The 56,462-nt window shown below is 34.1% G+C and carries 66 protein-coding genes and 1 other RNA gene (1 of these 67 running past the window's edge); 47 read left to right on the plus strand and 20 right to left on the minus strand.

Features of this window, described 5'->3' with window-relative positions; translation table 11 throughout:
- The first annotated feature begins 698 nt into the window (after positions 1-698).
- Positions 699-1,901: a site-specific integrase gene (locus tag ACMHJ2_RS12675; protein WP_413513226.1), complete on the plus strand. Its 1,203-nt coding sequence runs from the start codon at positions 699-701 to the stop codon at positions 1,899-1,901.
- A 26-nt stretch (positions 1,902-1,927) separates the two neighbouring features.
- Here the strand turns inward: ACMHJ2_RS12675 and ACMHJ2_RS12680 are convergent, their stop codons facing one another.
- From ACMHJ2_RS12680 to ACMHJ2_RS12695, 4 genes are read right to left on the minus strand one after another with little or no spacing between them, the layout of a single operon-like run.
- A complete protein-coding gene (locus ACMHJ2_RS12680; protein ID WP_413513227.1) occupies positions 1,928-2,803 on the minus strand; it encodes a hypothetical protein in 876 nt (291 codons plus the stop codon).
- A gap of 7 nt (positions 2,804-2,810) precedes the next feature.
- Positions 2,811-3,311, minus strand: coding sequence for a hypothetical protein (locus ACMHJ2_RS12685; RefSeq protein ID WP_413513228.1), 501 nt, complete (start codon positions 3,309-3,311; stop codon positions 2,811-2,813).
- 54 nt (positions 3,312-3,365) lie between these two features.
- A complete protein-coding gene (locus ACMHJ2_RS12690; protein ID WP_413513229.1) occupies positions 3,366-3,800 on the minus strand; it encodes a hypothetical protein in 435 nt (144 codons plus the stop codon).
- A 49-nt stretch (positions 3,801-3,849) separates the two neighbouring features.
- Positions 3,850-4,545 (minus strand): helix-turn-helix transcriptional regulator, encoded by a 696-nt coding sequence (locus ACMHJ2_RS12695; protein ID WP_413513230.1) that lies wholly within the window; start codon positions 4,543-4,545, stop codon positions 3,850-3,852.
- A gap of 176 nt (positions 4,546-4,721) precedes the next feature.
- Between ACMHJ2_RS12695 and ACMHJ2_RS12700 the strand changes: the two genes are divergently transcribed.
- The 9 genes from ACMHJ2_RS12700 (at position 4,722) to ACMHJ2_RS12740 (ending at position 10,004) form a co-directional block, all read left to right on the plus strand.
- Positions 4,722-4,964: a hypothetical protein gene (locus tag ACMHJ2_RS12700; RefSeq protein WP_413513231.1), complete on the plus strand. Its 243-nt coding sequence runs from the start codon at positions 4,722-4,724 to the stop codon at positions 4,962-4,964.
- 2 nt (positions 4,965-4,966) lie between these two features.
- Positions 4,967-5,230, plus strand: a complete 264-nt coding sequence (locus ACMHJ2_RS12705) for a helix-turn-helix domain-containing protein (protein WP_413513232.1) — start codon at positions 4,967-4,969, stop codon at positions 5,228-5,230.
- Positions 5,231-5,666: 436 nt separating this feature from the next.
- Entirely contained in the window at positions 5,667-6,089 is a 423-nt protein-coding gene (locus ACMHJ2_RS12710) for a hypothetical protein (protein ID WP_413513233.1), read from the plus strand.
- A 2-nt stretch (positions 6,090-6,091) separates the two neighbouring features.
- On the plus strand, positions 6,092-6,796 hold the full coding sequence (locus ACMHJ2_RS12715; RefSeq protein ID WP_413513234.1) for a hypothetical protein: 705 nt from the start codon (positions 6,092-6,094) through the stop codon (positions 6,794-6,796).
- A 55-nt stretch (positions 6,797-6,851) separates the two neighbouring features.
- On the plus strand, positions 6,852-7,121 hold the full coding sequence (locus ACMHJ2_RS12720) for a hypothetical protein (protein WP_413513235.1): 270 nt from the start codon (positions 6,852-6,854) through the stop codon (positions 7,119-7,121).
- Entirely contained in the window at positions 7,093-7,473 is a 381-nt protein-coding gene (locus ACMHJ2_RS12725; RefSeq protein ID WP_413513236.1) for an HNH endonuclease signature motif containing protein, read from the plus strand. The genes ACMHJ2_RS12720 and ACMHJ2_RS12725 overlap by 29 nt, the downstream gene beginning before the upstream one ends.
- The gene (locus ACMHJ2_RS12730; protein ID WP_413513237.1) at positions 7,454-7,882 is read left to right on the plus strand and encodes a hypothetical protein; all 429 of its coding nucleotides are present in this window, start codon (positions 7,454-7,456) and stop codon (positions 7,880-7,882) included. The genes ACMHJ2_RS12725 and ACMHJ2_RS12730 overlap by 20 nt, the downstream gene beginning before the upstream one ends.
- 2 nt (positions 7,883-7,884) lie before the next feature.
- On the plus strand, positions 7,885-8,526 hold the full coding sequence (locus tag ACMHJ2_RS12735) for a helix-turn-helix domain-containing protein (protein WP_413513238.1): 642 nt from the start codon (positions 7,885-7,887) through the stop codon (positions 8,524-8,526).
- Positions 8,527-8,528: 2 nt separating this feature from the next.
- Positions 8,529-10,004 carry a replicative DNA helicase gene (locus ACMHJ2_RS12740; protein ID WP_413513239.1) on the plus strand — a complete coding sequence of 492 codons (1,476 nt, stop codon included), beginning with the start codon at positions 8,529-8,531 and terminating at the stop codon, positions 10,002-10,004.
- Positions 10,005-10,050: 46 nt separating this feature from the next.
- Here ACMHJ2_RS12740 and ACMHJ2_RS12745 read toward each other — a convergent pair whose 3' ends face one another.
- Positions 10,051-10,368, minus strand: a complete 318-nt coding sequence (locus ACMHJ2_RS12745) for a hypothetical protein (RefSeq protein ID WP_413513240.1) — start codon at positions 10,366-10,368, stop codon at positions 10,051-10,053.
- Positions 10,369-10,612: 244 nt separating this feature from the next.
- Between ACMHJ2_RS12745 and ACMHJ2_RS12750 the strand changes: the two genes are divergently transcribed.
- The 8 genes from ACMHJ2_RS12750 (at position 10,613) to ACMHJ2_RS12785 (ending at position 14,704) form a co-directional block, all read left to right on the plus strand.
- Positions 10,613-10,846: a hypothetical protein gene (locus tag ACMHJ2_RS12750; RefSeq protein ID WP_413513241.1), complete on the plus strand. Its 234-nt coding sequence runs from the start codon at positions 10,613-10,615 to the stop codon at positions 10,844-10,846.
- 238 nt (positions 10,847-11,084) lie between these two features.
- Positions 11,085-11,303, plus strand: a complete 219-nt coding sequence (locus ACMHJ2_RS12755) for a hypothetical protein (RefSeq protein ID WP_413513242.1) — start codon at positions 11,085-11,087, stop codon at positions 11,301-11,303.
- The gene (locus tag ACMHJ2_RS12760) at positions 11,288-11,599 is read left to right on the plus strand and encodes an HNH endonuclease (protein WP_413513243.1); all 312 of its coding nucleotides are present in this window, start codon (positions 11,288-11,290) and stop codon (positions 11,597-11,599) included. The genes ACMHJ2_RS12755 and ACMHJ2_RS12760 overlap by 16 nt, the downstream gene beginning before the upstream one ends.
- 108 nt (positions 11,600-11,707) lie before the next feature.
- A complete protein-coding gene (locus ACMHJ2_RS12765; RefSeq protein ID WP_413513244.1) occupies positions 11,708-12,208 on the plus strand; it encodes a P27 family phage terminase small subunit in 501 nt (166 codons plus the stop codon).
- A complete protein-coding gene (locus ACMHJ2_RS12770; protein ID WP_413513245.1) occupies positions 12,201-12,524 on the plus strand; it encodes an ASCH domain-containing protein in 324 nt (107 codons plus the stop codon). The genes ACMHJ2_RS12765 and ACMHJ2_RS12770 overlap by 8 nt, the downstream gene beginning before the upstream one ends.
- A gap of 4 nt (positions 12,525-12,528) precedes the next feature.
- Positions 12,529-14,238, plus strand: a complete 1,710-nt coding sequence (locus tag ACMHJ2_RS12775; RefSeq protein WP_413513246.1) for a terminase large subunit — start codon at positions 12,529-12,531, stop codon at positions 14,236-14,238.
- A gap of 15 nt (positions 14,239-14,253) precedes the next feature.
- Entirely contained in the window at positions 14,254-14,508 is a 255-nt protein-coding gene (locus ACMHJ2_RS12780; protein ID WP_413513247.1) for a hypothetical protein, read from the plus strand.
- Positions 14,501-14,704, plus strand: a complete 204-nt coding sequence (locus tag ACMHJ2_RS12785; protein ID WP_413513248.1) for a hypothetical protein — start codon at positions 14,501-14,503, stop codon at positions 14,702-14,704. The genes ACMHJ2_RS12780 and ACMHJ2_RS12785 overlap by 8 nt, the downstream gene beginning before the upstream one ends.
- Here ACMHJ2_RS12785 and ACMHJ2_RS12790 read toward each other — a convergent pair.
- Positions 14,697-16,541: a P-loop NTPase fold protein gene (locus ACMHJ2_RS12790; protein ID WP_413513249.1), complete on the minus strand. Its 1,845-nt coding sequence runs from the start codon at positions 16,539-16,541 to the stop codon at positions 14,697-14,699. The two genes, ACMHJ2_RS12785 and ACMHJ2_RS12790, sit on opposite strands and share 8 nt — an antisense overlap.
- Positions 16,542-16,731: 190 nt before the next feature.
- Between ACMHJ2_RS12790 and ACMHJ2_RS12795 the strand changes: the two genes are divergently transcribed.
- From ACMHJ2_RS12795 to ACMHJ2_RS12900, 22 genes are read left to right on the plus strand one after another with little or no spacing between them, the layout of a single operon-like run.
- Complete coding sequence (locus ACMHJ2_RS12795; protein ID WP_413513250.1) at positions 16,732-17,853, plus strand: phage portal protein; 1,122 nt, start codon at positions 16,732-16,734, stop codon at positions 17,851-17,853.
- Positions 17,846-18,439, plus strand: coding sequence for an HK97 family phage prohead protease (locus ACMHJ2_RS12800; protein WP_413513251.1), 594 nt, complete (start codon positions 17,846-17,848; stop codon positions 18,437-18,439). Before ACMHJ2_RS12795 ends, ACMHJ2_RS12800 begins: the two co-directional genes overlap by 8 nt.
- Position 18,440: 1 nt before the next feature.
- Positions 18,441-19,712 carry a phage major capsid protein gene (locus ACMHJ2_RS12805; protein ID WP_413513252.1) on the plus strand — a complete coding sequence of 424 codons (1,272 nt, stop codon included), beginning with the start codon at positions 18,441-18,443 and terminating at the stop codon, positions 19,710-19,712.
- Positions 19,713-19,715: 3 nt separating this feature from the next.
- Positions 19,716-20,114: a hypothetical protein gene (locus tag ACMHJ2_RS12810; protein WP_413513253.1), complete on the plus strand. Its 399-nt coding sequence runs from the start codon at positions 19,716-19,718 to the stop codon at positions 20,112-20,114.
- A gap of 30 nt (positions 20,115-20,144) precedes the next feature.
- Positions 20,145-20,687 carry a head-tail connector protein gene (locus tag ACMHJ2_RS12815; protein ID WP_413513254.1) on the plus strand — a complete coding sequence of 181 codons (543 nt, stop codon included), beginning with the start codon at positions 20,145-20,147 and terminating at the stop codon, positions 20,685-20,687.
- On the plus strand, positions 20,678-21,013 hold the full coding sequence (locus tag ACMHJ2_RS12820) for a head-tail adaptor protein (protein WP_413513255.1): 336 nt from the start codon (positions 20,678-20,680) through the stop codon (positions 21,011-21,013). Before ACMHJ2_RS12815 ends, ACMHJ2_RS12820 begins: the two co-directional genes overlap by 10 nt.
- On the plus strand, positions 21,006-21,539 hold the full coding sequence (locus ACMHJ2_RS12825) for a hypothetical protein (RefSeq protein WP_413513256.1): 534 nt from the start codon (positions 21,006-21,008) through the stop codon (positions 21,537-21,539). Before ACMHJ2_RS12820 ends, ACMHJ2_RS12825 begins: the two co-directional genes overlap by 8 nt.
- Positions 21,532-21,885: a hypothetical protein gene (locus ACMHJ2_RS12830; RefSeq protein WP_413513257.1), complete on the plus strand. Its 354-nt coding sequence runs from the start codon at positions 21,532-21,534 to the stop codon at positions 21,883-21,885. Before ACMHJ2_RS12825 ends, ACMHJ2_RS12830 begins: the two co-directional genes overlap by 8 nt.
- Positions 21,875-22,294, plus strand: a complete 420-nt coding sequence (locus ACMHJ2_RS12835; protein ID WP_413513258.1) for a hypothetical protein — start codon at positions 21,875-21,877, stop codon at positions 22,292-22,294. The genes ACMHJ2_RS12830 and ACMHJ2_RS12835 overlap by 11 nt, the downstream gene beginning before the upstream one ends.
- Before the next feature lies 1 nt (position 22,295).
- Positions 22,296-22,646 (plus strand): hypothetical protein, encoded by a 351-nt coding sequence (locus ACMHJ2_RS12840; RefSeq protein ID WP_413513259.1) that lies wholly within the window; start codon positions 22,296-22,298, stop codon positions 22,644-22,646.
- Positions 22,647-22,675: 29 nt separating this feature from the next.
- Entirely contained in the window at positions 22,676-22,993 is a 318-nt protein-coding gene (locus ACMHJ2_RS12845; RefSeq protein ID WP_413513260.1) for a hypothetical protein, read from the plus strand.
- A 2-nt stretch (positions 22,994-22,995) separates the two neighbouring features.
- Positions 22,996-25,089 (plus strand): hypothetical protein, encoded by a 2,094-nt coding sequence (locus ACMHJ2_RS12850; protein WP_413513261.1) that lies wholly within the window; start codon positions 22,996-22,998, stop codon positions 25,087-25,089.
- Positions 25,089-27,074 carry a hypothetical protein gene (locus ACMHJ2_RS12855; protein WP_413513262.1) on the plus strand — a complete coding sequence of 662 codons (1,986 nt, stop codon included), beginning with the start codon at positions 25,089-25,091 and terminating at the stop codon, positions 27,072-27,074. Before ACMHJ2_RS12850 ends, ACMHJ2_RS12855 begins: the two co-directional genes overlap by 1 nt.
- Positions 27,040-27,177 (plus strand): hypothetical protein, encoded by a 138-nt coding sequence (locus ACMHJ2_RS12860; protein ID WP_413513263.1) that lies wholly within the window; start codon positions 27,040-27,042, stop codon positions 27,175-27,177. The genes ACMHJ2_RS12855 and ACMHJ2_RS12860 overlap by 35 nt, the downstream gene beginning before the upstream one ends.
- Positions 27,167-28,306, plus strand: coding sequence for a hypothetical protein (locus ACMHJ2_RS12865; RefSeq protein ID WP_413513264.1), 1,140 nt, complete (start codon positions 27,167-27,169; stop codon positions 28,304-28,306). Before ACMHJ2_RS12860 ends, ACMHJ2_RS12865 begins: the two co-directional genes overlap by 11 nt.
- Positions 28,306-29,907, plus strand: a complete 1,602-nt coding sequence (locus ACMHJ2_RS12870; RefSeq protein ID WP_413513265.1) for a hypothetical protein — start codon at positions 28,306-28,308, stop codon at positions 29,905-29,907. The genes ACMHJ2_RS12865 and ACMHJ2_RS12870 overlap by 1 nt, the downstream gene beginning before the upstream one ends.
- A 3-nt stretch (positions 29,908-29,910) precedes the next feature.
- Positions 29,911-30,114 (plus strand): hypothetical protein, encoded by a 204-nt coding sequence (locus ACMHJ2_RS12875; protein ID WP_413513266.1) that lies wholly within the window; start codon positions 29,911-29,913, stop codon positions 30,112-30,114.
- Positions 30,105-31,145, plus strand: coding sequence for a hypothetical protein (locus ACMHJ2_RS12880; protein WP_413513267.1), 1,041 nt, complete (start codon positions 30,105-30,107; stop codon positions 31,143-31,145). The genes ACMHJ2_RS12875 and ACMHJ2_RS12880 overlap by 10 nt, the downstream gene beginning before the upstream one ends.
- Positions 31,146-31,150: 5 nt before the next feature.
- Positions 31,151-32,299: a hypothetical protein gene (locus tag ACMHJ2_RS12885; protein WP_413513268.1), complete on the plus strand. Its 1,149-nt coding sequence runs from the start codon at positions 31,151-31,153 to the stop codon at positions 32,297-32,299.
- Positions 32,300-32,830: a hypothetical protein gene (locus tag ACMHJ2_RS12890; protein WP_413513269.1), complete on the plus strand. Its 531-nt coding sequence runs from the start codon at positions 32,300-32,302 to the stop codon at positions 32,828-32,830.
- On the plus strand, positions 32,817-33,347 hold the full coding sequence (locus ACMHJ2_RS12895; protein ID WP_413513270.1) for a glycoside hydrolase family 73 protein: 531 nt from the start codon (positions 32,817-32,819) through the stop codon (positions 33,345-33,347). Before ACMHJ2_RS12890 ends, ACMHJ2_RS12895 begins: the two co-directional genes overlap by 14 nt.
- Positions 33,344-33,835 carry a hypothetical protein gene (locus ACMHJ2_RS12900; RefSeq protein ID WP_413513271.1) on the plus strand — a complete coding sequence of 164 codons (492 nt, stop codon included), beginning with the start codon at positions 33,344-33,346 and terminating at the stop codon, positions 33,833-33,835. Before ACMHJ2_RS12895 ends, ACMHJ2_RS12900 begins: the two co-directional genes overlap by 4 nt.
- Positions 33,836-33,847: 12 nt before the next feature.
- On the opposite strand, the gene ACMHJ2_RS12905 is transcribed toward ACMHJ2_RS12900, so the two are convergent.
- Positions 33,848-34,501 carry a hypothetical protein gene (locus ACMHJ2_RS12905; protein ID WP_413513272.1) on the minus strand — a complete coding sequence of 218 codons (654 nt, stop codon included), beginning with the start codon at positions 34,499-34,501 and terminating at the stop codon, positions 33,848-33,850.
- 191 nt (positions 34,502-34,692) lie between these two features.
- Positions 34,693-35,089, minus strand: a transfer-messenger RNA (tmRNA) gene (ssrA, locus tag ACMHJ2_RS12910).
- 164 nt (positions 35,090-35,253) lie between these two features.
- On the opposite strand from ssrA, the gene ACMHJ2_RS12915 reads away from it, so the two are divergent.
- The 3 genes from ACMHJ2_RS12915 (at position 35,254) to ACMHJ2_RS12925 (ending at position 38,347) form a co-directional block, all read left to right on the plus strand.
- Positions 35,254-36,459 carry an NAD(P)-dependent oxidoreductase gene (locus ACMHJ2_RS12915; protein WP_413513273.1) on the plus strand — a complete coding sequence of 402 codons (1,206 nt, stop codon included), beginning with the start codon at positions 35,254-35,256 and terminating at the stop codon, positions 36,457-36,459.
- 322 nt (positions 36,460-36,781) lie between these two features.
- Complete coding sequence (locus tag ACMHJ2_RS12920) at positions 36,782-37,210, plus strand: acyl-CoA thioesterase (protein ID WP_413513274.1); 429 nt, start codon at positions 36,782-36,784, stop codon at positions 37,208-37,210.
- Between the two features lie 240 nt (positions 37,211-37,450).
- Entirely contained in the window at positions 37,451-38,347 is an 897-nt protein-coding gene (locus tag ACMHJ2_RS12925; RefSeq protein ID WP_413513275.1) for a 3-hydroxyacyl-CoA dehydrogenase, read from the plus strand.
- A gap of 108 nt (positions 38,348-38,455) precedes the next feature.
- Here the strand turns inward: ACMHJ2_RS12925 and prmC are convergent, their stop codons facing one another.
- Positions 38,456-39,292 carry a peptide chain release factor N(5)-glutamine methyltransferase gene (prmC, locus tag ACMHJ2_RS12930; RefSeq protein WP_413513276.1) on the minus strand — a complete coding sequence of 279 codons (837 nt, stop codon included), beginning with the start codon at positions 39,290-39,292 and terminating at the stop codon, positions 38,456-38,458.
- 46 nt (positions 39,293-39,338) lie between these two features.
- Here prmC and ribD point away from each other — a divergent pair, with 46 nt between their 5' ends.
- The 4 genes from ribD to ACMHJ2_RS12950 are packed head-to-tail and all read left to right on the plus strand — an operon-like array spanning position 39,339 to position 42,255.
- On the plus strand, positions 39,339-40,409 hold the full coding sequence (gene ribD, locus ACMHJ2_RS12935; RefSeq protein ID WP_413513277.1) for a bifunctional diaminohydroxyphosphoribosylaminopyrimidine deaminase/5-amino-6-(5-phosphoribosylamino)uracil reductase RibD: 1,071 nt from the start codon (positions 39,339-39,341) through the stop codon (positions 40,407-40,409).
- Entirely contained in the window at positions 40,409-41,038 is a 630-nt protein-coding gene (locus tag ACMHJ2_RS12940; RefSeq protein ID WP_413513278.1) for an IMPACT family protein, read from the plus strand. Before ribD ends, ACMHJ2_RS12940 begins: the two co-directional genes overlap by 1 nt.
- A 20-nt stretch (positions 41,039-41,058) precedes the next feature.
- Positions 41,059-41,619 carry a methylated-DNA--[protein]-cysteine S-methyltransferase gene (locus tag ACMHJ2_RS12945; RefSeq protein WP_413513339.1) on the plus strand — a complete coding sequence of 187 codons (561 nt, stop codon included), beginning with the start codon at positions 41,059-41,061 and terminating at the stop codon, positions 41,617-41,619.
- 18 nt (positions 41,620-41,637) lie between these two features.
- The gene (locus ACMHJ2_RS12950; RefSeq protein ID WP_413513279.1) at positions 41,638-42,255 is read left to right on the plus strand and encodes a Type 1 glutamine amidotransferase-like domain-containing protein; all 618 of its coding nucleotides are present in this window, start codon (positions 41,638-41,640) and stop codon (positions 42,253-42,255) included.
- Positions 42,256-42,394: 139 nt separating this feature from the next.
- Here ACMHJ2_RS12950 and ACMHJ2_RS12955 read toward each other — a convergent pair whose 3' ends face one another.
- The 11 genes from ACMHJ2_RS12955 to ACMHJ2_RS13005 all read right to left on the minus strand — a co-directional run.
- The gene (locus ACMHJ2_RS12955) at positions 42,395-43,258 is read right to left on the minus strand and encodes an EamA/RhaT family transporter (RefSeq protein ID WP_413513280.1); all 864 of its coding nucleotides are present in this window, start codon (positions 43,256-43,258) and stop codon (positions 42,395-42,397) included.
- Between the two features lie 196 nt (positions 43,259-43,454).
- A complete protein-coding gene (locus ACMHJ2_RS12960) occupies positions 43,455-44,018 on the minus strand; it encodes a hypothetical protein (protein WP_413513281.1) in 564 nt (187 codons plus the stop codon).
- Between the two features lie 142 nt (positions 44,019-44,160).
- Entirely contained in the window at positions 44,161-45,171 is a 1,011-nt protein-coding gene (locus ACMHJ2_RS12965) for a cytochrome-c peroxidase (protein ID WP_413513282.1), read from the minus strand.
- Between the two features lie 67 nt (positions 45,172-45,238).
- On the minus strand, positions 45,239-46,111 hold the full coding sequence (locus ACMHJ2_RS12970) for an MbnP family protein (protein ID WP_413513283.1): 873 nt from the start codon (positions 46,109-46,111) through the stop codon (positions 45,239-45,241).
- A 23-nt stretch (positions 46,112-46,134) separates the two neighbouring features.
- The gene (locus ACMHJ2_RS12975) at positions 46,135-48,120 is read right to left on the minus strand and encodes a TonB-dependent receptor domain-containing protein (protein WP_413513284.1); all 1,986 of its coding nucleotides are present in this window, start codon (positions 48,118-48,120) and stop codon (positions 46,135-46,137) included.
- Positions 48,121-48,122: 2 nt separating this feature from the next.
- The gene (locus ACMHJ2_RS12980) at positions 48,123-49,016 is read right to left on the minus strand and encodes a hypothetical protein (protein WP_413513285.1); all 894 of its coding nucleotides are present in this window, start codon (positions 49,014-49,016) and stop codon (positions 48,123-48,125) included.
- A 301-nt stretch (positions 49,017-49,317) separates the two neighbouring features.
- Positions 49,318-49,773, minus strand: coding sequence for a hypothetical protein (locus ACMHJ2_RS12985; protein ID WP_413513286.1), 456 nt, complete (start codon positions 49,771-49,773; stop codon positions 49,318-49,320).
- Positions 49,774-51,092: 1,319 nt separating this feature from the next.
- On the minus strand, positions 51,093-52,352 hold the full coding sequence (locus ACMHJ2_RS12990; RefSeq protein ID WP_413513287.1) for a tetratricopeptide repeat protein: 1,260 nt from the start codon (positions 52,350-52,352) through the stop codon (positions 51,093-51,095).
- Positions 52,353-52,372: 20 nt separating this feature from the next.
- The gene (gene gyrA / locus ACMHJ2_RS12995) at positions 52,373-54,910 is read right to left on the minus strand and encodes a DNA gyrase subunit A (RefSeq protein WP_413513288.1); all 2,538 of its coding nucleotides are present in this window, start codon (positions 54,908-54,910) and stop codon (positions 52,373-52,375) included.
- Positions 54,911-55,105: 195 nt separating this feature from the next.
- The gene (locus ACMHJ2_RS13000) at positions 55,106-55,594 is read right to left on the minus strand and encodes a lipocalin family protein (protein WP_413513289.1); all 489 of its coding nucleotides are present in this window, start codon (positions 55,592-55,594) and stop codon (positions 55,106-55,108) included.
- 239 nt (positions 55,595-55,833) lie between these two features.
- A protein-coding gene (locus ACMHJ2_RS13005; protein WP_413513290.1) for an ABC transporter substrate-binding protein crosses the window boundary here: on the minus strand, positions 55,834-56,462 show its 3' portion. 169 nt of this gene lie beyond the right edge of the window; only the last 629 of its 798 coding nucleotides appear in the window; the start codon falls outside the window, past its right edge; its stop codon occupies positions 55,834-55,836.

Raw genomic sequence — 56,462 nt, forward strand, 5'->3', positions numbered from 1 at the left:
TCAAATAATAAATATTAATAAAGCTGCTTAACTAATTGTCCGAATTTCATTAGGATATCCATCTATCTCTTTTTTTAATATACGCTCTTACTAATAAAAACAATACTTTATTTTAAAGACTAAGAGTAGGGGAGATTGAGCCTATTTTTGAAGTAGAAATAGCCCTAATATCACTTTTATTGTATAACTATTTTTTCAACTTAATTGATTCGTAAAGTATAATAGTAAAAATTGTTAAAAATCAATATTTTTAAACAAAATAGTAAAGATAAAAAGGTATATGAGATAGTATGTAAAAGTATCCGAAAAATAAAAGCGTACAAATCCGAGCATAAAAAAAAGCCTAACTATTTGATTATCAATAGTTAGGCTTTTTTATCTGTGGAGTCGCCGACAGCACTCTAATAATATTTAAACATTTCTTTTAAGAGATCCTGAATCAACATAAATTATTTATTATAAACAACTTAGGTGTTTGATTATTTTGATAAAGCATCTCGTTTTTTCTCGTTTATTCTTAGGTAGTTTTGTGAAACTATACAAAAGCTATACAAATTTGTATCTTTGTTATTACTAAAAAAAAAACATGATATGGCAACTGTTAGCTTTCTATTCCGAACAACAAAAGACAAGGCAAAGTTAAAGCTTAGATTCTTTTTTAGAAAAGATAATGTGAATTCTTTTTTAGAAAAGATAATGTGAATTCTTTTATAGAAACGAATACTAATATTTTGGTTACTCGTGAGTACTGGGAGAAATATCACAATGCTATTCGTGTAAAGGATATTGTATATAGAAATATGCAAAATGATATCCATAATGAAATAAACGCTATAGAAAATTTTGTTCTTGAAAAAGCTGAGGGTAAAGATGTTTCATTCTATGATAAGAATTGGCTGAATGAAATTATTGATCAGTTTTACAATCCCAATAATGCTGTTGAAACTGGAGAGGGTGCGAAAGTCGAAAAAGTTTCTGAAGTATTGTTGGATTGGTTTGATATTTATAAGGTGGACCGAAAGAGAAATACTTCAGATGCTACCATTCGAAAAGTAAATGTGATAAAGCAGCTTGTTGATCGATACCAAAAAGATAAGAGGAGGAAGCTTCTGGTTAAAGATGTCGATGTCAAATTTTGCACCAAGTTTGAAGAATATTGCTATGAAAACGGGTATTCAACAAACACCATATCAAGAACTATTGTATTTATTAAGACAATTTGCAACCATGCTAAGGCGAATGGCGTGGTAGTGAGTCAAACATTTGACTTGGTTAAAACCAAACGAGAAAAAGTAAAGAGCATTTATCTTAATGAAAAAGACATTCTTAAAATTGAAAAATTAGAGGATTTATCAGAAACTTTAGACAATGCACGTGACTGGTTATTAATATCGTGTTATACAGGCCAAAGAGTGTCTGATTTCATGCGTTTTGAAAAAGATATGATAAAGTATCATACAAATAAAAAAGGCGAGCTAAAAGCAATTCTTGAGTTTATGCAGCAAAAAACAAGTAAGCTTATGAGTATTCCACTTTCCTCAAAAGTGCTAGATATCTTGGATAAACGAGAGGGGGAATTTCCGCGTGCTATCTCTGATCAAAAATATAACGATTTCATTAAAAAAGTTTGTGAAAAAGCGGAACTTAATGAACGGGTAGAAGGAACCAGGAAAGTTGAGATTACTAAGAAGGTTTGGCGTAATAAAAAGGGAATCTTTAAAAAATGGGAAATTGTTAGTTCACATATTGGCCGTCGCTCTTTTGCAACAAATAACTATGGTAAAATTCCAACTGTTTTCTTAATGAATATGACTGGGCATAGTACTGAGAAAATGTTCTTAACCTATATAGGGAAAGGCTCCAAAGACATTGCAATGGAGCTTAGTGAGTATTTTGATTAAAGAAAAGTACTTGTATAATACTTTTTCTATTTAGCTTTTGAATTTTGGATATTATCTAGTATTGATAATGTGTTTGAGAATATAGTATCAATGTTGCCTAATGTGAATGATTTTTGATGGAACATATCAGTAGACTCTTTAAACTTTTTAAAATTAATATATAATAAAAAGCCATTGTCTGGAGTAATATTTATATTTCTTGTTAAAAATTCATTTAAATCGATTAATACCCTTTCTGTAATATTAGTAAGGTCTTTAATGTGTTGGTCTCCAAATTGTTGATTTTTTTGATTGTAGTCATGATGTAGTTCTAGTATTTTAGCTAAATTATCTATTATTGAATAAATCGATTTATGAATAATGTATGTGTCTATAGAATTATTTTTATTGGTAATAAAGTAAATTATTACTAAATCTCTATTTTTATAAGTATCTCTAATAATAGAAGCTGTTTTTGAAAAGAAATATTTGTTCTGAAATGCAGATATTTTTTTGCTTACTTTTTGATTTTCAAGTAAATTTTCTTCTATTTTAGATTTAGTTTTTTCAACGTCTTTTGAAATTGTTTCTATTTTAGTAGTTGATTCTTTTAATTTCTCAATATCATCATCAACTCTTTTAAATGAAAAAACAGCTCCCAGTGCAATTAATACAGTGAAAAACGTAATAATGATGGTTATAGAAGTATTGAAACTGTTTAATACTAGATTGTCTTTAAAATTAGATACAAATATAGCGTCATTAAGTTCGGGAATATTCTGCTCTGAAAGATCCTCCACATTTTTTTTAATAGCTGCTACTTCTGTCTTTGTATGATAAATTTGCGTTACTAAATAAATATTTATTGCAACTGATAAAAAAAGGATCATTCCTATTTTGTAGTTTTTTAAAAATTGAGTCATGATTTTATTAAATATATTTTATTAACTCTTCTTTAATTACATTATACTGTTCCTGTGTAATAACTTCTAAATCTAATAGTTCTTTGCTTTCCTTTAGTTTATCAATCGCTTGTTGACGAGTTAAAGTTCCTTTTGGATTAATAATTTCGCCAGCTTCAAGTGCGTTTTCATAATCAACATCTACTGTTAGTAATCCGTATCCCTTAAAGCTAATCCAAATAGTAAAACCTGATTTTTCTTTGCCGTAAGATTTGATTTTATGAATAGTAAAAGGTTTTCCTCCATGGGTAGCATGCATTCTTCCCCCGCCTTGAGAAATGTATCTGAATCCGTCAGGATCCATTGCTTTTCCAATCATTAGGCTATCGCCGACTTTAATGATATCTCCATTTTTGGATTTATATTCTGTAAATGATTGATTGTTTTGGGATAATTTATTATACTCAGCGGTTTGAGCAACGGAAATACATGCTACGAACAATGTTAATATGGTTAATATTTTTTTCATTTTAGTAAGACAATTTAGTTGATTGCTATCTTGTTGTTTTTAAAAACTAGATAGTTAGTCGTAAAGTAAATCATGTAAATCCGCAGGGATATTGTTCCTTTTGTTTAAAGGAATTGGAAAATACCCAATTTCCTCAATTTTAGTAGGGGGTAATGCGGTTACTTTGACAAATATTAATTTACCTATTGGTTTGTCATTATTGATTAATGAAACACCTAATAGACTATTGTAAATTTTTAAAATTGAATCTGTTGGTTGTCCTTTAGTTCTATCAAGATTAGCCATTAAAAATGTTGTTTCTTTGATGTTCTTTTTTATCGAATCGACATTTGAAGTAGTAATTTGATTGATTTGAAGTACTTCTATATTTAGTAATTCTCTATCAAATACTTTTAATTGACTATTCATGAAATCTTCAATAGTATTGTATTCTTCTTGAGTATACTCATCGTTTTTATGCTCTTTTTTACATGCAATAGTGATAAGCAAGAGGATTATTATTAGTAATAGTTTTTTCATCATTAATAAGGTGATTCAATTATCTTCTTCTATCTCTCATTACTTTGACAACGTTAAACAACTTGTCAATGTGAGATAAATTTAACACTTTATTTTCAAACATGGGGTTTAATGAGTGAATGGTGATATTTCCTGAGTCAACGTCATGATCAATGATGCGTTTGACGATAACACCTTCTTCCTGATCCACAATGACAAAATCCCATTGGTTGATATGTAGTTTACTTCTCCAATAGTCTTTCGATACGTTTCTACATACTAGGATATCTCCATCAAACAGAGATTCTTCCGGGTGTTCTTCGGAGATCATGCTATCGCCCGATACCTCAAAGCATACATACTCGCCTTTGGGCTCTTGTTCTTGGGTTAGTATAACGGGTACTGTTGGTAAGGTGTCCATATAATTTTCGTCAGCAAAACCACTAAGATAGCCAGCTTTCGCATATTGCGAAACTAATGGAACATATTTTACAATTCCTGCAGTTATTGGAATTGCTTCTTGCTTTTTCTCTTTGCCTTTAATCATTTCTCCTTCACCAGTAAGTAGCCATTTTTCGTCTATATCTGGATACGCCTTGAGTATTTGCTCTAATTTTGAGACGCCGATATCCTTCACTTTATCTAAAAAACCATTAGAAAGACCTGTTTCTTTATAAAATTTACTTTTATTTATTTCTTTTAACTCTATGATTTTCAGTATTCTATCTATAAGCATTTGAAAATATTTAGATTATTTACTAATTATTGTTTTTATATTTGAGTATATACTCTATATTTGTATTGTCAATACATATAATGAGAACTATTGTTAACGTGTATTGTCTTGACAAGACAACAGACAAAAGTACAATAATTATGCTAACAGATTGATAAATAGTAAAAATGATTCATATGATTATAATTTCACCTGTAAATGAGGATATGGCAAAAAAAGTAAATTCATTGAAGATACTCAATGAATTTGTGAGTAAAGGCTTTGTTGAGAGAAAGGCGTTTGTGCAAGTTGTTATGGATGAGTGTGCTGAATTAAGAAATTATGATGGTATGACGAAGCTTAACAACTTTTGGGCTCTGAGAGATTTTTCTCTCAATGATAAACTTGAACAAGTATTAGAAAATTTAAAACAATCATAGTTATGAGTGGAAAATTAATATTAGAAGGTATTACTACATCCGCATTTATTGAAATGATTGCAGATGTTGTGGTTGAAAAACTAAAATCAGCTAAGGAACAAGATGTCCTTATGACTCGTCATGAAGCAGCAAAGTATCTGAGAATTGGGTTATCTACTTTAAGTCGATGGACTAGTGAAGGTCGTGTTCCTAGTCATGGAATAGGAGGTAAGATTTATTACTATAAATCTGAGATAGAAAGTGCAATGGAAACTCTAAAGGTTTGAATTATGGTTTATCAAACTTTCGAGCAGTCCTGGCAAATATTTAGTAACAAGTTAATCCAACAAATCGATGAAGCATATATCAGAGATTCTAAAAAAAATACCTGCGGTGGCCATGATAGGGCAAAACTGCAAGGTGAAACAAACAACAGTTAATCCGGCTAAGTGTGAAGCAAAAACTAAAGCATGTCATCCAATGGATGTTTTCGCGGGAATTGAAAAATGTAGGAAATGCGGAAAAGGATTCTGATTGATGTTTTGTGGCCCGCGTTTTTGGGCGCGCTAATGGCGGTTTTGCTATTCAGTCTAACAATTTAAAATTACAACAAGGAGTAAGGTGATTGGTTCACAACCTCATAGACATTTAATTTTTTTGTATCCCTTCAGGTTCGAATCCTGGCTCCTTGGCTAAACTATTTTTTTAATCAAAACTATTTGTATGGAAGCAAAAATCTTTCAAGAAATTCCTTTAAAGGATCGGTTGCAGTATATAAGAGATAATGCTGCGGCTTCTGAAACAAAAACTTATCAGCGTCAGCTGGATAAGGAAGAAGTGATCAAACTTCAAAATGAGTATGCTCAAAAAGCAATTGAATTGAATATTGCAGAAGAGGAGCTTAAAAGACATCGCGAAGGTTTTAAAGCAGTGGCTAAGCCTTTGAAGGTTGAATTATCAACCTTGATGCAAGGAATTAGAACTTCATCTGAAGAAATTACGGAAGAGGTGTACCTATTGGCTGATATGGATGAGCAAATGATGGGTTATTATAATGCGGAGGGTGAATTGATTTACTCCCGTCCATTGCTTGCGAAAGAACGTCAGTTTTCAATTACAAGTTCAACAATGTCTAAAATTAGTTAAATATGAGTGATTTAAAATTAACCGTAGAAAACGGTGTTAACCAGTTAGAGATAAGAGAAGGAAAAGCAATTGACTTGCATACTGGTCGTGATGTTAGTGTTAGTGGAACTATTGTGGCAGTGTCTGAGTTCTTATCAAAAGAAAATATTAGTTCGAGTGCAATTTTAGATTCGCACATTGTTTTTTCTATTGATATGATGACAATTGGGCTTGTATATGGATTAACCGAAAGGCATCCGCATGAGGTTAGGGGATCCATTCAGTTGAATCCCGATTTAGAGAAATTCAAAATAAATTCAGGAAATAGTTATACAACTTTTGAGTTGGCTGATTTTATCAAAATGAATCGCCATTATTTTGAATCAAAACCTGTTGCTATGCAACTTGTTTCTGAGTTGAAAAACTTCAAAGCAAAGGTTGATAAAGAAATTGAGAATTCTTCTAATGATCGAGGTAATAGACGAATGTTGTTGAATCAAGTAATTGACTCTAATATCCCAGAGAGTTTTGTATTAGAATTACCCGTGTTTAAAGGTCAACCAAAGGCAAGAGTTATTGTTGAAATAAACATTAATGATGACTTTACTTGTGCGCTTATTTCGCCTGATTTGAAAGAATTTATTCTCTTAGAATCTGAGACCTTAATTAATCAGGAATTGGATTTGATTAAAGAAATGCATCCGCAATTGCGTATTTATCAAAAGTAGTTCAATAGACCAAGTTGTCTCTTTTGGACAACTTGGTCAAATTTACTTTTAGAGTATGAAAAAAAAGAAACGATTTTGGACTGTTGAAGAGGATCTTTTTCTCGTAGAAAATTATCCCGATGGCGATATCCAGCATATTTGTAAAGTTTTAAATCGAACCTATAGTTCTGTAACAGGTAGAGCGCCTTTATTAGGGGTTCGTCGATCTGCTGAAAAATTGAAAGAGATAGGTTGTAATTCTGCTTTTATTGAGGCAGGTAAAAAAACGCTCTTTACAAAAGGGCAAGAATCCTGGAATGCTGGTACTAAAACCGCTTGGACATGAACGAATTGATAAAGAAGGATATGTGTGGATTAAATATAAAGATGAACGTAAAGCATCGTCTAATTATGAATTGAAGCATCGCATTATATGGATGAATATAAATGGCTTAATTCCAAAAGGTTATAATATTATTTTTCTAGATGGAGATCGTATGAATTTCACTTTAGAAAATCTGCAATTGGTCTCGAATAAGGATAATATGACGCGGAATTTTATGAGTGATCAAGCTATTGCTAAAAAGTTTATTGGAGAGTCAAAAAGTAGTAAAGATATTATGCCTTTAATTAAGATGAAGCGTGCAGAATTATTGTTGAATAAAAAAATAAGAGAGCATGTTAACGAAAATAAATAAGTATATCGGCTGTAAGATTAGATATGAAGGTGTGGAGTGCTTGGTTAAAAATGTAAAGCAGATATCAACCAATATAACCCTTTATACAGACAAGCGTACATGGGTTTTACTACCTTCTCAAGTTGAATATTTTCTTGAAACGGTTCATGTACTGGATGAACCCTCAAATATGATTGTTGTTAAAGAAGTAGAGGGTGATGTTCGTGTTGCTCAAGCTACCTCTGAAACAACAATTGGAAACCGCGCAGATAAAGTGTCGGATGGATTGTTAGCTATGTTTGATTCGCTTTCAGAAGGCAAACCTTCTAAGGAAAGTCTGGAGAAGGCTAAGGCGATGTTTCAGGTAGCGAACGCTATTGTGAGTGTTGAAAAGATAAAGTTAGATTATTATAACTTATTGAAGAAATAATTATGGAGCCATCATTTTATGCTATCATACCTGCAACAGTTAGGTATGATGAACGGTTACGTCCTAATGCAAAATTGCTTTATGGTGAAATTACGGCTTTGGCTCAGCGTGAGGGGTTTTGCTGGGCAGGTAATGATTATTTCGCTGATTTGTATAAGGTTGATGTGAAGACAATTTCTAGATGGGTTTCTCAATTAGAAAAATATGGTTATGTATCAGTTGAGCTTTTAAAAAATCAAGGAAATAAACGCAAAATAGGTATTGACAAAATAGTCACTACCTATGGACAAAAAAGTCACGAGGTAGTGACGAAAAAGTCAATAGCTAGTGACGAAATAGTCACCTCTAATATAAGGATGAATAATACAGAGAATAAGGCGCTCGATTTTTTCAAAGAAAATAATCCAAGTTTATACGAAACTTTCTTAATGCAATATCAATCGAAAATCAAAGATTTTCAAAAGTTCTGCGAGTTGTTTAATTGCAAAGTTGATGAAGAAGATTTGGAGTGGACGGGTAAAAAGATAAATGCGCGATTAACGCGATTTGCAATCAACTACATCGAGAACGAAAATAAAGCATTTGGAAAACAACAACCTCCAGTGCAACAACAAACACAACAATATTCTAAAAACAGTTTTTAATCATGGGTCAAACAATTTCAAAAGGTTTAGTTCCTCCGCATTCAAAGGATACTGAAGAAACAGTACTCGGTGGAATGATCAACAATAAACAAGCATTGGATGAAGCAATGCAAGTGATCAAGGATTCTTCTGTGTTTTATGTTCCGGAGCATATGCAAATCTTTGAAGCGGTTCAAGAATTGTATTCAAGTTCGTTACCCGTGGATATGATTAGCGTATCACAAAAGCTAAGAACAAAGGGAGTTACTGCTGAAGGGCTGATTGTCGGGCTTGTTCAAAATAGTATGTCGGCAGCACACATCGAGTACCACTCTAGAATTCTTTTGCAATACAAACTGAGAAGAATGATTGTGAGTTTTAACTCGCAAATGAGTGCATCTGCAATGGATGAGAGTATTGATGTATTTGATTTGCTTGCGCGTTGGAACAAAGAGTTCGATATGGTTACGGAGTTAATCACAACGGGACGTTCTAGTGTAACCATCGCAGAATCTTTACAAGATCTAGCGAAGCGATTGGAGTTCATTTCTAAAAGCACAGGTGAGAGCAAAGTGACTGGAGTTCCGACAGGATTTAAGCGAATCGATGCATATACGTCAGGTTATCAAAATGGAGATTTAGTAATTGTCGCTGCGCGTCCTGGTATGGGGAAAACGGCAAAGGCATTAAAGACAGTGATTGAGAATGCAAAGGTTGGTAATTCGGTTGGAGTGATCTCTTTGGAAATGCCAGTGTTGCAATTGACTTCAAGGATGGTTTCGATTGATACGAACTTTCATCTAGGACAGCTGATGAAAACAGGATTTGATAAACCTGAATACTTTCAAACGTTTATGATGCACTCAGGTCGAATGGCTAAGTATCAAATCGTAATGAAAGATTCAGGAGTGAATGATATCTCGGATATTATTGTTGAAGCAAGGAGTTGGAAACGCAAACATGATATAAAGCTTCTAGTTGTTGATTACTTGCAACTCGTGAGTGATAAAACAAAGGGCAATAACCGAGAGAATGAGGTGAGTTCGGTGAGTCGTAGATTGAAGCTCTTAGCTAAAGAATTAGATATTCCGGTTGTAGTTATGTCGCAATTGTCTAGAGCGGTTGAAACGCGTGGTGGTTCTAAGCGTCCGTTGTTGTCTGACCTTAGAGAATCGGGATCTATAGAACAAGATGCGGATATTGTTGAGTTTATCTACCGACCAGAGTATTATAACATCGAGATTAATGGGAATCCTGAGTATGATGAAATGACTAGGCAAGGAGCTGATACAGAGATAATCTTTGCTAAGTATCGCGCTGGTTCTGTTGGTACAACGTATTTGAAATGGATTGGTGATAAGACAAAGTTTATTGATCCAACAGATAGTAACGAGAATGGAAGTAATCAACAGGAATCGAATGTGTATAGTAATCCTAGTGAGTATGTTCCGACGGTGAGTGCTGCTGACGCTTTTGGGGATGATGATACACCGTTTTAAGAATAAAAGCATCCTTAACGAATTAAGAATGCTTTCGAGATTTATATTAGTATGCTTGTTTTGCTGGTATACTAATCCAATCGGGTATAAAACTTTTAACTGTTACGTAACTAGGAAATTTATTGTTAACACAGTAGTAGTCTTGAATCCATTCAAAAATTGTTTCGTGTGGGACAGTTCCAACGCTTGTGCTACAAATTTGAATAATATAGGTGCCTCTTAAATCGAATTGACCTACACATCTTGTTACAAATTCTAAATCTAAGGTGCACATAACAGGTGGATAAGTAGGTGGCCCAATAGGTTTTTGAGCAAAAGCTACAATTGATAGCATAAAAGCTAATACTAAAAGTAATTTTTTCATAATAAATATTTTAAAATTGGTTTTTCTAAATGTACAAAATGTTAATGTAAATAAAAAAAAACAGTATTGGTGATTAACAAAGTATACAGTTTATCTGTATTTAAAGCTTTCCACTTGTAGTAAGTGGTTTATAATTATAAAAAAAAGTATAATATTAAAATTAAACCACATTGTATTTTGGTGGTACTACAAAAGAGTTCCGGTTTTCTTTCATAAGTGGACTGTTTTAAAAAGTATTCAGATTTTGGTTTCCAATTATGAAAATGCTGAATATAGATTTAAAGGGTTAGAAGAAGTTTGTTCTAACGCATCGAAGCGTGAAAGAGAGATGAGGACTGAAGTAAGTAATTTGAAATTAAAGTTTATGGGTGTTTCTGATGTTGAAGTCCAGCAATTAAATAAAATGCTTGGGACTGACTTAAAAGGTGTTTCTAAACAAGAAGTAATTAAAATTAAAGGATATGGCAAAGATAGGTAAGACAGTTGAGTTGGATAACATGGATTTGTAAGTGGTTTAAGATTATGAATAGTATAGATATTTTTAGAGGGAATGATATTTTGTTTAGTCTGCAAAGTTCTGTGGTTCCGGAAGTCGGAGAGTGGATTTGGTTTGATTGTAGTGTAGATAAATCTGTGTGCTATAAGGTGACAAGTAGGTCTTTTGATTTAGATAAAGTTAAGGGATTGTTCAAAATAAATTTATTTGTTGAAAGAATATGGTAACAGATACGGTAAGTAAAAGAGTGATACTTGAAGAGTTAGAAGAGAATACTCATCCGGAAATGGTAGAAGATGTTATTGTTTGGGCATTAGAGTATTATGCAGAAAACAAAAAAGAAAATACATGGGGCAAGACAATAGCAGGTGCTATCGTTAATCGAATTAAAACAGAGGAAGCTAAAGAAAACGATAAGTTAAGATGGCAAAGAGAATAGATAGTGTTAAACGTCCTTGGGTAGTAGAACGTAAGCCGTTTGAACGAAATGTAAGAAGCAACTCAGAGTTCTATAACTCGAGAGCGTGGCGCAAGTTGAGACGTTCGTTCTTAGATGCGAATCCGTTGTGTGTACAATGCGAACGTGAAGGAGAGGTTACTCCTGCTACTGTAGCGGATCATATCCAACCGATTAACCGAGGAGGTGAACGACTGAGTGAAGACAACCTTCAACCGATGTGTGCGAGCTGTCACAATAAAAAATCCGCTCGCGAATCGCATGGGGATATGGGGTAAAATCTCCCGAGAATATGCTCCCTGTACATCGCATGTTAGTCACATTTTTACTCACGATGAATTTAGGGGAGGGGGGTATGAATAATTGATAACTAATATTTTACAAAAATGAAAGAGAATAAACTTTTAAACATGAGTGGTGAAATTGTAGAATGGGAAAATGCAACTACCACTGGAAAGAATCAGCAACTTTATGATGTCTTGGATAAGCTTCCAGCCGCAATGGCAAAGTTCAATTTGACAAAGGACCAGAAGTTTTGGTACAAATATTTTGGTGAGCAGTTGGTGAGTTCAAATAAATTGACCAAGCCCGATTTAGTTCACTTGCATCGATTAGCAACAACCATTGATTTTTATATTCAAGCGGAAGCTGAAATCAATTCGAGAGGTTTTCAAGGCGGACTGATTCAAACTTTTTCAACCGGAGCAACAAACGTGAGTGGCTATGTGACGATTCGTGAAAAGATGATCAAAGATATGGATGAGCTGTCGAAACACTTTGGGTTCTCATTCAAGGATAGAAATAAATTGGTGGATGTGCCAAAAGGAGATCCTGGACAAGGTGACTTGTTTGCAGGTTTTTTAAATCAAAAATATAGTAATGGATGATAAAATAATATTGCATTTAACACTCAAGAAGAAATGGTTTGATATGATACTTTCAGGTATTAAAAAAGAAGAATATAGAGAAATCAAACCTTATTGGATTAAAAGATTAGTTGCTAATCCGTTGTTGAGTGGTATTGTTTATAAAAGATTTACACATGTGGCTTTTAAAAATGGATACAATAAAAATTCAAGAGAAATTTTGGTTGAAGTAGAAGATATTAGAACGTCAAAAGGAAAAGTTGAATGGGGAGCTACAGAAGGAGTGAAGTGTTTTGTAATAGAATTGGGTAAGATTGTTCAAGCAAAGAATATGTAGCACTATGAAACTAACAAAAGAAATGCTTTCCTCACCGGCTTTTCAGTATGCAGAAATGGTGAGGAGTGAAAAGCTGAAAACAGGGAAAAAAATACAGCTCGCAGTTGCGCGGTTTTACAAGTTCATTGAAGAAGCAGATACGAAAGGATTCGCTATTGATCACGACAAAGGAATGCGAGCGGTTAATTTCTTTCCAAACTTTCTAAATCATACAACTGGAAAAATGGCAGGCCAACGTTTTTTTTTAGCTCCTTTTCAAGCGTTTACCATTTACAATATTTTCGGATGGATCAACAAAGAGACGGGAGTGCGTCGATTTAATACGGTCTATGATAAACGTGCGAAGAAAAACGGAAAAACCGCAGAAATGGCGGGGCTTGCTTTATACTGTATGTCGTTTGATATGGAAATGGGAGCGCAAATCTATGTTGGAGCAACCAAAGAAGAACAAGCGAAAATCTGTTGGAACCAAGCTAAAATGTTTATCGATTCGCCTGTGTCTAATTCAAATTTGAGTAAGATGGGATTCCAATGTTTTCAAAAGGAAATTAAGTTTGGAAGAACACAATCGGTTATGATGCCGTTAGGAGGTGATTCTAAAACGCAGGATGGAATTAACGCTCACGTGGCAATCATTGATGAGTATCACGCCCATAAAGACGATACGGTTAAGGAAAATTTAGAATCAAGTTCGGTCTCAAGGAAGCAACCAATTACCTATCATATCACAACAGCCGGTGTAAACTTAATGAGTGCTTGCAAACGATATGAAGAAGCGGTTACTGAAGTCTTAGAAGGAAGAAATCAAGATGATCACCTTTGGATCATGATTCACGATTTAGACGAAGGGGATGATTGGGAAAATGATGACAACTGGTTTAAAGCAAATCCGCTTTTGAATTTTGGATTAGATATCGATAATATTCAAAAGGAATACATCAAGGCGCGGAATCAACCAAGTAAGATTCCAAACTTTAAAACGAAGCACTTGAATATGTGGGTGGATGCGCCAACGATATGGATTCCCAATGAAATATGGATGGCCAATAAAGTAGATGAAATTCCGATGGAAAAGTTTACGCAATTCGGTTCTTTCGGTGCACTTGATCTTTCAACGACAACAGACATCACTTGTTATTTGGCGGTTTCTGAACCTGATGAAGAAATGAATCGATACGTAAAACCTTATTTCTTTTGTCCAAAAGATACGATTGAGCATCGAAGTAAAGAGGATCGGGTTCCTTATCAGTATTGGGTAGATGCGGGATATCTAATCGCAACCCCTGGCAATGTGGTGGACTACGAATATGTAAAAGATACGATTCGTTCAACCTACAAAGAATTGAATGTAAATCGCATTGAAGCGGATAAATGGAACTGTGAGCAAATGGCTCAGGAACTTACCGAAGAGGGAATGGAGGTGAGTTTCTTTAGCCAGGCAATAGGAGTGATTTCTTTTCCTACAAAGCAGTTTGAAAAGCTGACCTATGAAGGAAAAATAAAACACGACGGCAATCCGATTCTGCAATGGATGCTTTCAGGTTGTATTGTTTATCGCGATGCGAATGACAACATCAAGGTCCACAAAGGACAATCCAATAAAGGAGGAAAGCGAATCGATGGAATTATTGCAATTATTATGGCGCTGGGTGGATCAATGTCGATAGAGGAAGGAGGAAAATATAGCAAACCTGGAGCTGAAGTTTATATTTAACCAATACGATGAATTATGACGATAACACAACATCATTTAGCAGTTCAGGCAGAAAATGAACGGCTGAAAAAAGAAAATGAATTGATGAAGCGGATTGCTTCGACGGAAGGGTTTTATGATTTTTATTTTAAACATATCACTAAATATTCTTCTCGTATTGATGCATTTAACTATGTGAATGGATTGTATGAGAAATATTTTGGCATAAAGCGATATGCTAATTATTGGAGTTTTAAACGTACGATTAATCGTAAATTAAGTAATGTATGAAAAGGTTTTTGAGTTTTATTTTGTTGGTGGTGTTGGGGGTAAGTATTATGATGTTAACTACACGTTACTGTTTGAGTTTGAATTTGTCCAATGGTTTTTTATAAGACAGTTATTGATTTATTTGTTGATTGGCTTTGAAGCCTATGTTTTTGGGAGAGTTTTTATTGAAACATTAAAATTAAAAGGCGCTAATTAGCGCCTTTTAATTTTAATGTTTCTAATAGCTCAGTTAAGTTATAATTTCGTATGAATTGATTTTCTAAGTTATTTTTTTTGTTTTCTAACTCATTAATTATCTCGTTAATTTTTGCTTTATCCTTTTCTTCTGAATTATTATCGTTATAAATAGGTGTGTACCCATTAAATATATAGTCATTGAAGTATTTTAAATTACTGTTTGTTAAATTAAGAATAGCATTTGATAAAGCTATACTATCAGTGTTTGCAAATATCGGAAGAGTATTCATATGCTTATTCTCGCTATGAATATATTCGTAAAATAACTTTTTGAAGTTGTTAATATCGTTTTCTGCTAAGTAGTTTATTAAGCTTTTGTAACTTTCTAAAGTATGTAATTTTTTTGCATTAATTAGTATTTTTTTTATGTCGTTTATGAATTGATCGTATTTTTTGTTTCCATTTAAGATATTACTATTGAAATTTGAAATAAATCTATGATTATAAAATTGTTGATCAGTAAAATAAGGCTTTAGATTTAGTTGACTTAATAGCTCTAAGTATTTTGTAGTTACTGAAGTTGTGTCTATTTTTTTTAATTTAATATAATTAAAATGCAATAAGTAGAAAGCGTATTTATATAGTTCATCCTGTGGTGTGTTATCAAAAAAATCATTTTTCATAGTCTCATAAGATGTTAAAAATACTTCCTCATCAACATACTGCCAATTGCTTAAATAATCTAAAACTGACACCTTTTCCTTTTTATATGAGTATTCAGTTATTACATTAATGGTTTCTGTTAATTCTTCATATTCGAAACTTTTAATGTAAAGATAAATGTGTTCTTTTAAAATATGATCGTTAAAATTTGCATCTATTATTGGGGGGTATATAGAACGGTATTTATCAATAATACTTTTCTTTTCTTTCGTTGTATTACTGGATGAGAAATTTCTTAAATTATAGGCTGAATTGAATGCAAAATAATATTCATCGTGCTCACTTACTTTTGATTCTAAATAGTAAGTTATTATAAGAGATAAAATATATTGATAAAATTGTTTATATTTTTCATTATAATCTATTTTAGAAAATATGAAATCAAAAGAATTAATAGCCCTTTTCATTAGTCTAATATTATCAAAACATGATAGTTTAAAAATACTAATTAGTAAATCTATTTCTTGCTTTAAAAATATTTTAGATTTTTCATGCTCTATAGCATTAATTATATCATTAAAAATTTGATTATAATCAATATTAATTTGTAAAGTATTGCCAATAACTTTTTCTTTTATGCTAGAGTAGTCATCGGATTTAATTTTATCTTCATCAGCTATTAATATTACTTTGCAATTATTGTGCTCTGATAAATCATTTATGTAGCCTAAGGTTTCTTTTATGTTTAGTTGGCATCTTTCAAGATCGTCAAAAATAAGAACCTTGTTACCTTTGATTTTGTCATTATCACTTTTAAATAACGATAAAACATCTACCTCTACACTTAGGTCATTTGAATCAGATAAATCTATTTTTAATAAGCCTTTAACCGCTCCATTGCTTATTTTTTTTAAAAATCTAACGCCTTTGGTTTGTAGTATTGGGTATAATGCTTCATTTATTTTTGTGTTTATTTGACTTAATGTGGTAACTCCATTTAAAGAAATATAAATAGGTTTTAACTGAATATAATTTCCGTTTTTTATTTTATGTTCTGACCATTTTTGTATAAGTTTTTTAATAAAAAAAGTCTTTCCAATACCCCAACGTCCGTTAAGCATTACTGCATATTCTATGTTTTCGCTTTCTACGTAGTTATTTAAAAAATTTATTATATGTCTATTTTTACTCATTTCTTCTTGTTTAGTAGGTTATGCTTTAAATATATAATTTTTTTTGAAACTTCGGGAACAAAGTTCCCACCTTGTCAAGGTTTTGCTACTTAAGTTTGCTATGTAATCATCAAATGATAAGATAGTGTTTGGATTCTTAGGTAGACTTTTTAAAACTTCTGACAGTTCGATTTCTTCGGACATTTCCTTCATGGGTTCTCCAGTAGAAGGAACGATAGCTACTGCTTCATCTGCATTGACATTGTCTGCATTCTATAATGCGGTTGATCAGATAAGCAATGATATAGCTAAACTACCTAAATCGGTTTTTAAGAAAGATGAGGATAGCCGTGAGAGATATTCGGATCATCCATTGAATTATCTAATAGCAACAGAGCCATCAAGTTTAATGACAGCTTTTGATTTTTGGAAAGCAGTTGTATTACAGGTGATTTTGAAAGGAAATTGTTATGTGCGTATTCATCGCAATAGCTTCGGTGTAGAAGAAAAACTAATCATTCAAGATAGCTATAATGTGGATGTTAAGCGCGTTGATGATGAATTGTTTTACGTGATAAAAGGAGAGGTGTTTCTATCTAGCGATATCCTTCATTTCAAAGCATTCAGCATCGATGGAATCATGGGGGTTTCAGTAATCAAATGGGCAGCCTATAATCTAGGAGTAAATCTAGATGCACAAAAATACGCTTCTACTATTTATAATGACCGTGGTATTGGGTATGGTGTTATTGAGAGTGATAAGCAGGTGCTAAATGATGCTAAAAAACTTATCTCAGAAGGATTTACTAAAAAGATGTCTGAGAAGAATAAGTTTAAAGTACCTGTTCTTGATGAAGGCCTGAAATATAAATCTATTAGTGTAACTCCTGAAGAAGCTCAATTCTTAGAAACCAATAAATATTCGGTTACAGAAATTGCCCGTTGGTTGAATATTGCACCACATAAGCTTAAGGATCTTACCAATGCAAACTATTCGAACATACAAGCGCAATCTATTGAACATGTTCAAGATTCTTTGCTTCCCTGGACTACACGAATTGAGCAAGAATTAAACAGAAAGATGTTTGCTCGTGAAAGCGCTGAATCTCTATACGTGAAGTTTAATGAAAAGGTTTTACTAAGAGGGGATTTGGAAGCAAGACAGAAGTTTTATTCAGCTATGGTTTATGCAGGGATAATGACTAGAAATGAAGTAAGGGCCTTAGAAGATTTGAATCCGCTTGAAGGATTAGATGAACCACTAACTCCTGTGAATATGGAATTGTTGGGCTTTATGATTGATAAAAATAAAAAGGAATTGAAGAATGAGTAAGGTAGTTAGAGAAGCGGTTGTACGAGTTTTAACTGAAGAGCAGATTGAGAATAGACAAGCTGAGTTTGTGATTAGTTCGGAAACTCCAGATACATACGGAACGGTTTTTAAAATAGATGGTTGGGAGTTGGAGCGATATGCACTTAATCCAGTGGTGTTATATGCACATAAATCCTATTCCGATGATCCGGATATGGTAATTGGTACTTCAGTTGTGAGGGTTGAAAATGGAGAGTTAATTGCTACAGTAACCTTTGAGAATGCGGAGGATAATCCATTGGCAGAAAAAGTGTTTCGAAAAGTTCAAAACGGAACACTTCGAATGGCATCTATTGGAGCGGATATTCACGATTGGCACTGGGGTGATTTTGATGAAGGTGAGAATCCTGATTTATTGTACTTCGATAGACAATCACTGTTAGAATGGAGTATCGTTCCGATTGGAAGTAATCCTGATGCGTTGAAGCGATCAGCAGAATACAAAAGTGACTTTGAACAAAGATTTCCTAAGGCAAGGGGAGATGTGAGAAATAAATATGCAGTTAGAGCTGCTTTGGTTGATTTAAAAATTAAAATGTTAAAGTAAGATGAAAAAATCTGATTTATTAAAGCAGAAAAGAATGGCTCTTCTGCAACGTCAACAAGCGATATACAAGTTGGTTGAAACAGACGATAGAGAATTGTCTCCGGAAGAACAAACTGAATTAGACAGTTCTGATACAGAGATTTCGAAACTAGATGGTGAAATTGAAACAGCTGAGAAGCACGAGGAAAGACAAAGAAGATTTGCTGGGTTAGCAGGTGCTTCAGTAGGTGGTGGAGAAGGAGCGGAAATTGAAAAGATTGCAAAACGTTTCTCATTTTTAAAAGCAGCAAGAAGTGTTGTTTCTGGTGCTGCCTTGGACGGTTTAGAAAAAGAAATGAATGACGAAGCTGTGAGAGAGGCTGATAAATTGCATTTAGGATTCGACACTAACAATAGTTTCTCTATTCCTGCTTCTATGGTTCGCGCAACTGGGCAAACAGTTACTGAAGATTCAGGAAAGTTTGGAGGAAAGCTGGTTCCTACAGATATTAATGTAGTCGAAGGTTTTATCCCAAGGTTGTTCCTGGAAGATGTAGGTGCGAGTTTCTTATCAGGATTAGTTGGAAATGTTTCTTTACCTAAATTTTCAGAATATGATTACAAATGGTTAGCTGAGCGCGAGAGAATTATTTTGAAAGCAGAAGATATCGACGGACCAATTATGAAGCCGAAAAGAGCTGGTGCTGGAGTTTCTGTTTCGAAACAGTTGATATTGCAGTCGTCTGTTGCTGTAGAGAATATGCTTTACAATAAGTTGCGTTTTGCAGCTGCAAGAGCCTTGAATAAAGCAGCTTTGAATGGCGATGGTGTTAAAGAGCCTCTAGGTATTTTGAATATGACAGGTGTTCAGCTTGCGAAAGCTGTTGCAGAAGAGGAAATGTCTTATGAAGCGGCTGTGGAGTTATGGGGGTTGATTGCTGGAGCGAATGCAGATGCAGGAAATGAAGTGTTTATCCTTAATTCGAAATTAGCTGCAGCGGCAAAAACAACTAAAAAGGATGCTGGAAGCGGGCGTTTTGTAATGGAGAATGGATTAATTGACGGGCAAAAAACAATCGTTACCAATTTAGTTGAAGAGTTAGCTGGCTTGCAAACGTTGATTTATGGAAACTTTTCCGAGTTGTACATTGGTCAATGGGGTGGAGTAAACTTTACGGCTGATACGGTTACAGGAGCTAGTACAGGAGAGGTATTGTTGTATTCTAACTTGTATGCAGATATTCAATCGGCTAATCCTGAAGCGTTCGCAGTAAATAAATTCTTAAAAGCGTAAGCCATGAGTACAGATAATAAAAAACAAGGATCAGAAGTAGAAAAAGCTCCTGTTCTTTCAGAACAAGTAGAAACAGTTTCTAATGCAAATGTTGGAGAATTAGAAGAGAAAGTGACAGCATTAGAAGCTACTGTTTCTGAAAAAGACAACTTGATTCAGACTTTAGAAAATGAAAAGGCTGAATTGCAAAGTAAGTTGGAGAAGGCTGAAGCTAAAGTTGTGGAGTTAGAAAAGAAACTTCCTAAAGCAGTAAAAGTAAAGAAAAACGAAGTTCTTATTCGTTTCACTTTGTCTCCAGCGGGGAAATTTAAACTTCCTTACAATGTAGGTCAAGAAGTGGCGCTACATGAGGAAGTCGCAGCGGAAATCGTAGAAGCGAAATACGCAGAATACGTTAAATAAAAATCTTTCATAATAAATAGTTTGGTTGGTATGAATGCAGATGTTATTGCTATAGAAAATGTAGAAGTAGTGAAGTTGGAATTGGCGAAAAAGCACTTGCGCTTGGATGCTGATAATGACGAAGAGAATATGTTGATTGAGGTGGCGATAGCATCTGCTATTACTCAAGCGGAGAACTACACGGAAAGAGTTTTAAAAAAGAGTAAAATCGAAATCTTGACTCATAATGCTGAATCGATAGTTATTGAAAGATCATCTTTGAATGACAAGGTTCAAAAGGTAGAAGTATTGGAAGAAGATGTTGATTCAGTTCTTCTTCCGGCTTCTGCTTATTCTCAAACAAAAAGAGGTCCGGAGATTTATGAAGTGTCTTTTAAGAATGTGACGTTAGAACCAGAACAACAACTTAAAGTTACTATTGAGTTGGGCTTTGATTCGGAAACGTTACCAAAGGATATTTTATCAGCTTTACTTCTAATGGTTGGGGATGCTTATGAAAAGCGTGAGGATAGAAATCAAGGGAATAATACAGCAGTAAACAACCTTTTAAGACCGTATAGAAAATGGCAGTAAGAAAACCTTTTATTGGGCAAATGGATCGCAAGATAACGATCTATGAGAATATCAAAACGCAGAACAATATCGGTGAGGCTAAAGAGGAAAAGAAAAAGGTTACTGAATGCTGGGCAAGAGTGGATACAGATAATGGTTCTGAAAAGGTAGAAGGGAATGTACGGCACTTGATAAATAAAAGTTTTACCATTCGTTTTAATGAGATCATTTTTAAACGAGGGAACGAGTTTTTAGTGAGTTACAACAATCAATTCTATAGTATTACTCATGTTGCTGAGATTGGGCGTAGATCACATTTACAGTTAATATGCTTTGTTTATGATTAAAGCAACCATTCAGGTTAATAGTAATATTAAGCAATTAGCAGAAGGAGCAAAAGAGAAAGGAAGGTATCGAAAGATACTAAATGAGGTCGCTTCTGAATTAGCTTCGTCCGTTAAAAGCAAAACACCAGTAAAATCGAAAACCTTTTCTTCAGGAAGGAAAAATGGTGCGGGCAGGGTTCAGCAAAGAGCTGGTAATCTGAAAGAATCGATTGGTGTTTTTGATTCAAATAGTCAAAATTATGTGCGTGTTTGGGTAGGTGCTAGAGTGCAAAATGGGTTTGATGGTTGGTATGCGCAGATGGTTCACGATGGACATCGAATTTATCGCAATACTAATTCGTTAAAGAGAAGTGTTTTGAAGCGATGGCGTAAGAAAACGTTACCTGAAAAAACACAAGGACACGTAAAAGCAGATCCTTTCATCACAAAAACCTTTGACAGTAAAAAGAGTGGTTTGGAAACTTCTTTAAAAAGTAAGATAGGAGTCAATTTAGAAACTTTAATAAAACAAAATAGTAATGCTTGAGTTAAGTAAAGAATTATACCAGCTTTTTTCCAATTTAGAATTGTTTACCTCAGTTGTAGAAAAAAGAATCTTTCCAGTAGTAGCGGGTGAAGGGGTTCTATATCCATTTTCAATTTACAATATTCAACAGTTACCTTCTTCTTATGATGGAGATGAATTTAGTGTAGGGTTACATACCTATTTCTCACCTAACAAAATTAGCGAGGCGATGGGGTTTATTGATTCTTTGCGAAGCTACATTGGTGAAGAGTTTATTTATGAAGGTTCAGGAATTGATTTTATTGAGAAGGATCAAAGTATAGTAGTTTCAATTTATTTTAAAACAATAGGATATAATGGCGAGTGAAAAATTTTATAAAGGAAAGAAAGCGCGTATTTCATTAAATGGAAAGACGTTGTATCACGCTACATCTTGTAAAGTTGATATTTCAACGGAACTAGAAGAAATAGCAACAAAAGATACAGATGGAAAAATTAGTGTACCAGATGGGTATTCTTGGAGCGCTTCAACGGAAGCCTTAGTTGCGGACAAACCAACAAATTCAACGCAAGCAGATGCAATGGATTTAATTGATTATCAATTGGCAGGCACTGAATTGGATTTTGAGTTTACAACATCGCTAACAGGGGATTTTATTCTGAAAGGAAAAGTACTAGTGTCTCAAGCATCTGTTGATGCGTCAACGGGATCAGCTGTAAAAGGTTCTTTTAGTTTCGTGGGGCAAGGAGATTTAACAAGAGAAGTAGTTGTTTAATATGAAAAGGCAAATTAAAATAAGTGTTGAAGGTGTAGATGTAAATCTGCACTTTCCTTTTTCAGTTTTGTATAAGCTTGGAAAAAAATGGAGAATTGAATCTGTCAATGAGATTCTTGAAAAGGTGGTTAAGGTGTGTACGGTTGGGGATGGCGATATTAGTTTACAAGCCTTGGATGTTTTGTCGGATATATTGGTTGAATGTTCAGGTGATAAAATCAGTAAAGACGCTGCTTTGGATTATTTAGGAAGCAATCCTGAAATAATCGTTCAAGTCATTGAATTGTTAATTGAATCTATTTCCTCTCCTGGGAAAACCAATCAACAAGAACAAGGAGACTTGGGAAAGTAAATAACCTCACCTGGGATGATTACGAGCAATTGGCCTGTGGTGAGATTGGATTGCAACTCGATGACTTCTATACGTTGACTTTACGTCAATTTACTAATATCTGTCAAGGGTATTTTAAAAAGAGAAAATTTCAACAAAATGAAACTTTGTTGGGAATACGTAAGATAATGTATGCTTCTCTTTTGCCTTATCAGAAACAAGGGTTCAAGGAGCAAGATTTGTTTTTGCTTGATTTTGAACAAGAGATAGATCCGTTAATTGATTTAGAAGAAGAAATAAAAGAAGTAGAAGAACAAAAAGCATATTGGGACAAGGTAGATAAACAAAGAGAATCAAATAAGGAATAAGTATGGCTGTTGCAAGTATAAATGTAGGATTTCAGGTTAATGTAAAGGAACTAGCTGATAAGCTAAATCAAGCGGCAGCAAAGCTAGAGGAGCATAAAGAAAAGTTTGAAGAGGTTGGTAATGCTATTGGTAAAGCAGGAATGTATGTTGGGCGTTATGTAGATCAGATGGCGGGAACAGTAATCTCTACAATAGGTGGAGTAGTTGCTTTTATTCCTGAAATTATGTCTGCCATTTCAAAACTCAATGCGCTAATTATGGCGAATCCTTGGACGGCCTTAGCTACTGTTATTACAGCTGCTGGAACTGCTTTATATTTTTTTACTAGAAAAGGCAATGAAGCGGCTCAAATGCAAAAGATGTTGAATGATGTAAATGCAGAAGCGCTAAAAAACACAGCGAAAGAACGTGCAGAATTAGACTCCTTATTGCTTGTTGCAAAAGACGAAACTGCTTTGAAAAAAGACCGTTTAGACGCAATAAAAAGATTGAATGAAGTTGCCCCCCAATACCTAGGAGATATTAATCTAGAAACAATCAATACGAAAAAAGCGACAGATGCTATTGAACAATATATAGATGCATTAAATTCTAAAGCTAGGGAACAAGCATTGATGGCTAAGAAAACGGAGCTTTTTCAAAAAAAAATTGAGCTTGAAACAAGTAAGTTAGGAGAAACAGGATGGGCTCAAGATGCCTCGGATGCTATTTTTTCTTTATTTGGAGTTCAATCTGATGTAGTTTTCTCTACTAAACAAGAGATTTTAGCTTACGCCAAGTCATTGAATTATACAAAAGAGAAAACAAACAGTTTGTTAGCAGCTTATGAGCCTTATTTAAAACAAAGAGAAAAAGAATTGTCTTTGTATGATAGGCAAATTGCATCCTTGGATAATTATGCTAAAGCAGAAAGAAATAAAGCAGGCGTAGTTAAAGATTCTAATCAGAATACAATCTCCTATTATGAAGAGCAAATTAAGTCTTTACAAAAACTCCAAAAAGAAACGGCTAAATCCCCTGATCAGTACAAAGCAATTCAAAAACAGATTGACGAATACAAAGCTAAGATTTCAGATATAGAAGGAGGTTCTGCTGTATCAGGAAAAAAAAGCAAGCAATTTGAAGCTGTTAAATTAGAAACTATTAAGTTTTATGAATCTCAAATCAGTGAACTTAAAAAATATCAGAATGAACAAGCATTAACGGTTGAAGAATTTAACGCTACAGCTATTCAAATAGAAGGCATTCAAAAGAAGATTGACGCTATTACAGGAAAAAGGCAAAAGGCGACTACAGTAGCTGTGGATTATAGTCCGGCTGTAGAAGGGTCAACTGTTGCTTTGGAAAAACAAATCAAAACACTGGAAAAGCAAAGAGAAGCTATTCGTATCGTTTTTGGGGAAGCTAATATTGCGTATCAAGCCTTATCTAATCAAATTAAAGATATTGAGTTTGAGATTAAAATTAAAACAAATGAATCTGCTTTAAGTTCTGCAAAAGAATCGATAAAACATCTTCAAGACTCTATAGAAGGTCAAGCAAAGGGAAGTGAGCAGTTATTGACACAGCGTAGAGAAGAAGCTATTATTTATGCTGAATCTGTTAGTGGTGCTTTTGGACAAATGAGTAATAGTTTTATAGATTCTATGGGGCAAGCTGAGGATGGATTGGCTCGATTTGGCCAGGCTATGGCATCAACTATTTTAAAATTGATTGCAATGGCTTTATCTAATGCGATGGCAAATGCTATTGTTGGAGCAACTCAGTCAGCAAATTCTACAGGCCCTGCTGCTGTATTTACTACTCCAGTATTTATTGCAACAGCAATTGCAGGAATATTAGGAGCTTTTGCGTCTATTCCAAAATTTGCAGATGGTGGTGTGGTATATGGTCCTACTTTGGGATTAATGGGAGAATATGCAGGGGCGACTAATAACCCTGAAGTTATTGCTCCTTTGAATAAACTGAAAGAGTTGATTGAACCAGCTGGCAGTGGGTCTGCACAAATTATTTTGAGTGGAGATTTAAAAGTTAGTGGAAGTGATTTGCAGTTAATCTTGAATCGCAATGCAGCAAGAAGTAACAGAATTGGATAATGAAGCAGGTTAGAATTAAAATAATTGATACACAAACAAGTGTACTGGTTCAAACGATAGATTTTCCTTTATTTCCTTTAGAGACTATCGAAAATAAGGCAGCGAAAAGCTCCATTAAACTTACGTATGAAGGAGCGGATGATAAATACCAAGCATTGATGACTTCCTCTTTGGTGTTTGATTTATTGGTTAAGGATGGGGCGGATGGTAAGTTTTTTCATTTATTCACAGGAGCTGAAACAAGATATCGAGTTGATTTGGTAGATGAAAATAATGTGTTGTTATGGCGTGGTTTTTTATTGCCGGATCAATATTCTGAACCCTATAAGTCTCCAGCCTTATTTGTATCAATGACTGCAACTGATGGTATAGGATTGCTTAATGGAAAGGAGTTTTCTGACAATGCTTATTATACTGGGGATAATTCGGTAATCGCCTATATCTGTAAAGCTTTGGTCTCTACAGGACTTAAGCAAGATTTGTATTTCTGTCCTTCTATTGTTGCGGGGAATGGGTTTCGTTGGGATGAAATTTTTGTAAATGGAAGACTTTATACAGAAGATCCTGAACAAAATGAATTTGGAATCGGAGAAAGTTGGGAAAAAGATCCTGTATATGATGTTCTTGAAAACCTCGTCCATGATTTAGGATGTAAGCTTTTTACTTATAATGGGAAATGGTGGCTAATCGGAATAAATCAACAGCATAAGGATTTGTTGTCTTGTTTTAAATATGGTTATGATGCTGTTTATAAAGGGGTTGAATTAGTTGCCGTAGAAAATAAAAAACTAACATTTATTGCGGATCCTATAATATCTGTTCAATCACCTTGGAAGCGAGTAGAACTTACAGCAAATTACGATGCTGAGAAAGATGTTGTTGATGAGAAATTCTATGAAAAGGATCAATCAATATGGTCAAATAATCCTTATGTACATTGGAAAAAGGTTAATTGTGCAATTAATGAAATCCCGACAGAAGGAAAATGGTTTTATGAATATAGTTATCCTGGGCAAACATTTCCTGATATAAATCCGGGATGGCCTAGAATGATTGGTCCTGCTGGATGGAAAATAGAAAGTGATGTGCGGGGGTCATACATTGAGTTAGCAAATTTAATTTGGATAGAAAAGGCGGATTCTCAATGGGATTTTAAAAAACTAGAATTTGAATTGGAATTAGTTGCTTTTACAATTAACGGTACAAAGGAAAAATTTGAAAATAGAGAGTATGAAGATGTAATGCGTTATGAGCTTTTGTTGGGGAATGAGGTTTTGAATTCCAATTTTCCAGGCTCAAATAAATATAAAGATTCAGTTTTGGATTTGCGATTTTCTCAAGGCCGCAATGAATGGCAAGAGGGTAATAATACCTCTGTAAATCGGGTATGGATTGAAAAAAGAAGCTCTCTAGAAGGAAAGGTTAAAAAGAAACATACGCTAATTGATAAAAATGGATGGCTTCAATTGAGGCTTTACCCACCTGTTTTGCTCAATAATTTTCAACCTGCTTTTAATGATATTGGTATCTCTAAGTTAGCTATTAAGTTGTCTTCAAAAAACAAATATACTTCCAAAAAGATACGTCCAATTGATTACTCTACGAAAAAAACCGTTGATTTATTTCATATTGATAACGCACAGGACAATAGTAATAAGCGATTCATTTTTAAGCGTGAAGGGGTATCAGAACAAAAAGCTTGGAGGTTGAGTTGGAAGCGCAATGGTATTAATGAAAGCTTGCGCTATGGTGAATGTTATGCACGCATGATTCATGATGTACAGGCAAAACCTCACATTAAAATTGATGGTAGAGCTGTCGGAGTGTTTAGTCCTTTGAATCTATTTGAATTTAAGTGGCGAGGAAATAAAAAATTTATTCCAACTAGAATTGAAATGGATTTTTCAGAAGGTAGAACAGAGTTAACAATGATTGAAAATATATATGAAAATGTTACAGATCATTCAGGAGGAATATTGGGTTAGACATATTGTTTTTATTCGCGTGCCTGGTGAGCCATTTGGCCCCATTGCAAGAGAGCGAATTTATTGTGTAGATGAATATTGTGTAGAAGATTATGTCAGATAGAATAATATACAGAAGAGAGAAGGGGAGACAGTTGTTATCTGCTGAAGTAGATGGAAACTTTCAATACCTCGATGAAAGAATCGATAAGATTGCATTGAAAGATTACTTCATTTACGATTCGGGTTATGTTTTGTCCAACAACACGGTTGTGATTAATCCGGGAATAAAATGGATGATCGGTGGATTAGAGATTGAGAATGCAGTCAGTTTTACTTTTCCGATTCTGCGAGCTGATTGGACAACTTATCGCGTCGATATTGTTGTGGCAAATGGAAACGGTGCATTTGAACTTATCACGGGAATAGAAAGCTCAGAAGGTTATATTGTTCCGCGCATCGTTGGAAATTACTTGCCTTATCTCTATTTATACGTGAGTGATGCAGGAATGCAAAATGTAGGCTCTGAGGCAGTAGGAGATTTCATTTCTAAACTATCGTACCGCTGGGTACAAGTCAATCACCAGGATAAGCTTTTATCGATTGATATCAATAAAAGAAATATTGAAGTAATTGGTGGGAATAGTTTTATTGATGGCGTAATGAATGGGGTGTTTGGATTGCTTGTTGATGAGAATTACCCGGATGGATTCGAAGTGTCCATCCGCAATAGGCGAACTGACTATATTACAATTGTTCACGATGCTTTAGAAGTTGATTTTCCATTGAAGCTTTATACACAAAAGGATTACTTCCTAAGACCTAATGAAACCATCCTTTTAAAATACGTCAAAAACGAACAGTGTTTCGTTGTGAGTGGTGGATTAGATATCCAATTGACCTATCAAAATGTAGATGAGATCCTGGGTACAGATTCTTTACATCTCTTCATCGATTCTTCAGAAGGTGAAACCATAGCAGCTGATAATCTACAAACCACACTTACAGCTACAGTCGAGCGATATTTTAACGATTACACAAATGAAGTTGTTTCCTGGCAATGGTTTAGAGAATCAGGAACTACGCAAGAAGATCGCGATTCCGATGCGATTTGGTCTCAAGGCAAAACCGAACGAATCATTCACTTAACAGCAGCTGATTTCACACCCAATATTTACTCAAGATCAATTGTATTTGTATGTCAAGCAATTGTACAAAATCAACGTTTAACAGCACAAACAAACATAGGATAATGAAGCAAGGAGTATTAAACATAAAAGTGGATTATAAACCACTTAACGCTTACAAGAATGTAATTGTTCGAAGTGGTTCTAATCGTCAAAATTACAACACTAATACGCGTTATTTTGAACCTGACCGTCGTATTGATCCGTACGTTGTACGAATTGATTGCGGGGTAAACGATACACATAATATTGTGAATGGATTGGTTAACGCGAATCTTACAGACGTAATTTGGAAAGAGTCAACACCAACAGGGTATAAAGATATCTTGTCAACAGACAAAGAGTTTCGTATCGGCACTGGAGCGGACAAAGGAAAACTAACCATCTTTAAAAATGTGAGCGACACACAGCCAGTGACTATTTTGTTTTCTGCGCGGTTTTTAGATAGTACAACAAAACGTGTAGTAAACTTTCAAGAGGCATTTGACCTTATAACACTTCCTGTTGCAGAATCTCCTGTACTGTTAGAAACCTCTGCACCTGTTGGTTATAATCTCTTTCCAACCGAAAACAACCAAGGGTTAATTTGCCAGGCTGATTTGTATCGAGGTAAAGATATAGTGCCTGCTGCCTTTTGGTGGTATTCAAATGGTGTTTTAATTCAATCAAGTGGTGGATTTGAAGGATATTATACCAATAAGTTGTTTGTCAAAGCTTCAAGAATTGTAAAAGAAGGATTGATAGTAAGTGTTGAAGTTGCGGATTGTTCAGAGTATTTAAATGGCTTAATTATGGATAAAGTAGATAATGATCCGGAGGTAATTCAGTGGAGAGAATTGTATCAAAGAGGAGACATTAATGTACTTCAAGACTCTGTTTTTAATAAAGTATCACCTAAATGGATGGGTGCAAATAGCGAGCCTAAAGCAAATATTGAAAATGGCGTTTTAAAGGTAGTTCCAAACACGCAGACTTCTCAACAAAATATTACAGGATTAACAGGTGCTTGTTCGATTCGAATCTACGTAAAAAAAGTGTCTTCACCATCTGTAGAGCTTATTGCGAGATTTGGAGGGGTGGCAGCTGCTACAGGTAGAGCTTCTTTTACTAATATAACTGATGGAACTGTACTAGATTACACTTATACAGATACGGGAAACAAAAACTTTATTTTTAACATTCAACCATTGGCAGGAGCATATATAGAGATAGAGAAAATCATGCTAGTTAATGGATCTATATCTAAAGATTGGACGCCTTTAAAAGAAGAGCTACAAAATTTGATTAGTCAAAAAACAGAGTATTATACATCGAATACCTCACTACCACCTAATTATCGTCCTAATCGAAATTCATCTATAAAACTGTATAAATCAGATTTTATGTTGATGAAGCAATTTCCTGCTTATAATGAAGAAGTGCTATACCCAACTTCTGTATCACCAGAGGCAGCTTCTGTGCAAATCGAGATGGTTTTAAATACCAACAATGGTATTATACAACAACCGGAACAATTTCTTTCTGTAGGATGGCTTAAGCAAGCACCTGGAACTTTTAAATACAAAGGATTCAAGGTTAATATATCCATTGCAGATATCAAGGCTTTGAATGAAGCAAACAAACAACTAGACTACGAACTACGAGAAGATTTAACCTTAAAAGCATAAGCGATGAAATGTATATTAATGAATGAAGAAATAGCTATCACTAAAGGAGTAATTCCTGAAGATCATTACTTTCAAAAAAATGAAGGCCAAGTGATTTTCAAAAAAGATATCCTTACGATTTACAGTGAAAAAGGAAATCAAGTAGATTTTGAATATGAAGAAATGGAAACGCCTAAGGCATTAAAAATTATTGACACATGGAATTAGTAAGAGGATCTAGATCGATTAAGTTATCTAAAAAAGGAGATACGCTAACCAGTATGCTTATTGCGGATAAACCGCTTGTTGCAAAGTATCAAAATGGAGTTGTTGTAGGGAGTTGGGTTAACGTTGCGGAACAACGCACCGTGTATGCACAAGTGTTAACCTCGCTTACTAATACACCACTCTCAACAGCTCAATTAACTGCTACTGTATGGAAGTTTAATGGACAAGTTATTGAAGATACAGATACGCGTTTTGAAAAAATAACATACAATATCGGTTCTACTCAAGTGCCTGCTTTAAAAATTAAAGCCGATATCATGAATAACATCGATACGACAAGTTCGATTGAGTTTAATGCAAATGCCTACACTGGAGGCTATACAACTGCGATTTCGGCATTAATTAATGTAACAAAGGAAAATATAAGTGCCAATACATATAATGCTTATATAGTCGATGCAAATGGCCGTGGTGCAACAATTACAACCACTTATCCAAGTGTAACGCTAAAAGCAATACTAGAAAAAGGTGGAATTGCAACCACAACTGGAATAACCTATCAATGGTATAAATCCACGCTTGATGAAGCTGAAGACTTGGCTAATGATCCAATTGCGGATAACCGCATGTTGTTGCCTGGGAAAACGCAACAAACACTAACCTTAACAGCAGCGGATATTCAGACCTATGATACTTATATCGTAGAAATATCAGAAAACGGTCAGCTAGTGAAATCAGCTACAATGTCCGTTCGAGATGAAACCGACTCACTAGAATTGATGTATAATGTTGAAGGTATTGAGGATGATTTGCAACCGGGTGGCTCAATTAAGTACACGCCAAAAGTTGTTTACCGCGGAACCACAACACCCGCTCCAGGTGCTTGGATTTATAAGTACCAAAAGATTAAGCTTAATGGAACAAGCATTGGAACACAAACAAGTGGAACATCTATAACAGTAACCTATGCAGAAATAGAAGCTGCAGGAGTGGATGAGATAAGTGTATTATTTGAAGTAACAGAAAGTTAAAGTGTATGGGACAAGTAAGAGGATCAAGAAAGGTAAGTCTTAGAGAGCGCATCAAATCGGTGCGCATTCAAGCCACTGGTACACAGTTTCAAAACAATACGCCTTCAACTATTACTTTAAGGGCTATGCCGTATAATTTCACGGCTGTAAGTTATGCGTGGTATAAAGGAACGGGAACTGTAATTGTTGGAACGAATCAAAACTTTGTACTTGCACATGATCAAATTTCAACGGTTGAAACGTACCGCGTTGTTGTCAAAAACAATCAAAACCAAGAGTACGAAGATTCTATTTCTATTTCAAAGGTTATTGATGGTCCGCAAGGTCGTCCAGGGCAATTACCTATTCAGCGTGAATGGGCGGTTGGTGATGTTTACCGAAACAGCGATGAAGTAATTGATTACATCTACCATCGTGCAACAGACAGCTGGTGGAAATTAAAGCCTGGTTATAACAATATAACTGTACAAATCAATCCGACAAACGAGTTTATTCGATTGAACTCTTTAGAACAACTAGCAGTAAACCTTTTAATTGCTGAAAATGCAAATATTGCTGGTTTTGTTTTCAAAGATCAAAAAATGGTTAGTCAGTCTCCAAGTCCTACAAATCCGAATTTGACCTTAGATGGAGTGAATGGACTGCTAAAAGCAATGGCGGGACAAATAGGAGAATTCCAAATTAATGAAGGACTTGAATACAATAAGGAAGGGAATCGGATAATTAATTTTTTACCGCGTCCGTATCAAAAGTTTTTCAAATTTGACAAAGATGGTTTAAAACTCATTAATGATGATTGGTACGATGGAATGTTTTGTGGAGAGGGACCAAATGGAGGAATGTCATGCTTTACTGGTAATAACCACAATGTTCGTTATGAAATTGAAACAGGTGGTGTTGATTATTATTTGAAACTATTTGGTACGGGTAAATACCGAAATGAAACGTATAAGGCTGCTTTATGGGTTCAGGCTGTTGCTCATGCAGTAGATGCTATCCTTATTGAAAAGGGAGGAATCACTTTAAAAAATGGTGATATGAATATTGTGACAGGAGATTATAAAGCAAATGGATTTGTTGGAGCTACCGGTACTTTTAATGTTGGAGGAGTGAATGTAAGAGTTGAAAAAGGGTTAATAGTTAGTTGGCAATAGATGAAGTATTTAATCGATTTACAAGGGTATTTGCTGTATAATTTACAGCAAATTGGAGTGAGTGTTAAATTATCAGGAGTAGTGGGAGCGTTAGCAATTGTGGTTGGAAATGTATCTGGAGTTTTTACGCAGTGGTGGAGTGAGAATATCGATTATGTTGTGATTGCTTTAGGATTAGTTGCAGTTGATCATTTGTTGGGTTCTGGTGTACATCTATGGTTAAAGAAGGATTTTCAATGGCCAAAGAATATCATTGGGTTGTTGATTAAACTTTCGATGGTTCTATGTGGTGGATTAATCTTTGAGGGATTGGCTCATATTACTAAAGAACAAGATTTAGTTTACACGTATTTGAAAATGACAACGCGTTTAATCGTGTGTATTTATCCTGGGCTATCCGCTATGCGAAATATGAATTTAGTGACTCGAGGTGTTTTTCCACCAGCCGCACTAGTTGGAAAGTTTGATAGCTTCCAAAAGGATTTAAGCGTTGAAAAATTAAAAAAAGGAAAAGAAAATGAAGGAGATTAATTTTGAAGTATTTGAAGCGTTGTCATTGGACAATGCTTCAATTTTTGTAAACAAGTACAAAGCTGCTGCTAAAGAAATTGAAAAGCAAACAGGATTGAATTATATTGCGATTTTGGTGCAAGCAGCACTTGAAAGTGGTTGGGGATTAAAAGTAGTTGGAAACAATCTATTTGGAATTAAATGGACAGGAAAAGGGGAGAAGCAGCTTGTTACAACAACTGAAATTCTCTGGAGTCCTAACGAGAAATTCCCTGAAGTATTGTCGATGACAAAACGTGCAGATGGAAAGTATGTGTATAAAGTGAAAGACTATTTTAGAAAATACGATACGCCGGAACAAAGCTTTCAGGACCATGCGTTGTTCTTTCAAGAGAATAAGCGTTATGCTAAAGCTTGGGAAGTTCGCGGGGATTACAATCGCTTTTTTGAGGAGATCGCCAAGGCTGGATATGCAACTGCGGATAATTACGCAGACTATTTGAAAAGCGTCGCTAAATCGGTAATTAAACGCTTATGAGAGTAGTTGTATTGTTGGTTGTACTGTTAGGTTTAACAGTGCAATCTTGTGGATCACGAAAAGTTGAAAGGCACAGTAAATCGTCTTTAGAGGAAAGCTGGGCTTCTCTCCAGGAACAGAAAACAGTTACTGAAATTTATTTTGACCGTAAGAAGGTGTTTGAAATTATGCGAGAGCTAAACATTCGCAATGGTTCGATAACTTTTAATACGGATGGTTCCATCACGGCCAAGGGTGATGAGATTGGATTGAGTGATAAGGAAGCGGGTGAGCAAATCGAATCTACGAAAGTAAAGGAGGAAAATTCGCAAGCGGTTTTTGGTCAGAATGAAAAGAAAATTGAAGAGGAAGATGGGAAGAAAGTGGAGCGGAAGCAGTTTAGTTGGTGGTGGATTATTATGCTTCTGACAATAATATTTGGTGTGATCTATCTTATAAAAAAACTTGGGTTGGTAAGTAGTAAAAAATGGGCTGTATTTTTTAGATAGTCCATTTTTTAATTATTCAGGAATTTCGCTTAAGTAGTTTTTTATTTTTTCTTCAAAAATAAACATGTCACTTTCTTTTCTGTTTTTCCCTTCTTTGTGTGAAGCAAGACATAAATAAAAATTCTTGTTATTTTTTGTTAAGTAAATTAACCACTCGCCTTTTAAATCTTTATTTTTCATAGCGGTATTGTGCATTTCTCTTGATATTGTAGAATAAGGCGCGTTCTTATATCGATGTAAGATTTTATTTAATTCTTCAGTTCTTGCTTTGCGTATTTGTCCTTCTGAATTAAACCAGTATTCTTTAACATTTCTGAGTAACGAGCTTCCTAGACTGCAATACGGACTTAAGTGAATATGTTCAAAATCTAACAAAGGTTCATTGTTGAAAGGCAAACCTTTTATGTTGCCTTTTTCTAAATTATGAATATAGTCTAATACTTCAGATGAGTTAATAAATTCAATTTTATCACCAAATTTCTCGCCAATGTGTGCTTTATGTATGCTTAATTGATCAACTAAGTAAGAACTGCAAGCTCCTGTTGTCAGCTTTAATTTCAATCGCTCCTTAATATCAATTCTATTTTTATCTAAAGTATCAAAATCTATGTCGCAAGATTCAGTTCTGTCAAGTGTAATAATACGTACATTTTCTTGTTCTATCAAAAGGCTATAAAATAAATTTAAAAATTCCTGGTCTCTCATATTTATTCCTTGTTATTATTTATAAAGATATAAAAAATGTTAGTAGTCTTTAAATGAGTATTAATATAAATAATGAGAACTATACAAAAACTATACAAATATTACCCTATAAAAAAACAACCACCTGATAATCAGGTGGTTGTTTTTTATTTCTGTGGAGTCGCCGAGAATCGAACTCGGGTCCAAACAAGCAATCAGAGAGCTTTCTACACGCTTAGTTTCAACTTTAATTTTCGATCAGTAGCTTGGTTTGAAACAACCCCTACTAACTTAGCCTCTAAGATTTTGGAAGATGTCCGAGACACTAACCCTCCTAGGTTTATTTTACGGTTCCCCTAAACAAAGCGCCACAAACCAAGGCTCTTAAGGGGAATCTAGCTCTTCCACCTGGTGGAAACTAAGGCAATCCTACTGTAATTCGGATTAAGCAGCTAAAGCGTAATTATTTTCGCCGTTTAAAAAGTTCGTTAGATGATATTTACGAGCAACCTAACAACGCTCGACGTGCTTACTGACTAATTCCACTCGCTGTCAAAACCGATCGACCCCTTATAGAATATATTTATTAAGTAGATGCAAAATTACAATTTAAAACTAAACAATACAACTTTTAACCCTTTAAAAGTTCATAATTTTGGAATAACTGAGAAATACAGCTATCTTTGCAAGAACCACCCTTTTAAAAACGAAACAACTAATTTAGATAATATATTATGAAAATTGGCATTATTAAGGAAAGAAAAAGTCCTCCTGATAGACGTGTTGTGTTTACCCCTGAAATTCTAGCACACGCATTACAAACGTATGATACGCTAGAAGCAGTAGTAGAACCCTCGGATATTAGAATCTTTCCTGACCAGGCTTATGCAGATAAAAACATTACACTTAGCGATGATTTAGCAGATTGCGATGTTTTAGTTGGCGTAAAAGAGGTTCCCCTTGAGGCTCTAATACCTAATAAAACTTACTTTTTCTTCTCACATACCATTAAAGAACAAGAGTACAACAGAAGTATTCTGCAAACGTGTTTAGCTAAAAATATCCGCTTAATTGACCACGAAACCCTAGTTGATGAAAACAACAAAAGGCTCATCGGTTTTGGGCGTTATGCAGGTATAGTAGGTGCGTACAACACCTTGCGAGCCTTTGGATTAAAATACGAGCTTTTTACTTTAAAAAAAGCAGAGAAGATGTTGCATACAGAGGATTTAATTGCACAATTAAAAAAGCAATTTTTTCCGCCAATTAAAATTGTAGTAACCGGAAATGGCAAAGTTAGCCATGGGATTATGGAGATTTTGAAAGGGATGAAAGCCAAGAAAGTTTCTATTGACCATTTCTTAACCCAAAATTATGATCTTCCTGTTTATACCCAACTAGAAGTGATGGATTACTACAAACGCAAAGATGCTAAAGAAGCAACAAAAGCAGACTTCTATGCGAATCCAGAACAATACGAAAGTGATTTCGAAAGATTTACAAAAGTTACAGATATCCTAATTACAGGTCATTTCTTTAAACACGGTTCACCCAAAATTCTTACAAGAGAAATGCTTGCTTCTATAGATAATAAAATAAAAGTAATCGGAGATGTATCTTGTGATGTGGACCATGGTCCAATTGACAGTACATTAAGAGCGTCTACCATTGCAGACCCTTTTTATGGCTACCATCCGGGTAAAAATATTGAAGTAGCTTTTGATCACCCAGCAGCGATAACCGTTATGGCAATTGACAACTTGCCATGTGAATTACCCAAAGATGCAAGTGAAGGGTTCGGAGAAGTATTTTTAAATACAGTCTTACCTGCCTTTTTTAATGCTGATAAAGATCAAATACTAGCTCGCGCTACTGTAACTCAAAATGGACAGTTAACCGAGCGTTTTTCCTATCTACAAAACTATGTAGACGGCAAATAAGAAAAACATTTTTTTGGCATACCGCACCTTAAATTGTTAACAGTATGCCAAAATCAAATATTATTTGAAAAATTCCTAATAAAATAGTTTTAGTCCGTATATTTGTTGCGAAATTTACAATCTGCAAAAGAGAAGCAAATTAGGAGTTTCAAGTAGTAGTTCATACACAAAACCACTCTTTTTAAGCCTAATAAACACAGTTGCTCTTTATAAGCTATTACTCTAAAATAACTAAATTAATTCAGCTATTTTTTATGGGTAAGTAGGGGATTGTTTACTACTTCAAACAACAAGCTTATAATTAATTGTACAAAATAGAACTATGGAAGCTGAATTAACAAGCAAGGAGCTGCGTATTCAAAAAAAAATTAAAGATTCTGAAACTCACGTTTTTAGAACTGTATTTCCAGGACAAACCAATCATCATGGTACCATGTTTGGAGGCGCTGTTCTAGCAATTATGGATGAAATTGCATTTATGACTGCTACGCGCTTTTGCCGTAAACCGATTGTTACTGTTTCCAGTGATAAAATCGACTTTAATCAACCGATTCCCGTAGGAACCTTGGTTGAGTTAATCGGAACTGTAGTACGCGTTGGACGTACAAGTTTAGATGTTCGAGTGGATGTATTTGTGGAAAGTATGTATAGAGAGGGTCGTGAAAAAGCAATTTCTGGTAACTTTACCTTAGTAGCTATTAATGAGAGTAAACGCCCTGTACCTGTTTTAGATGAAATTGAAACGTATTAATTCATTTTTATTATAACCTAAAAGCTACTGTTTAATCAACAGTAGCTTTTTTTATGGGCTAAAATCAAACAATTAATCCTCATCCAAAAACATAAAATAACAAACTTTCAGACTCTATTCTTATAAAATAAACTTTTATTATAAATAGTTTATGCAAAAAACTGGTCGATTAAATTATATATTCATATCTTTAAGAAACCACATCTTATCAAAAGTGTACAAACTATTTACTTAATAATTATGAATATAAAAAATGTAACCGTAGCTGGAAGCGGAGTATTAGGCTACCAGATTGCCTTTCAAACTGCTTTCAAAGGTTTTAAAGTAACCGTTTACGATATCAATGATCAAGCCATTGACCAAGCCAAAGCTAAATTTGATTCCTTAAGTCAACGCTATAAAAACGATTTAGCAGCTACATCAGAGCAATTGGCGCAAACTAAACAAAATCTTTACTATTCTAGCGATCTTAAAAAAGCGACGGAACAAGCCGATTTAGTTATTGAAGCTGTTCCTGAGAATCCTAAAATAAAAATTGGGTTTTATAAGGAATTAGCGGAAGTAGCCCCAGCACATACAATATTTGCTACAAATTCTTCAACTTTACTACCAAGTCAATTTAGTGATGTAACAAAAAGACCCAAACAATTTCTTGCCTTGCATTTTGCCAATGAAATTTGGACGCATAACACCGCAGAAATCATGGGGCATCCGCAAACAGATCCTGCTGTTTTCAAAGAAATTGTGGATTTTGCCAAAGCCATTGGCATGATTGCGTTGCCGCTGCACAAGGAACAACCTGGGTATATTTTAAATTCAATTTTAGTGCCTCTTTTAGATGCAGCAACCAATCTCTTAGTCAATGATATTGCCGATGCACATACGATTGATAAAACCTGGATGGCAGCGACAGGAGCGCCTGCTGGGCCATTTGGTATTTTGGATATTGTAGGAATTTCAACTGTTTATAATATTAATAAAATGGCCGCAGATTCGACGCATGATCCTCTAAAAATAAAAACAGTGGACTATCTAAAAAGAGAATTTATAGATAAGAATAAATTAGGCGTTGGAACAGGAGAAGGGTTTTATACCTATCCAAATCCAGCCTATAAAGAAGAAGATTTCTTAAAGTAGAAGCAGTAAAAAAGCGAATAAATTTAAAGCTATTTATTCGCTTTTTTATTTAAATCTTTACTTTAATTAATATTATGTAAAACACCTATTTTTAGTGTTTTATGTTTTTTATTTATTTGATTTCGTCATTCTGTCATTCCCTAAAAAATCGCGACGAAGTTCCGTTTCTAAAAATCCAATTTCATTCAATAACGTTACCATCTCTGAACCTAAATATTGATTAATTTCATAAAAGAGTTGTCCTTGAGGAGCTAAATTAGCAAAAGCTAATTGCGCAATTTTTTTATAAAAAATCAAAGGATTATGATCTTCAACAAACAAAGCCGTGGGCGGTTCAAAATCCAATACATTTTTCTTAATCTCAACTTTCTCCAAATGACGAATATAAGGGGGATTAGACACAATAATATCAAAAGTATCCAAGTGATCTAGCAGTAAGATATCTTGCTCTAATAGTTTTACTTGCACATTCAACTGCATAGCATTTCGCTGAGCGACTTGTAGAGCTTCTGGAGATATATCCATCAAAGTAACCTGACTATGAGGTAATTCCTTCGCTAAAGTAAGCCCTATACAGCCACTTCCTGTACCAATATCTAAAATGCGTAAAGGACCTTCTTTCGGAACTGAAGCGATAATCCATTCTACTAATTCTTCCGTTTCTGGACGGGGAATTAACGTATGTGCATTCACTTCAAATACATACCCATAAAAATAGGCTTTCCCAAAAATATGTTGAATCGGTTGCTGATTTTCTAATTGTTCTAGTGTCGTTGACCAATGCTCTGTTTTTTCTGTTTGTAAGTCGGGATTCATAATCAAATCAATACGCGATTTTCCCTCGAGTTCCTCCAAACAAAAAAGAAACAATTGCTGAGCTTCTAACTCGTCATAAATCGGAGTAAGCTTTAATATAAACTGGTCTTGTAGTAATTTTATACGCATAGTTTAAAAGCTAAAACCTTATTAGTTTAGCTAAAAAGAATTAAATTTGTTCAAAGATACAGTTTTATCAATTTTGGAAAAAGACGAATACTATATTTCTCGATGCATACAACTTGCAAAGCAAGGAACATTTGCTGCTATGCCCAATCCTTCAGTTGGGGCAGTTCTCGTATATAAAGACAAAATAATAGGAGAGGGGTTTACCTCTGCCTATGGGGGAGCTCATGCCGAAGTAAATGCTATAGCTAGTGTAAGAAACCCAGAATTACTAAAAGAAAGCACTCTTTACGTCAGTTTAGAACCTTGTAGCCATTTTGGTAAAACACCACCCTGTTGTGATTTGGTTATTGCTAAACAGATTCCTCGTGTAGTCGTAGGTACGATAGATCCTTTTGCTAAAGTATGTGGCATGGGAATTCAAAAAATGAAAGAAGCCGGTATTGATGTTTTTGTAGGAGTTTTAGAAAAAGCATGCCAACAAAGCAATAGTCGATTTTTCACTTTCCATCAACAGAAACGCCCGTATATTATGCTGAAATGGGCAGAAAGTCAAGATGGATTTATGGCTCCTTTACACAAAGAAGAACAAAAGCCTTTTTGGTTGTCGAATGCCTATGCTAAACAATTGGTACACCAATGGAGAAGTCAAGAAATGGCTTTTTTAGTGGGTACAAAAACGGTTTTAGAAGATAACCCTTCTTTGACAACAAGAAGTTGGTTTGGAAAAAACCCAATTCGCCTTTATTTAGATCGAAATGGCAGCATTCCCACCTCTTTCGCAATTCACAGTCAAGAAGCACAAACTCTCTGTATAACTGCCAATAAAGAAGCTATATCTACAGATAAAGTTACCTATTATTATGCAGATTTTGATCAGGATTTAGTACATCAAATTTGTGCTATTTTATATAACCTACAAATCATGTCTGTAGTTATCGAAGGTGGAACACAGACCATTCAACATTTTATTCAAGCAGGGTTATGGGATGAAGCGCGAATTTTTATTAGTGATTCTATGTTAAAAGAAGGAATTAAAGCGCCAACCCTACACACTTGGAATTCTAAGGAGACGCAGGTCATCTCTACCAATCAATTACATATTTTACATGCCAAATAATGACGGAAGAAAAAGACGCATTTAAAACCATTAGCGAACCTACAGAAGAAGTATTGTATAAAGAAAAAAATAGTAAATTCTTTGGGTATGCTTTTCCAGTAAAAAAAGAAGAAGAAGTTAAAGAAATAATCGATCAATTAAAGAAACAACACTATAGTGCTAGACATTGGTGCTATGCCTTTCAATTGGGTACCGATCCGGTTTATTATCGAGCTAATGACGATGGAGAACCGAGCAATACAGCAGGAGCGCCAATTTATGGTCAAATACAATCCTTTGATGTTACGGATATACTGATTGTCGTTGTTCGTTATTTTGGAGGTGTAAAACTAGGGGTTGGTGGACTTATCACTGCATATCGTGCAGCAGCACAAATGGCCCTAGAGAATGCAGATATTATCGAATGTACTATTGATAAAAAGTTTAAAGTTCGATTCGATTATAAGGATATGAACCATGTAATGCGCGTGATCAAAGAGCGTAATTTAAACCTAGTACAACAAAAAATGGAAATGACCTGTGAAATTGAATTATCAATTAGAAAAAGTGAATATGTACAGGCTTTAGAGGCTTTTGTTCCTTATTATGAGGTAAAAGTAATTGAACCTTCCGCCGATAATTACGAGTAGACCTAGCAAACAATTCAATGATGAAAATTCCCACACAACAAGCACAAATTGATTTACAAACTATTGAAACGCCAATAGGTACACTTGTTGTTTGTGCTACGCTACAGGGAATCTGTTTAGTTGAGTTTGCTGATATTCAAGGTTTGGAAAAAGAATATGCCAAACTGGCTAAAGAAAAACAAGCGGTTATTAAAGAACAAGACAACCCGCATATTACTCAATTTAAGCAAGAACTAGAAGCTTATTTTACTAAAACACGTACCAATTTTACAGTAGCCCTAGATATAGTAGGTACTGTATTTCAGCAACAAGTATGGCAAGGTTTGCTGAGTATTCCCTATGGAGAGACTAAATCGTATAAACAACAGTCTGACTTTTTAAATATACCCAAAAGCATTCGAGCTGTGGCCAATGCCAATGGTCAAAATAGAATTGCAATTGTGATCCCTTGTCATCGTATTATAGGCGCAGACGGCAGTTTAACAGGTTATAAAGGTGGTTTATGGAGAAAACAAAAGTTGCTTGAATTAGAAAATATTGCCTATTCAAAAGAAACTCAATTGAGTCTATTTGTTGATTAAATAATAAAACTAGAAGCTATGATAAAACTATTCTTAGCCTCATCCTTTAGTGAGGTTGCTTGTTTATTTCAAAATTTTGTAAAGGACGAATTACAAAACAAATCAGTTACTTTTATTCCTACTGCCAGTAAGGTAGAGGAATATAAAGGGCATGTAGAAAATGACCAACAGGCCTTTTTGGATTTAGGTATAACGATTGATGTTTTAGAATTGACTACGGCTTCTAGAGAAGAAATAGAAACCAAATTAGCAGTTAATGATTTTATTTTCGTGTCTGGTGGAAATACGTTTTACCTCTTACAAGAGATGCGTCGATCTGGAGCAGATGAATTAATTAAAGCACAGCTACTCCAAGGAAAAATTTATATTGGAACCTCTGCCGGAAGCGTAATCCTATCTCCAAATATTCAGTATCTAGAAGCAATGGATGACAAATCCAAAGCACCTTTATTAAGTAATTACAACGGATTAAAACTAATAGAGGAATATCCACTGGTTCACTACCAGAATTTTCCTTTCACTGAAACCGTTGAACTCATCTATCAAACGTATAAAAATCAAATACCTTTAGTTATTTTAAGTAATAATCAGGTTTTAATTATTGAAAATCAAACAACTAGAGTAATTTCTGTCTAATTTTTAAAGACAAAAAAAGGGTTATTTCTGTTGAAATAACCCTTCAAGTAAATAATACAATAAAAAATAATATTTATCTTTTTATAACTAACGGATAGAAAGATAATTTAGTATCCTTACTCCTAAAAAAAGTTTAAAATTAACGTATTGAAATAACTAATAGAGTAATTGCAACTCCAGCTAACACTAAACCTAGTATATTTTTGCTTGATAATTTTTCCTTAAATAATGTATAACCTAGTAAAGTCCCTAGAAAAATAACACCAAAGTTCATACCTGCAAAAACGATGGTTGGGTTAGAGGAGAAGTGCTGGTGTGCTTTCATATAAAAAAGAATATTGACAAAATTCAATCCGCCAATAAAAACACCCGAGGCCAAATTAAGTCTAGATACTTTTAAAATATTTTTCTTAACTCCCAAAGAATAGGCGAACAAACTCAATAGCAAAGCAGTAATAAATACATAAAACAAACTTTGTGTATAGGGAATTGCGGAATAAAGCGCTAATTTTTTAAAGAAAATATCAATCACTCCAAAACCTAAAAAGATACTCAATAAGTAAAAAGTGCTTTTATTTGAGTTCGTCGTTTTAGTCGTGTTGCCTTTATTTAAAATAAAATAGACTGAAAATAGGCCTAGACCTAAGGCCATATAGCGCAGGGTATTTAATTGTTCTTTAAAAATAAAAATAGCCGCTATAATTGGAATTAATAAAGATAAACGCTGTGCAATATCCGTTTTAATTAACCCCGCATATTTAATAGCATTAAACTGAGCTACAAAAATAGTTGGCAATAAACACCCCAAAATCAAAACCGTACTAAGTGGCATTGAAAATGAAAATTGCCTAAAATCTACGTTAAAAATAAAAAAGGACAACAAAGAAGTTACCACATAATTGATGATGATAATTCCGAAAATATCAATAGGAAACTTCTTTATATATTTAAAGAATACACCAACAGAAACGCTACCGAGTATACTACAAAGTAAATAGATCATTGTATTAAGCTATAGAGCTTACAAAAATAGAAATTATTGGAAGCAATGGCACGGAATAGGTGTTTAAAATTTTCTATTTTACATAATATTAATTATAGTGTATTTTAGGTATTTCAGTACTTTATCTCAATTGACTGCTTTTTATACCTATTCAATTGAAACTTAAAATAAAAAAACCACTGATGTGGTTTTTTTACTATCCTTTAATAAAATCTTTTTTCTTAATCACTTGAAAGTCTTTACTGACAATTATTCGCAAGGTATCAGTTTTCACTTTATTATTTTGTGCTACAATCCTTAATAAGGCACTTACTTTGTAAGCTACAAATTTATGAGAATCTGCTACTTTTTCTTTGGCTATAACTTCCTCCAATTCTTTCATTAATGGAGCTGCTTTTTCTTGTTCCGCGCTATAATCTCTTACTGCCTTATCAATTTCATTTCGCACATCAGCTACGGGATGTATTTTATAAAGCTGCATATATTGATTTACTGCATGGCGTTGCAATTCAATAAAAGGCAAATGACCAATTTGTAATTCTTCCAAAAGATCCTCTCCTTTAATATGTAAACGATCTTTTTCAGTAAGCGTATCTACTTGAATAATAGCTAGTGTATTTTCTTTTTTCTTTAAATCTATACCTAATTCAGACTCAACATAAGGCGTTACTGCAACTAGCATTCTGTCCTTAAAATTCTCTTTGATAGAAAATGCAGATAAAACAATAAAGCCAATTAGAAGAAATATTATTTTTTTCATTCCTTACTTATTTAAGTAGATTAATCAAGGGGTAAGTTAGGCTTATTTCTTGAGTTTTTACATTTAATTTACATTTTTTATATGAATCCTATTTTATATTTTCTTTTGAATAGCCTAATAGTTAAAACGAAGCACAAATCAATTATTTACCTATAAAACTAAAATCACTCAAGGTCTTCATAAAGGAAATTAATGCCTCTTTTTCATCTTCAGTTAAAGGTAATCGGTTCTCGTTTTCTTTAAAAATAGGATCTAAATTTGCACTCGCTAAAACCCCGTGATCCATATAATCCAAGACTTCTTGGAGCGTTTGAAATTGTCCAAAACTGCCATAAGGAGCTGTAAATTCAATATTGCGCAATGAAGGCACTCTAAAGCTCATATAATCCTTTAAATCTCCAGTAACACGAGCTCTTCCAGCTTCATCTCTGTTAGGATTGACAGGAAATCCTATATTTCTAAAACTTTGATCTGTAAACAATTCACCACTGTGACAGTTGATGCAATTAGTTTGAAAGACTTCATATCCAAATTGCTCCTCTTGATTAAATAGGGCTTCTTTTCGCTTGACTTGATCGTATTTACTATTGGCTGAAATTAAACTGTATTCATACTGGGCGATGCTTTTGTAAATACGTTCGTCTGTCATTTGTTCATCGCCAAATACTTTTTTAAATAAAGTGCGGTACGCAGGATCATCCTGGATTTTTCCAATAACTTCAAAAATGGAGGAATGCATTTCTTCAGGCGTAATTAGGGGGACAATAACTTGATTCTCTAACTGAAGTTTACTTCCATCCCAATTGTAATAGCGCATAAAGAGCATATTTTGTATGGGAGGTACATTTCTCAAGCCAACCTTCCCTTCTATTCCAACGGCTTTTAGTTGATGATCGGCAAAAGCAGCGGTTTGGATATGACAAGTTGCACAAGCGATGCTATTATCTCTGCTTAAGCGCGGATCAAAGAACAATTTTTCGCCTAGTTCTATGCCATATTTGGTTGGTTTATTTCTCAAAGCTGCTGGATTTACAGCAGGAAACCCTTCGGGAATAACAAAGGCCAATTCGGGATTGTCTGGTATAGCATCATACACCTCTTCACTACAAGAAACCAGAAATAGTAAAACAACAAACAAACTGATTTTTCTCATCTTAAACTTTTTTAAATAAGCACAGTAAATACCCTGCGTCATGAGTCCTCACAACGCAGGGTAAAAGCTAATTATTTTCTACACGTAGAACAGAAAACATACCACTTAGATCACTTGAACCGTTGCCGCCTAAGTTATCTACAAACTTAACCATCTGAACAGCGGTGTGAACATTCGGTGTTGCATTGTCATCTGATCCAGTACCCGTACTCAATTTAATCGTATTTGACTTTCCACTCAATAAATGAATAAAATCGGCTTTAATTACAATTTTCGGTGTTTTATCTCCAACCCTAGCCAAAATTGGCAAATCAAGAGTTACATCGCGATACGCATCCACTCCTTGTACAGATTTCCCCTCTTCTCCATCTTCAATCGTACTACCTGTATGAATAGATAACTCTTTGTGATCCGCTTCGTAAAAGCCTTCTATTTTGGTGAAGCGATAACCCGTTCCCCATTCCCACATCATTTGCGTATCATTCGCACCAGCAGCTGCATAAAAAAGAGGAAATTTCGTTTGATTTAACGTATTTAAATCATTTCTTACGCCTAATCCAAATTTTATTTTTTTGTATTCTCCTTTGGGAATATCGCGTAAAACATACTGTAAAGTTTCAATTTTCGCTTGATCAATTACTGTAGCTCCCAGATCTAAATTATTGATATTATATGGAATTTCTTTTCCATCGTTTTTCACTAAACGGATATTGCTAATCACATATTTTAATTCAGAAAAATGATGCACTTGCCCTTCTGCGGAAGTATTAACTGTAGCATTAGTCGCATTTTTATCACCTAAAAGGAGGGGTAGATCTCCAAAGGTATTTACAAACGCTAAGGTTACATTATTAGCCGCTGTAGAATTAGTATCGCTTGAACACGACATAATGGTAAAAGCTAGAAGAGATAGAACTAGGTATTTTTTTGCGTTTTTCATTTGTTCTTATTGTATAGTATTAGTTAAAAATTAAGTTTAAGAGAGGTAAAAAAGTTACGTCCCATTCTTGGTATGTTGCCCCAATCGGCATAGGTTGTATAGTATTGATTTAAGAGGTTTTCTGCGCCAAGCTGAAAAACAGCTTTTGTTCCTTTTACATAAAAAGTATATGCAACAGAAGCATCCCATACGGCATAAGCAGGTGTTAAGCTTTCGCCGTATTCAGGACTAAAATCACGCTGTTTGGAATCGCCATGGACCGCAGTTTGAATACCAAAATCTCGGTACGAATAATGCAAAGATGTCTGATAACTAAAAGGTCTGATAAAGGGTAAATTGCCTTTTTCATTATCGCGTCCTCTTGCATAAGTAACACTTCCTTTCCAATGCAAATCATCTGTTAGGTTGTAATACCCCGTTAAAGCGAAATTAAACAACGTTGCATAATCCAATGAAGTATACCCCTTTACACCTACAGATTGATAATTCATAGGACTTCCCAAACTTAGAATTTGTCCAATGACATAATTTTTAATATGGAAGTAATTGACCTTAGCTTGAAGGCCAAATTGATCTCCTTTATAGCCTATACTAGCATTTAATTCATTCGAAATTTCATTTTTTAGATCTGGATTTCCAATATAATCATAACGATCATAGCTATTGTAGATATAATAGCCGTACGCCTCTGAAACCGAAGGAGCTCGATGACCATATCCTGCGCCAATCGAAAAATTAAAGCGATGAATATCCCATTCGTAACTTGCGTGTAAACTAGGTAAAACTCTCGTTTTATCTTGAGCTGCACCTGGATGAAATATCCAATTGAATTCAATGTATTTGGCATAATTATAATTCACTCCAAGTCCCCCACCAACATGCAATCGACTGTGTTCAGACCAATCCAACGTATTATTTAAAGATAGACCTGCAAACGTAGTCGTTACCCAAGGCCAAGTATATGCAAACATGGTGCGTTCTGTTCGATCTTGTGGATACATACGCATTTCTGCAATTGACTCATTTGTATAGGCATTCAACTGCATTTCTGAAGCGTATATTCCCTTTTTGAAGTTAGCTTTGGATAACAAACCATAGGTGGTACTCCAACCGGGCATATCCATATGTACTAAATTATCGGGACGTGTAGTATCATCCATATAATGTTCGATGGCATTAAAATACACTTTGGTATCCCAAACCTTAATGAATTGATCTTCAAACAACTGCTTATATGAAACCGAGGTAATAATTGCGCGTGACAACCACAAATCCATAGGTAAAGCAGGATAGCCTACATCTTTAGCAACATCAAATATGGCCTCTACACGTAAGGAAGATAATTCACTCGTTTTATATGCAATTCCCAACGAAGTATTAAACTTTTTATATTGGGAATGCTTTACCTTATCGTTGTTTCCATCTTTGTAATTCTCTGCGGTACGATAGGCAATACTTGCATCCGTCACCCACTTTTTACTTGCAAAAGAAAGCGTACCCAAATTGTAATATTGCTTATTATTAAATTCAAATCCACTTTGATAGCCTCCTGCCCATTGATTTTCTAAACTAAAAGCCGTGCTTTTTCTTTTTAAATCAATACTCCCTGCTATCGTAGCTCCATGCATCCCTCCTTCTTGTCCAGATTGAATATCAACACTTTCAAGGTTATTGCTTTCAACATAAGAAGTAATTGGATCCATTTTATCTGTACACGCACCAAAAATATGCATCCCATCTATGGTTAAAGTTGATCGTTCAGTACTCATATTATTCAATAGAGGCTCCCAAGCATAAGCCCCGCGTTTAATGAAGCTAATTTGTTCCGATGATGCTAAAAATTCATCTACAGAAACCGCCATTTTTAAATCGGTTTTAATCTTTTCTTTGGTGTATGCGATTAAGGCTATTTCATCAAGTAGCGTAATACTGTCTTGCTCTACAATAGGATTCTGTGCTACAACAGTAACAGAACCTACTAAAAATAAGGTTGTTATATTTCTGATCATAGCTAAAAAAGAATATCTATATGCAATTCACTCTTTACCCCTTCAATACCAGGCGTAAAATCTGTTGGCACCTTTGTGCCCCTTAGTATTCTTCCTTGTTGATTTTGAAGAATAAAATTCAACGTCCAATTTCCTGTCATCGTATAATTAACGACGCCATAATAAAAACCTCCTTCTTTTTGCACCAAATCCTTATTATTAGGCGAAGAGTGATTTCCCATAGAAGGTTCAGGCATTCTTGGATCCAAGAGTAACTTATAATCAGTTACAGTTTGATATCTATCTTTTAAATCAGCCGCCGCATTGTATTTATATAGACCCGCTATAAGTTCATTCTCAGCGACTTTGGGTTTGATAGGTGCCACCAAAGCAAGAATATAAGTTTCTTGATCTTTACCTTCAAATTCCGTAAGATTTAAATTCTTATTCACTTGTTTTTCAACAACAATAGGTTGTTTTACTTCTATAATTTGTTGATTGACTTCAAAATTTATAGTTATTTCCCAAGTCGCTACATTACTTTCAGTGGTAAATACCGAAAAACCCTTGTAGATTTTTTCTTGCGGTTGGTAAACTAAATGATATAAATTAGGACAGGAATCCTTTCCTCCAGTTGGGGTAGTCCGTGTTGGCAGAAAAGAAACAGCTGCATTTTCAACGGCTTGTTTAGTATGGGTATCCACTATCTGCAGATGAACTTCATTATACCCTTGATAAAAATGGCCATTTATAGCCTCTATACGAAGCGTATAGTGCTCTTTTGTAAAAGAAATGACTTCCTTAAAAACTTGGTGGTCTGGTACTACCGTATTTGTTTCAGATTCGTAATCTGTTTTGTCCATAGTACAAGCGGTAACAACAAACAAAGTTGCTACAAAACATATAAATATTTTCATTGTTTTAACGAGTGTCTATATTCAACCCTTGTTTTGTTGCGTCATTTTAAAAAAAACAGGTTGCACAACACAGCTTCGCTTCTTTGCAAACCTTCATAGAAAATTTGCAAAGTAAACGTTTAACTCAGATTGAAAGACTTTAGATGACACCTAATTTTAATAGAGGTCAATAGGTTAAAAGTAAAGTGAAAAATAAGGCAGATTTACACTTCGGCTTCTTATAAATAAATGACTGCAATCGTTGGAATAGAAATTCCAACTGCATGATGTCTTTTACTACTTACACCAAAATCATACCTATCTATTTATATGTGGGAGGTTTAAACAAAAAATTTAAAAAGGAAAAAGTATATAAATCATCTACACTCACATCTTTTTGTGTTTTGTAGGTTTGGAATAGATTACCATATGAAACAATTGAAATTGCTTGATAATAGCTAATTTGTATTTCAGCTGAAGCAAAATGAATTTTATCCTTTTCAGTACTTGTATCAGAAGCATGTGCCAATTCTTTCATTAAATGACACTTTCCGTTACATTGCATTTCAGGTTTGTCTCTATTTACACAAAGTTCATTTTTGATATAATCATATAGCACTACATATTCCACAACCGGTAAGACCGGTTTGAAAAACATAAATAAGGATAATATGAGAGTCGCTATTTTCACTCTACAAAGGTCAACTATATTTTTAAAAAGACCAAATTGGGAGTTGTTTGTATGAATTATTGGATTGAAAAAGTAAACCCAATCCATGACAAACTTCCTATACCTAAAACCTAGAGATTAAGATAGCTTTCTAAACAGAAATAAATTAAATCAGGGCTAAATTTTCACTACTAATCTATCCGATGAAGAAGAAAATTAACCCCTAAAAAAAGGGTGCCTATACGGGCACCCTTCTTCTCAAAAATAGATGCTGTTAACTTTTAAATCTAACAGCAGAGATTATAAAAAAAAAAGTTACAAGAATTGAAAACGAAGAAACGGGTTTTTCGTTTATTAAAGCGATAGATTCCTTTTGTTAAAAGATTAACTACCTTTACATTTAGTCCTATCTACCAAAGTTTAATCTTTTGTCAGATAATTTCTAATTGTCAACTAGATAAAGATACATTCAATAAATATAACATCATAATAAATCATAATTATTACATATATAAATAGTAAAATCAAAAGATAATAAACAATACGATAATAAATTGTGTAAAAATTACATTTTGGATAATGATTGAAATCTGTTAAATAATCGCATATAATCATGTAATAATTTTCTAAAATCCATGAATAGGATTATTTAAAAACAGATTCAATTTTTATTTTTATGGAATCTCAAAATGAGCATTTTTTTATTATTTAAAATAATACATATTTCTCATCACTATTTTTTCCTTTTTCAGAGAATTATTTCTAAAAATCGACAAAATAACGGCAAGTAAATCTCATACAGAGAAAAAAAAATCTTTTTGTAGCGTAGATAACTACCAGAAAAACTGCTGTTTTTATTGAATCTACTGATAATAAACTAAGTAAATACTAAGAGTTGCAGAAATTTTAGTAGATTTTCTTGCGATTACAAAGAGACAAATCTCATAGTGAGAAAAAAAGACCTCTACTTTTTAAAACTAATTTCAACTGGACTTCATTGGGATTTACAAAATGCGAATTTATTAATGACGTATCTAAAATTAAGTAGAAAAATAATCACCATTAAATGGAGCATTAGTCCTTAATGAAATCTATACATTGCTACACTATAAAAGTTGAGTTAGAATATTTAAAATAAGAAGAAATGCTATTTCCAATCAATGCAAGTTTTAAAAGACAAAAATATTTTTTATAAGATCCAGGAGAGGAATTTAATCTAGGGACTATATATTGATATGAAAATAAAATTAAAAAGTTGGAATTACACAAAAGAGTATAAGTGGCAAGCGGGTTATTCTTTGGATTATTTCCACACTCTAGTCAAAATCCTGATTTAGCTTCTGTAACAAGGAAAAAAAAGAGGAACTTGGGTAAACCAGGTTCCTCTTTACAATAGTTTTTTACTATATTATAAGCTAGTGCTTATTTTATTTAGCATCTAAAGCTTTTAATTTATCATTCATCTCTAAAGCGCGATAAATATTTTTAAGCGTTTGAATTGCCTCATCATTTTGTGGATTGATAGCCAAAACTTTTTCTAAATCATTCATTGCATCGCGATAAATAGCTTTTTTCTCTTTCTGTAACTGATCATACTTTTTGTTATCAGCAGCAGACATTCCTAAACTATTCATCTTGTTGGTCAATTCCTCATCCGGTTGTAATTTAAGAAAAGCCATATTTAAATATGCATTTTCACTTTTTGGATTGATGCGGATTGCTTGCTCGTAATATTTTTTTGCTTCTTCTAATTTACCCGCTTGATAGCTGGTAACACCTAGATTATACAACAAAACATCGTCATTTGGGTTTTTAGATAAAGCTTCTTTAGCTATTTCTTCATATTTACCCATATTGTTAGACTTCAAATACAAATCCATTTGTGTTAACATCAAGTTCGTGTCATTTGGATGCGATTTTCTTGCTTCAACAATTGCTTTTTCTGCTTCTGCATATTGGCCTTCTTGGTAGTAAATCAAAGCTAAGTTCTTAACGATTTCTGGACGTTTAGACTCTTCTTTTACTAATTTTGGATCCGTATGTGAACCTTGTTTTACTAAAACATCTCTCATTTTAGAATCTTTTCCAAAATTCTGAACTTCACCCGATGCTTTATCTACGGCTGTATAATAAGACTCATTTCCTTTATACCCTATATCAATCAACTTTTTATAGTAGCTTGTTGCAGTAGGATAGTCTTTCGAACTAATAGCCGTTGAAGCCGCATAGTATAAATAGATTGTATCCTTAGGCTTAATATCATAGGCTTGTTTAAATTTCTTTGTAGCTCCTATATAGTTAGATGAATTATTATCCTCAATGGCTTTGTTAATTACCTTAGCTGCAACTAAGTCCAATTCTTCATTAGCTTGTTTTGCAAACTTACTGTTCTTATCAAGAGCAGAAATTTCATTATAAGCTTCTACCATTTTATCAACATTAGCATCAAAATCTTGATTCTTTTCAATTTGTTGATAAGCCAAATTTGATTTTAAGTAATAGTATTGTATTTTTTGTTCTTTATCTGCCTGTCCTAAAACAGCTTCAACCGATTTTAATGCTGCATTAGCCTCTACAACATTTCCTTTTTTTACTGCTTTCTCAGCTTCTTTTAACTCTTTCTTTTGAGCCATAGAAAGCCCTGATATCAATAAGGCTGCTGCTAAATAAACATATCTTTTATTCATAACTTGCTGGTTTTATTGGTTTATTCTTGATCTTCTTCTGTTTGTTCATTTAAATCTTCTGATACATCCAATACAGTACCATCAATTTCTACAAATTCTTGGTCTTGATCTTCATCCTCATCTTCTTTCATCACTTTACAAACTGCAGCAATTGAATCGTTTCCTTTAATATTAATCAAACGAACACCTTGCGTAGCACGTCCCATCACTCGAAGATCAGAAATTCGCATACGTATTGTTAAACCTGATTTATTAATAATCATTAAATCATCCGCATCGGTAACCACATTAATTGAAACAAGCAATCCAGTTTTCTCACTGATATTCATTGTTTTAACACCTTTACCTCCACGATTGGTCTCTCTGTATTCATCTAAAGAAGAACGCTTACCATATCCATTTTCAGAAACAACTAGAATTTCACTATTCAAATCACTCACAGAAACCATTCCGATTACTTCATCTTTGTCATCTGCCAAGGTAATTCCACGAACTCCTGAAGCTGTTCTTCCCATTGGACGAGTTTTCTCCTCATCAAAACGAACTAATTTACCAGATTTCAAAGCAATTAATACTTTGCTCTTACCATCGGTTAATTTTGCTTCTAGTAATTCATCATCTTCTTTAATGGTAATTGCATTAATACCATTTTGTCTTGGACGTGAATATTGTTCTAATGGTGTTTTTTTAACCTGACCTTGTTTGGTCGCCATAATAACATAGTGATCATTGATGTACGCTTCATCTTTTAAATCTTGCGTACAGATAAAGGCTTTCACTTTATCGTCATTTTCAATATTAATCAAGTTTTGAATGGCACGACCTTTACTCACTTTCGTTCCCTCTGGAATTTCATATACTCTCATCCAGAAACATTTTCCTTTTTGAGTAAAGAACAACATATATTGATGATTCGTAGCAACATACATATGCTCTAAGAAATCTTGATCTCTTGTACCCGCAGATTTTTGTCCTACGCCACCTCTATTTTGTGTTTTATATTCTGAAAGTGGTGTACGCTTAATATAACCCGCATGCGAAATAGTAATCACTACTTGTTCATCTGCGATAAGATCCATGATACTTACATCACCACCTGCATATTCAATAACCGAACGACGCTCATCACCAAATCTCTCTTTAACTTCACGTAATTCCTCTTTAATCAAGTCCATTCGCATTTCTTTGCTTGCCAATAACTCTCTTAAATGATTAATTAATTTCATTATTTCTTCATACTCTGCACGCAATTTGTTCTGCTCTAGTCCTGTTAATTGACGTAGACGCATTTCAACTATAGCACGAGCTTGAATTTCAGATAATGAAAAACGCTCAATTAATTTACCTCTTGCTTCATCTGCATTACTTGAAGAACGAATCAATGCGATTACTTCATCAATATTATCTGAAGCAATGATTAATCCTTCTAAAATATGTGCACGCTCTTCTGCTTTTCTCAATTCATATTGCGTACGTCTTACTACTACATCGTGTCTGTGTTCAACAAAATAGTAGATTAATTCTTTTAGATTTAAAGTTTGTGGACGTCCATTAACTAAGGCAATATTATTAACACTAAAAGAGGATTGTAATTGTGTGTATTTATATAGTGTATTTAATACAATGTTTGGAATAGCATCGCGTTTTAATACATATACAATACGCATTCCCTTGCGATCTGATTCATCTCTAATAGTAGCAATTCCCTCAATTTTTTTATCGTTAACTGCTTCTGCCGTTTTCTTAATCATTTCGGCTTTGTTCACTTGAAACGGAATTTCCGTTACAATGATACATTCTCTGCCATCCACTTCTTCAAAATTGGCCTTTGCACGCATCACTACGCGTCCGCGTCCTGTTTTAAAAGCCTCTCTTACTCCTTCATAACCATAAATAATTCCTCCTGTTGGAAAATCAGGTGCTTTGATGTGATTCATCAACTCATCAATCTCTATATCGTTATTATTGATATAGGCCAATGTACCGTCAATCACTTCTGAAAGATTATGGGGAGCCATATTGGTTGCCATACCTACCGCAATACCAGAAGCACCATTTACCAATAAGGTAGGGATACGCGTAGGCATCACTTTAGGTTCTTCTAAAGTATCGTCAAAGTTTAATTGAAAATCAACCGTTTCTTTATCTATATCAGCTAAAATCTCTTCAGATATCTTCTTCATTCTAGCCTCTGTATAACGCATTGCTGCTGGGCTATCTCCATCTACAGATCCAAAGTTACCTTGTCCATCTACAAGTAAATAACGCATACTCCAATCTTGAGCCATACGCACCATGGCGTCATATACAGAACTATCTCCGTGTGGGTGATATTTACCCAATACCTCCCCTACAATTCTGGCAGACTTTTTATGTGCTTTATTAGACATAACGCCTAACTCATACATACCAAACAACACTCTTCGATGCACAGGTTTTAAGCCATCTCTAACATCAGGAAGCGCTCTAGATACAATCACAGACATTGAGTAATCAATGTAAGCTGATTTCATCTGTTCCTCAATGTTAATAGGAATTAACTTTTCTCCTTCAGACATAAGTATATTAAATTTAAATTGTCATTATTAAACGTGCTAATATACAGTTTTTATCGCGTTTTTCCATACATTAAAAGCATGAAAAATTCGTTTTTTTGTGTTTTTTTGTTTTAATCAACTGCAGGATATAAAAACCCAAAAAGGAAAAAGAGGATGACCTATTGGACATCCTCTTTTTTATCTTCTTTTTTAAAATTATTTCACCATTACTATGTGTACTTCTACCACTTTATTCCATTCTGTTAGACTTTTTACAGTCTTTAATTTAGGAGCTCCTAATCCAAAATCATCAAGCAATTCCGCTTTAAGAACCAATTTATTATCAGTTAGTTCAACAATTTCTGCACTCTCCTCCATATTTTGAGTATAAATTATGTTGTTTTTTACTGTATAAGTAACTTTAATTACCTCTTCTTCACATTCATTATATACTTCTTCATAACTGCGAATAATCATTTCTCGATCTTTAAACTCTATCTTATCCAATCCACAACCCCAATCTTCTGCAAAGTCTTCTCCTAAAATCTTTTTGTCTTTGTCTAAGTAAACAAATTTAGACTCGGTCCAAACCCCTTGAAGCTTTCTTTCTTCTTTATTTAATGAATTACCATTGTCATCAGAAGTACATCCTACTGTTCCTAGTCCTAGGACTAAGGCTACAGTTAATAAAAATAATTTTTTCATCTTTTTGTTAGTAAATTTAAATGCAAAATTATGATAATTTTAATATTAAACAAAATATATATTTTATTCTTCATAAAATAGCACAAACTATTAACGCCCCTCTTGCACACTATTCTCGTTTTTTCTCAATTAAAAAAAGGGGATGCTAAAAGCAAAACCTATCTTTAGTTAACTCTATAGATTCAGAGCTAAGAGTGAAATAACTATCAGAAAAATCCACCCTTTTGAGGTGGACTTTTTTATAATCGGTTGTGTATTTGCTTAAAATAAGCAAAAGCTTTGCAAACATGGGTCCCAAACCAACTGAACATTTCTCCATCTACAAAAATAGTCTTTCCATGATGTGTAAATCGCCCAATTTCAAAGGCATCCTCTTCTTCAAAGGGATAAGGAACTGAAGATAGGAAAACCAATTCTGGATCACCTTGAATCCTTATCTTTCGGACTTCAACTTCGGGATACTTTTCTGCTCTTGAAGCATACACATTCTCAAACTTATTTAAGGTTAAAAGCTCGTGAATAAAAGTGGAATCACCGGCTACTAAAAAGGGATCTTTGCCTACAAAATAAGCCGCTTTGTAGCCTGGTTTACTACTTACAAAGTCCATAAGATCCTTTTGACCAAAGTAAATCTTATCGATCCATTTACGCGCTTCTGTTCGCTTATTAAACAATATACCAAAAGCTTCAATCATTTTAATATTTTCATCCAGTGTTTTTACATCCGTTACCCACACTGGACAAATAGCTTGAATACTTTCAATTATTGCAGTGGATGTTTCTTCTTTATTGACAATAATAATATCGGGCTGCAACAACTTGATCTGTTCAACATCTACTTTTGTTAGATCACCTACTACCGTTTTTG

The organism is Myroides odoratus (assembly GCF_965118575.1).
In the GTDB taxonomy this organism is placed as follows: Bacteria; Bacteroidota; Bacteroidia; order Flavobacteriales; family Flavobacteriaceae; genus Flavobacterium; species Flavobacterium odoratum_B.

Coding starts and splice junctions, on each gene's coding strand:
- ACMHJ2_RS12680 (WP_413513227.1), bottom strand. CDS start 2,803: ATGACTCAATTTTTAAAAAACTACAAAATAGGAATGATCCTTTTTTTA.
- ACMHJ2_RS12685 (WP_413513228.1), bottom strand. CDS start 3,311: ATGAAAAAAATATTAACCATATTAACATTGTTCGTAGCATGTATTTCC.
- ACMHJ2_RS12695 (WP_413513230.1), bottom strand. CDS start 4,545: ATGCTTATAGATAGAATACTGAAAATCATAGAGTTAAAAGAAATAAAT.
- ACMHJ2_RS12700 (WP_413513231.1), top strand. CDS start 4,722: ATGATTATAATTTCACCTGTAAATGAGGATATGGCAAAAAAAGTAAAT.
- ACMHJ2_RS12705 (WP_413513232.1), top strand. CDS start 4,967: ATGAGTGGAAAATTAATATTAGAAGGTATTACTACATCCGCATTTATT.
- ACMHJ2_RS12710 (WP_413513233.1), top strand. CDS start 5,667: ATGGAAGCAAAAATCTTTCAAGAAATTCCTTTAAAGGATCGGTTGCAG.
- ACMHJ2_RS12715 (WP_413513234.1), top strand. CDS start 6,092: ATGAGTGATTTAAAATTAACCGTAGAAAACGGTGTTAACCAGTTAGAG.
- ACMHJ2_RS12720 (WP_413513235.1), top strand. CDS start 6,852: ATGAAAAAAAAGAAACGATTTTGGACTGTTGAAGAGGATCTTTTTCTC.
- ACMHJ2_RS12725 (WP_413513236.1), top strand. CDS start 7,093: ATGCTGGTACTAAAACCGCTTGGACATGAACGAATTGATAAAGAAGGA.
- ACMHJ2_RS12730 (WP_413513237.1), top strand. CDS start 7,454: ATGTTAACGAAAATAAATAAGTATATCGGCTGTAAGATTAGATATGAA.
- ACMHJ2_RS12735 (WP_413513238.1), top strand. CDS start 7,885: ATGGAGCCATCATTTTATGCTATCATACCTGCAACAGTTAGGTATGAT.
- ACMHJ2_RS12740 (WP_413513239.1), top strand. CDS start 8,529: ATGGGTCAAACAATTTCAAAAGGTTTAGTTCCTCCGCATTCAAAGGAT.
- ACMHJ2_RS12745 (WP_413513240.1), bottom strand. CDS start 10,368: ATGAAAAAATTACTTTTAGTATTAGCTTTTATGCTATCAATTGTAGCT.
- ACMHJ2_RS12755 (WP_413513242.1), top strand. CDS start 11,085: ATGGTAACAGATACGGTAAGTAAAAGAGTGATACTTGAAGAGTTAGAA.
- ACMHJ2_RS12760 (WP_413513243.1), top strand. CDS start 11,288: ATGGCAAAGAGAATAGATAGTGTTAAACGTCCTTGGGTAGTAGAACGT.
- ACMHJ2_RS12765 (WP_413513244.1), top strand. CDS start 11,708: ATGAAAGAGAATAAACTTTTAAACATGAGTGGTGAAATTGTAGAATGG.
- ACMHJ2_RS12770 (WP_413513245.1), top strand. CDS start 12,201: ATGGATGATAAAATAATATTGCATTTAACACTCAAGAAGAAATGGTTT.
- ACMHJ2_RS12775 (WP_413513246.1), top strand. CDS start 12,529: ATGAAACTAACAAAAGAAATGCTTTCCTCACCGGCTTTTCAGTATGCA.
- ACMHJ2_RS12780 (WP_413513247.1), top strand. CDS start 14,254: ATGACGATAACACAACATCATTTAGCAGTTCAGGCAGAAAATGAACGG.
- ACMHJ2_RS12785 (WP_413513248.1), top strand. CDS start 14,501: ATGTATGAAAAGGTTTTTGAGTTTTATTTTGTTGGTGGTGTTGGGGGT.
- ACMHJ2_RS12790 (WP_413513249.1), bottom strand. CDS start 16,541: ATGAGTAAAAATAGACATATAATAAATTTTTTAAATAACTACGTAGAA.
- ACMHJ2_RS12795 (WP_413513250.1), top strand. CDS start 16,732: ATGGGTTCTCCAGTAGAAGGAACGATAGCTACTGCTTCATCTGCATTG.
- ACMHJ2_RS12800 (WP_413513251.1), top strand. CDS start 17,846: ATGAGTAAGGTAGTTAGAGAAGCGGTTGTACGAGTTTTAACTGAAGAG.
- ACMHJ2_RS12805 (WP_413513252.1), top strand. CDS start 18,441: ATGAAAAAATCTGATTTATTAAAGCAGAAAAGAATGGCTCTTCTGCAA.
- ACMHJ2_RS12810 (WP_413513253.1), top strand. CDS start 19,716: ATGAGTACAGATAATAAAAAACAAGGATCAGAAGTAGAAAAAGCTCCT.
- ACMHJ2_RS12815 (WP_413513254.1), top strand. CDS start 20,145: ATGAATGCAGATGTTATTGCTATAGAAAATGTAGAAGTAGTGAAGTTG.
- ACMHJ2_RS12820 (WP_413513255.1), top strand. CDS start 20,678: ATGGCAGTAAGAAAACCTTTTATTGGGCAAATGGATCGCAAGATAACG.
- ACMHJ2_RS12825 (WP_413513256.1), top strand. CDS start 21,006: ATGATTAAAGCAACCATTCAGGTTAATAGTAATATTAAGCAATTAGCA.
- ACMHJ2_RS12830 (WP_413513257.1), top strand. CDS start 21,532: ATGCTTGAGTTAAGTAAAGAATTATACCAGCTTTTTTCCAATTTAGAA.
- ACMHJ2_RS12835 (WP_413513258.1), top strand. CDS start 21,875: ATGGCGAGTGAAAAATTTTATAAAGGAAAGAAAGCGCGTATTTCATTA.
- ACMHJ2_RS12840 (WP_413513259.1), top strand. CDS start 22,296: ATGAAAAGGCAAATTAAAATAAGTGTTGAAGGTGTAGATGTAAATCTG.
- ACMHJ2_RS12850 (WP_413513261.1), top strand. CDS start 22,996: ATGGCTGTTGCAAGTATAAATGTAGGATTTCAGGTTAATGTAAAGGAA.
- ACMHJ2_RS12855 (WP_413513262.1), top strand. CDS start 25,089: ATGAAGCAGGTTAGAATTAAAATAATTGATACACAAACAAGTGTACTG.
- ACMHJ2_RS12860 (WP_413513263.1), top strand. CDS start 27,040: ATGTTACAGATCATTCAGGAGGAATATTGGGTTAGACATATTGTTTTT.
- ACMHJ2_RS12865 (WP_413513264.1), top strand. CDS start 27,167: ATGTCAGATAGAATAATATACAGAAGAGAGAAGGGGAGACAGTTGTTA.
- ACMHJ2_RS12870 (WP_413513265.1), top strand. CDS start 28,306: ATGAAGCAAGGAGTATTAAACATAAAAGTGGATTATAAACCACTTAAC.
- ACMHJ2_RS12875 (WP_413513266.1), top strand. CDS start 29,911: ATGAAATGTATATTAATGAATGAAGAAATAGCTATCACTAAAGGAGTA.
- ACMHJ2_RS12880 (WP_413513267.1), top strand. CDS start 30,105: ATGGAATTAGTAAGAGGATCTAGATCGATTAAGTTATCTAAAAAAGGA.
- ACMHJ2_RS12885 (WP_413513268.1), top strand. CDS start 31,151: ATGGGACAAGTAAGAGGATCAAGAAAGGTAAGTCTTAGAGAGCGCATC.
- ACMHJ2_RS12890 (WP_413513269.1), top strand. CDS start 32,300: ATGAAGTATTTAATCGATTTACAAGGGTATTTGCTGTATAATTTACAG.
- ACMHJ2_RS12895 (WP_413513270.1), top strand. CDS start 32,817: ATGAAGGAGATTAATTTTGAAGTATTTGAAGCGTTGTCATTGGACAAT.
- ACMHJ2_RS12900 (WP_413513271.1), top strand. CDS start 33,344: ATGAGAGTAGTTGTATTGTTGGTTGTACTGTTAGGTTTAACAGTGCAA.
- ACMHJ2_RS12915 (WP_413513273.1), top strand. CDS start 35,254: ATGAAAATTGGCATTATTAAGGAAAGAAAAAGTCCTCCTGATAGACGT.
- ACMHJ2_RS12920 (WP_413513274.1), top strand. CDS start 36,782: ATGGAAGCTGAATTAACAAGCAAGGAGCTGCGTATTCAAAAAAAAATT.
- ACMHJ2_RS12925 (WP_413513275.1), top strand. CDS start 37,451: ATGAATATAAAAAATGTAACCGTAGCTGGAAGCGGAGTATTAGGCTAC.
- prmC (WP_413513276.1), bottom strand. CDS start 39,292: ATGCGTATAAAATTACTACAAGACCAGTTTATATTAAAGCTTACTCCG.
- ACMHJ2_RS12940 (WP_413513278.1), top strand. CDS start 40,409: ATGACGGAAGAAAAAGACGCATTTAAAACCATTAGCGAACCTACAGAA.
- ACMHJ2_RS12945 (WP_413513339.1), top strand. CDS start 41,059: ATGAAAATTCCCACACAACAAGCACAAATTGATTTACAAACTATTGAA.
- ACMHJ2_RS12950 (WP_413513279.1), top strand. CDS start 41,638: ATGATAAAACTATTCTTAGCCTCATCCTTTAGTGAGGTTGCTTGTTTA.
- ACMHJ2_RS12955 (WP_413513280.1), bottom strand. CDS start 43,258: ATGATCTATTTACTTTGTAGTATACTCGGTAGCGTTTCTGTTGGTGTA.
- ACMHJ2_RS12960 (WP_413513281.1), bottom strand. CDS start 44,018: ATGAAAAAAATAATATTTCTTCTAATTGGCTTTATTGTTTTATCTGCA.
- ACMHJ2_RS12965 (WP_413513282.1), bottom strand. CDS start 45,171: ATGAGAAAAATCAGTTTGTTTGTTGTTTTACTATTTCTGGTTTCTTGT.
- ACMHJ2_RS12970 (WP_413513283.1), bottom strand. CDS start 46,111: ATGAAAAACGCAAAAAAATACCTAGTTCTATCTCTTCTAGCTTTTACC.
- ACMHJ2_RS12975 (WP_413513284.1), bottom strand. CDS start 48,120: ATGATCAGAAATATAACAACCTTATTTTTAGTAGGTTCTGTTACTGTT.
- ACMHJ2_RS12980 (WP_413513285.1), bottom strand. CDS start 49,016: ATGAAAATATTTATATGTTTTGTAGCAACTTTGTTTGTTGTTACCGCT.
- ACMHJ2_RS12985 (WP_413513286.1), bottom strand. CDS start 49,773: ATGGATTGGGTTTACTTTTTCAATCCAATAATTCATACAAACAACTCC.
- ACMHJ2_RS12990 (WP_413513287.1), bottom strand. CDS start 52,352: ATGAATAAAAGATATGTTTATTTAGCAGCAGCCTTATTGATATCAGGG.
- gyrA (WP_413513288.1), bottom strand. CDS start 54,910: ATGTCTGAAGGAGAAAAGTTAATTCCTATTAACATTGAGGAACAGATG.
- ACMHJ2_RS13000 (WP_413513289.1), bottom strand. CDS start 55,594: ATGAAAAAATTATTTTTATTAACTGTAGCCTTAGTCCTAGGACTAGGA.